This is a genomic window from Muricaecibacterium torontonense, assembly GCF_004793925.1.
Lineage (GTDB): Bacteria > Actinomycetota > Coriobacteriia > Coriobacteriales > Atopobiaceae > Leptogranulimonas > Leptogranulimonas caecicola.
This window is the reverse complement of the sequence record NZ_SRYE01000002.1, coordinates 345180-401267: the sequence shown is the minus strand read 5'-3', so window position 1 is coordinate 401267 and position 56088 is coordinate 345180. Positions and strand designations below refer to the sequence as shown.

The 56088-nt window shown below is 60.7% G+C and carries 55 protein-coding genes, 1 tRNA gene and 1 riboswitch (2 of these 57 running past the window's edge); of the genes, 21 read left to right on the top strand and 35 right to left on the bottom strand.

Going from position 1 to position 56088, the window contains the following annotated elements; all coding sequences use genetic code 11:
- On the bottom strand, positions 1 to 278 hold the beginning of the coding sequence (locus E5334_RS04775; RefSeq protein ID WP_136012448.1) for an acyltransferase family protein. 1834 nt of this gene lie to the left of the window's left edge; the window shows 278 of its 2112 coding nt (coding positions 1-278); the start codon lies at positions 276 to 278; its stop codon lies off the left edge, out of view.
- A 184-nt stretch (positions 279 to 462) separates the two neighbouring features.
- On the opposite strand from E5334_RS04775, the gene E5334_RS04770 reads away from it, so the two are divergent.
- Together E5334_RS04770 and E5334_RS04765 are read left to right on the top strand one after the other, a co-directional pair.
- Complete coding sequence (locus E5334_RS04770) at positions 463 to 1827, top strand: PFL family protein (RefSeq protein ID WP_136012447.1); 1365 nt, start codon at positions 463 to 465, stop codon at positions 1825 to 1827.
- A 5-nt stretch (positions 1828 to 1832) separates the two neighbouring features.
- Positions 1833 to 3158 (top strand): serine hydrolase, encoded by a 1326-nt coding sequence (locus E5334_RS04765; RefSeq protein ID WP_136012446.1) that lies wholly within the window; start codon positions 1833 to 1835, stop codon positions 3156 to 3158.
- Positions 3159 to 3169: 11 nt separating this feature from the next.
- On the opposite strand, the gene E5334_RS04760 is transcribed toward E5334_RS04765, so the two are convergent.
- Together E5334_RS04760 and E5334_RS04755 are read right to left on the bottom strand one after the other, a co-directional pair.
- On the bottom strand, positions 3170 to 4288 hold the full coding sequence (locus E5334_RS04760) for a CobW family GTP-binding protein (protein ID WP_136012445.1): 1119 nt from the start codon (positions 4286 to 4288) through the stop codon (positions 3170 to 3172).
- Between the two features lie 108 nt (positions 4289 to 4396).
- The gene (locus tag E5334_RS04755) at positions 4397 to 5461 is read right to left on the bottom strand and encodes an NAD(P)-dependent alcohol dehydrogenase (protein WP_136012444.1); all 1065 of its coding nucleotides are present in this window, start codon (positions 5459 to 5461) and stop codon (positions 4397 to 4399) included.
- A 487-nt stretch (positions 5462 to 5948) separates the two neighbouring features.
- Between E5334_RS04755 and murB the strand changes: the two genes are divergently transcribed.
- The 10 genes from murB to E5334_RS04705 all read left to right on the top strand — a co-directional run bounded on the left by murB (position 5949) and on the right by E5334_RS04705 (position 18315).
- Positions 5949 to 7817 (top strand): UDP-N-acetylmuramate dehydrogenase, encoded by a 1869-nt coding sequence (murB, locus tag E5334_RS08865; protein WP_136012443.1) that lies wholly within the window; start codon positions 5949 to 5951, stop codon positions 7815 to 7817.
- A 14-nt stretch (positions 7818 to 7831) separates the two neighbouring features.
- Complete coding sequence (locus E5334_RS04745) at positions 7832 to 10156, top strand: hypothetical protein (RefSeq protein ID WP_136012442.1); 2325 nt, start codon at positions 7832 to 7834, stop codon at positions 10154 to 10156.
- 83 nt (positions 10157 to 10239) lie between these two features.
- Positions 10240 to 10371, top strand: a riboswitch (FMN riboswitch).
- Between the two features lie 6 nt (positions 10372 to 10377).
- Positions 10378 to 10989 carry an ECF transporter S component gene (locus tag E5334_RS04740; protein ID WP_136012441.1) on the top strand — a complete coding sequence of 204 codons (612 nt, stop codon included), beginning with the start codon at positions 10378 to 10380 and terminating at the stop codon, positions 10987 to 10989.
- Entirely contained in the window at positions 10986 to 11840 is an 855-nt protein-coding gene (locus E5334_RS04735; protein WP_136012440.1) for an ATP-binding cassette domain-containing protein, read from the top strand. Before E5334_RS04740 ends, E5334_RS04735 begins: the two co-directional genes overlap by 4 nt.
- Positions 11837 to 12790: an energy-coupling factor ABC transporter ATP-binding protein gene (locus E5334_RS04730; RefSeq protein ID WP_136012439.1), complete on the top strand. Its 954-nt coding sequence runs from the start codon at positions 11837 to 11839 to the stop codon at positions 12788 to 12790. The genes E5334_RS04735 and E5334_RS04730 overlap by 4 nt, the downstream gene beginning before the upstream one ends.
- Positions 12787 to 13578, top strand: coding sequence for an energy-coupling factor transporter transmembrane component T family protein (locus E5334_RS04725; RefSeq protein ID WP_136012438.1), 792 nt, complete (start codon positions 12787 to 12789; stop codon positions 13576 to 13578). The genes E5334_RS04730 and E5334_RS04725 overlap by 4 nt, the downstream gene beginning before the upstream one ends.
- Positions 13579 to 13722: 144 nt before the next feature.
- Positions 13723 to 14973: a coiled-coil domain-containing protein gene (locus tag E5334_RS04720; protein WP_265592108.1), complete on the top strand. Its 1251-nt coding sequence runs from the start codon at positions 13723 to 13725 to the stop codon at positions 14971 to 14973.
- 212 nt (positions 14974 to 15185) lie between these two features.
- The gene (gene galE, locus E5334_RS04715) at positions 15186 to 16238 is read left to right on the top strand and encodes a UDP-glucose 4-epimerase GalE (protein ID WP_136012437.1); all 1053 of its coding nucleotides are present in this window, start codon (positions 15186 to 15188) and stop codon (positions 16236 to 16238) included.
- Between the two features lies 1 nt (position 16239).
- Positions 16240 to 17295, top strand: coding sequence for a polyprenyl synthetase family protein (locus E5334_RS04710; protein ID WP_136012436.1), 1056 nt, complete (start codon positions 16240 to 16242; stop codon positions 17293 to 17295).
- A 99-nt stretch (positions 17296 to 17394) separates the two neighbouring features.
- Positions 17395 to 18315, top strand: coding sequence for a peptidoglycan-binding domain-containing protein (locus E5334_RS04705; RefSeq protein ID WP_136012435.1), 921 nt, complete (start codon positions 17395 to 17397; stop codon positions 18313 to 18315).
- Between the two features lie 139 nt (positions 18316 to 18454).
- Here the strand turns inward: E5334_RS04705 and E5334_RS04700 are convergent.
- A tRNA-Gln gene (locus tag E5334_RS04700) sits at positions 18455 to 18528 on the bottom strand.
- Between the two features lie 303 nt (positions 18529 to 18831).
- Between E5334_RS04700 and glmU the strand changes: the two genes are divergently transcribed.
- The 3 genes from glmU to E5334_RS04685 all read left to right on the top strand — a co-directional run bounded on the left by glmU (position 18832) and on the right by E5334_RS04685 (position 22163).
- On the top strand, positions 18832 to 20217 hold the full coding sequence (glmU, locus tag E5334_RS04695; protein WP_136012434.1) for a bifunctional UDP-N-acetylglucosamine diphosphorylase/glucosamine-1-phosphate N-acetyltransferase GlmU: 1386 nt from the start codon (positions 18832 to 18834) through the stop codon (positions 20215 to 20217).
- A gap of 12 nt (positions 20218 to 20229) precedes the next feature.
- Positions 20230 to 21228, top strand: coding sequence for a ribose-phosphate diphosphokinase (locus tag E5334_RS04690; protein WP_275438928.1), 999 nt, complete (start codon positions 20230 to 20232; stop codon positions 21226 to 21228).
- Positions 21229 to 21314: 86 nt separating this feature from the next.
- Positions 21315 to 22163 (top strand): MurR/RpiR family transcriptional regulator, encoded by an 849-nt coding sequence (locus E5334_RS04685; RefSeq protein ID WP_136012433.1) that lies wholly within the window; start codon positions 21315 to 21317, stop codon positions 22161 to 22163.
- Between the two features lie 71 nt (positions 22164 to 22234).
- On the opposite strand, the gene E5334_RS04680 is transcribed toward E5334_RS04685, so the two are convergent.
- From E5334_RS04680 to murQ, 7 genes are all read right to left on the bottom strand, one after another.
- On the bottom strand, positions 22235 to 23707 hold the full coding sequence (locus E5334_RS04680; RefSeq protein ID WP_136012432.1) for a glycoside hydrolase family 1 protein: 1473 nt from the start codon (positions 23705 to 23707) through the stop codon (positions 22235 to 22237).
- A 93-nt stretch (positions 23708 to 23800) separates the two neighbouring features.
- On the bottom strand, positions 23801 to 24715 hold the full coding sequence (locus tag E5334_RS04675) for an N-acetylglucosamine kinase (RefSeq protein ID WP_136012431.1): 915 nt from the start codon (positions 24713 to 24715) through the stop codon (positions 23801 to 23803).
- Positions 24716 to 24803: 88 nt separating this feature from the next.
- Positions 24804 to 26186, bottom strand: a complete 1383-nt coding sequence (locus tag E5334_RS04670; protein WP_136012430.1) for a PTS sugar transporter subunit IIC — start codon at positions 26184 to 26186, stop codon at positions 24804 to 24806.
- A gap of 33 nt (positions 26187 to 26219) precedes the next feature.
- Positions 26220 to 26543: a PTS sugar transporter subunit IIB gene (locus E5334_RS04665; RefSeq protein ID WP_136012429.1), complete on the bottom strand. Its 324-nt coding sequence runs from the start codon at positions 26541 to 26543 to the stop codon at positions 26220 to 26222.
- A 154-nt stretch (positions 26544 to 26697) separates the two neighbouring features.
- On the bottom strand, positions 26698 to 27096 hold the full coding sequence (locus E5334_RS04660; protein ID WP_136012428.1) for a hypothetical protein: 399 nt from the start codon (positions 27094 to 27096) through the stop codon (positions 26698 to 26700).
- Positions 27089 to 27448 carry a PTS lactose/cellobiose transporter subunit IIA gene (locus tag E5334_RS04655; RefSeq protein WP_136012427.1) on the bottom strand — a complete coding sequence of 120 codons (360 nt, stop codon included), beginning with the start codon at positions 27446 to 27448 and terminating at the stop codon, positions 27089 to 27091. Before E5334_RS04655 ends, E5334_RS04660 begins: the two co-directional genes overlap by 8 nt.
- Positions 27449 to 27520: 72 nt before the next feature.
- The gene (gene murQ / locus E5334_RS04650; RefSeq protein ID WP_136012426.1) at positions 27521 to 28462 is read right to left on the bottom strand and encodes an N-acetylmuramic acid 6-phosphate etherase; all 942 of its coding nucleotides are present in this window, start codon (positions 28460 to 28462) and stop codon (positions 27521 to 27523) included.
- Positions 28463 to 29041: 579 nt separating this feature from the next.
- Between murQ and E5334_RS04645 the strand changes: the two genes are divergently transcribed.
- From E5334_RS04645 to E5334_RS04625, 5 genes are all read left to right on the top strand, one after another.
- Positions 29042 to 30121: a Gfo/Idh/MocA family protein gene (locus E5334_RS04645; protein WP_136012425.1), complete on the top strand. Its 1080-nt coding sequence runs from the start codon at positions 29042 to 29044 to the stop codon at positions 30119 to 30121.
- Between the two features lie 2 nt (positions 30122 to 30123).
- Positions 30124 to 30876 carry a DeoR/GlpR family DNA-binding transcription regulator gene (locus E5334_RS04640; RefSeq protein WP_136012424.1) on the top strand — a complete coding sequence of 251 codons (753 nt, stop codon included), beginning with the start codon at positions 30124 to 30126 and terminating at the stop codon, positions 30874 to 30876.
- Positions 30877 to 31074: 198 nt separating this feature from the next.
- The gene (gene pth, locus E5334_RS04635) at positions 31075 to 31722 is read left to right on the top strand and encodes an aminoacyl-tRNA hydrolase (RefSeq protein ID WP_136012423.1); all 648 of its coding nucleotides are present in this window, start codon (positions 31075 to 31077) and stop codon (positions 31720 to 31722) included.
- Between the two features lie 262 nt (positions 31723 to 31984).
- On the top strand, positions 31985 to 32725 hold the full coding sequence (locus E5334_RS04630) for an FIVAR domain-containing protein (protein WP_136012422.1): 741 nt from the start codon (positions 31985 to 31987) through the stop codon (positions 32723 to 32725).
- Between the two features lie 126 nt (positions 32726 to 32851).
- Positions 32852 to 33436 carry an alpha/beta hydrolase-fold protein gene (locus E5334_RS04625; protein WP_136012421.1) on the top strand — a complete coding sequence of 195 codons (585 nt, stop codon included), beginning with the start codon at positions 32852 to 32854 and terminating at the stop codon, positions 33434 to 33436.
- A 327-nt stretch (positions 33437 to 33763) separates the two neighbouring features.
- Here the strand turns inward: E5334_RS04625 and gltA are convergent, their stop codons facing one another.
- The 3 genes from gltA to E5334_RS04610 all read right to left on the bottom strand — a co-directional run bounded on the left by gltA (position 33764) and on the right by E5334_RS04610 (position 37038).
- Positions 33764 to 35185: an NADPH-dependent glutamate synthase gene (gene gltA, locus E5334_RS04620; RefSeq protein WP_136012420.1), complete on the bottom strand. Its 1422-nt coding sequence runs from the start codon at positions 35183 to 35185 to the stop codon at positions 33764 to 33766.
- On the bottom strand, positions 35173 to 36012 hold the full coding sequence (locus tag E5334_RS04615; RefSeq protein WP_136012419.1) for a sulfide/dihydroorotate dehydrogenase-like FAD/NAD-binding protein: 840 nt from the start codon (positions 36010 to 36012) through the stop codon (positions 35173 to 35175). The genes gltA and E5334_RS04615 overlap by 13 nt, the downstream gene beginning before the upstream one ends.
- A 273-nt stretch (positions 36013 to 36285) precedes the next feature.
- Positions 36286 to 37038 (bottom strand): DNA/RNA nuclease SfsA, encoded by a 753-nt coding sequence (locus E5334_RS04610; RefSeq protein WP_136012418.1) that lies wholly within the window; start codon positions 37036 to 37038, stop codon positions 36286 to 36288.
- A gap of 156 nt (positions 37039 to 37194) precedes the next feature.
- Between E5334_RS04610 and E5334_RS04605 the strand changes: the two genes are divergently transcribed.
- Complete coding sequence (locus E5334_RS04605) at positions 37195 to 37773, top strand: xanthine phosphoribosyltransferase (protein WP_136012417.1); 579 nt, start codon at positions 37195 to 37197, stop codon at positions 37771 to 37773.
- Between the two features lie 143 nt (positions 37774 to 37916).
- On the opposite strand, the gene E5334_RS04600 is transcribed toward E5334_RS04605, so the two are convergent.
- The 21 genes from E5334_RS04600 to secY form a co-directional block, all read right to left on the bottom strand.
- Complete coding sequence (locus tag E5334_RS04600) at positions 37917 to 38486, bottom strand: FKBP-type peptidyl-prolyl cis-trans isomerase (protein ID WP_136012416.1); 570 nt, start codon at positions 38484 to 38486, stop codon at positions 37917 to 37919.
- Between the two features lie 158 nt (positions 38487 to 38644).
- Positions 38645 to 39853 (bottom strand): FAD-binding protein, encoded by a 1209-nt coding sequence (locus E5334_RS04595; protein WP_136012415.1) that lies wholly within the window; start codon positions 39851 to 39853, stop codon positions 38645 to 38647.
- Positions 39854 to 39858: 5 nt separating this feature from the next.
- Entirely contained in the window at positions 39859 to 40728 is an 870-nt protein-coding gene (locus E5334_RS04590) for an electron transfer flavoprotein subunit beta/FixA family protein (protein WP_275438927.1), read from the bottom strand.
- Positions 40729 to 40769: 41 nt separating this feature from the next.
- Positions 40770 to 42455, bottom strand: coding sequence for an FAD-binding oxidoreductase (locus E5334_RS04585; protein ID WP_136012413.1), 1686 nt, complete (start codon positions 42453 to 42455; stop codon positions 40770 to 40772).
- 309 nt (positions 42456 to 42764) lie between these two features.
- Complete coding sequence (locus tag E5334_RS04580) at positions 42765 to 43193, bottom strand: FKBP-type peptidyl-prolyl cis-trans isomerase (protein WP_136012412.1); 429 nt, start codon at positions 43191 to 43193, stop codon at positions 42765 to 42767.
- Between the two features lie 195 nt (positions 43194 to 43388).
- Complete coding sequence (locus E5334_RS04575) at positions 43389 to 44459, bottom strand: glycosyltransferase family 2 protein (RefSeq protein WP_136012411.1); 1071 nt, start codon at positions 44457 to 44459, stop codon at positions 43389 to 43391.
- 166 nt (positions 44460 to 44625) lie between these two features.
- Positions 44626 to 45795 carry a putative manganese transporter gene (locus tag E5334_RS04570; RefSeq protein ID WP_275438926.1) on the bottom strand — a complete coding sequence of 390 codons (1170 nt, stop codon included), beginning with the start codon at positions 45793 to 45795 and terminating at the stop codon, positions 44626 to 44628.
- A 39-nt stretch (positions 45796 to 45834) separates the two neighbouring features.
- Positions 45835 to 46434 (bottom strand): HD family phosphohydrolase, encoded by a 600-nt coding sequence (locus tag E5334_RS04565; protein ID WP_136012410.1) that lies wholly within the window; start codon positions 46432 to 46434, stop codon positions 45835 to 45837.
- 97 nt (positions 46435 to 46531) lie between these two features.
- Entirely contained in the window at positions 46532 to 47365 is an 834-nt protein-coding gene (truA, locus tag E5334_RS04560) for a tRNA pseudouridine(38-40) synthase TruA (RefSeq protein ID WP_136012409.1), read from the bottom strand.
- 117 nt (positions 47366 to 47482) lie between these two features.
- On the bottom strand, positions 47483 to 48268 hold the full coding sequence (locus E5334_RS04555; RefSeq protein WP_136012408.1) for an energy-coupling factor transporter transmembrane component T family protein: 786 nt from the start codon (positions 48266 to 48268) through the stop codon (positions 47483 to 47485).
- Positions 48265 to 49923, bottom strand: a complete 1659-nt coding sequence (locus tag E5334_RS04550; protein ID WP_136012407.1) for an ATP-binding cassette domain-containing protein — start codon at positions 49921 to 49923, stop codon at positions 48265 to 48267. Before E5334_RS04550 ends, E5334_RS04555 begins: the two co-directional genes overlap by 4 nt.
- Positions 49924 to 50069: 146 nt before the next feature.
- Entirely contained in the window at positions 50070 to 50582 is a 513-nt protein-coding gene (gene rplQ / locus E5334_RS04545; protein WP_136012406.1) for a 50S ribosomal protein L17, read from the bottom strand.
- Positions 50583 to 50625: 43 nt separating this feature from the next.
- Positions 50626 to 51567 (bottom strand): DNA-directed RNA polymerase subunit alpha, encoded by a 942-nt coding sequence (locus tag E5334_RS04540; protein WP_136012405.1) that lies wholly within the window; start codon positions 51565 to 51567, stop codon positions 50626 to 50628.
- Between the two features lie 25 nt (positions 51568 to 51592).
- The gene (gene rpsD / locus E5334_RS04535) at positions 51593 to 52186 is read right to left on the bottom strand and encodes a 30S ribosomal protein S4 (protein ID WP_136012404.1); all 594 of its coding nucleotides are present in this window, start codon (positions 52184 to 52186) and stop codon (positions 51593 to 51595) included.
- A 24-nt stretch (positions 52187 to 52210) separates the two neighbouring features.
- Positions 52211 to 52612: a 30S ribosomal protein S11 gene (rpsK, locus tag E5334_RS04530; protein ID WP_136012403.1), complete on the bottom strand. Its 402-nt coding sequence runs from the start codon at positions 52610 to 52612 to the stop codon at positions 52211 to 52213.
- 9 nt (positions 52613 to 52621) lie between these two features.
- A complete protein-coding gene (gene rpsM, locus E5334_RS04525) occupies positions 52622 to 52993 on the bottom strand; it encodes a 30S ribosomal protein S13 (protein WP_136012402.1) in 372 nt (123 codons plus the stop codon).
- 23 nt (positions 52994 to 53016) lie between these two features.
- Positions 53017 to 53130, bottom strand: a complete 114-nt coding sequence (gene rpmJ, locus E5334_RS04520; protein WP_006363204.1) for a 50S ribosomal protein L36 — start codon at positions 53128 to 53130, stop codon at positions 53017 to 53019.
- A 148-nt stretch (positions 53131 to 53278) separates the two neighbouring features.
- The gene (infA, locus tag E5334_RS04515) at positions 53279 to 53497 is read right to left on the bottom strand and encodes a translation initiation factor IF-1 (protein WP_136012401.1); all 219 of its coding nucleotides are present in this window, start codon (positions 53495 to 53497) and stop codon (positions 53279 to 53281) included.
- Between the two features lie 179 nt (positions 53498 to 53676).
- The gene (map, locus tag E5334_RS04510; protein WP_136012400.1) at positions 53677 to 54465 is read right to left on the bottom strand and encodes a type I methionyl aminopeptidase; all 789 of its coding nucleotides are present in this window, start codon (positions 54463 to 54465) and stop codon (positions 53677 to 53679) included.
- An 11-nt stretch (positions 54466 to 54476) separates the two neighbouring features.
- Positions 54477 to 55103: an adenylate kinase gene (locus tag E5334_RS04505; RefSeq protein ID WP_136012399.1), complete on the bottom strand. Its 627-nt coding sequence runs from the start codon at positions 55101 to 55103 to the stop codon at positions 54477 to 54479.
- A gap of 41 nt (positions 55104 to 55144) precedes the next feature.
- Positions 55145 to 56088 carry the 3' portion of a preprotein translocase subunit SecY gene (gene secY / locus E5334_RS04500; RefSeq protein WP_136012398.1) on the bottom strand. It continues 346 nt past the right edge of the window, so the window shows 944 of its 1290 coding nt (coding positions 347-1290); its start codon lies off the right edge, out of view — the gene reads right to left on this strand; it ends in the stop codon at positions 55145 to 55147.

The following is a 56088-nucleotide window of genomic DNA, read 5'->3' as shown; positions in this document are numbered from 1 at the left end:
AAAAGCGACACGGTGAACAGGTAGCCAGTGAGCACCAAAAAAATCACCACGCCCATATGCCCTGAGGGAAGCCAGGGGCATTGGGCGTGATAGAGCACGATGGCCACGATCGCCAAGGTGCGAAGGCCGTCCAGGGAGGCCACGCGCGCCTGAGGACGGCGAGGCGCAGATTGCGCGGGTCGCTTATGAGGGGGCCTGGCAGATCTATGAGGAGCACGGCGGGAGGCCTCCTGAGCGCTGGAAGAGGTTGTGGTGCGGGCACGAGAAGACGAGGTCACCTATGAGCACTCCTTGAAGACGTCGAACATGAAAACCTGCATTGCGTTGAGAGTTCCATTATTCCATGGTTTGGTACCATGCAAAATGAAAGGGCGTTGCCGAGAAGAACCCCCCATCTGAGGATGCAAGGGTTTCTCGGCAGGAGCGCCTTGAGATGTTGGCTCTTAAAGACAAGGAGCGTTCATGGCCATTACGCCAGAAGAGGTGTTTGAGACTCTCAACATGGTGTCCCAGCAGAATCTCGACATTCGCACCATCACCATGGGCATCTCTTTAGCAGGGTGCGCAGATCCTTCCATGGACGCCCTTTGCCGTAAGATCTACGACCACATTTGCACGGCCGCCCAAAACCTGGTGCCTACCGCAGAGGCCCTGGAGCGCGAGTACGGCATCCCCATCATCAACAAGCGCATCTCGGTCTCCCCCATCGCCCAAGTTGCCGCCTGCTGCCCGGACGAGAGTTTTGTGCCGGTGGCCCATGCGCTCGATCGCGCTGCCCAAACGCTGGGCATCGACTATCTAGGCGGCTTCTCGGCCATGGTGCAAAAGGGCATCGGCGACGGCGACCGCCGGCTCATCCACTCCATCCCCGAGGCGCTGGCCACCACCCAGCGAGTATGCTCCTCGGTGAACGTGGCGTCCCTTCGCGCCGGCGTCAACATGGACGCCGTGGACCTCATGGCCCACAAGATCTTCGAGTGCGCCGAGCTCACCCGCGACGAGCAGTGCGTGGCCGCCTCCAAGCTGGTGGTCTTTGCCAACATGGTGGAAGACTCGCCCTTTATGGCCGGCGCGGTCCACGGCCCCGGCGAGGCGGACGCCGTCATCAACGTGGGCGTCTCGGGCCCCGGCGTTATGGCGGCCGCGCTGGAAGAGCTCCCTGCCACCGCCAGCCTGGGCGACGTGGCCGAGCGCATCAAGCAGACCGCCTTCAAGATCACCCGTGCCGGCGAGCTCATGAGCCGCGAGGCTGCCAGGCGCCTAGGTGTGGCCAAGGGCATCGTGGACCTGTCGCTGGCTCCCACTCCTGCTGTGGGCGACTCGGTGGCTCGCATCATCGAGATCATCGGCGTGGGCCAATGCGGCGGCCCCGGCACCACGGCCGCGCTGGCCATGCTCAACGACGCGGTGAAGAAGGGTGGCGTCATGGCCAGCTCCAGCGTGGGCGGCCTCTCCGGCGCCTTCATCCCCGTCTCCGAGGACGCCGATATGATCCGCGCCGCTCAAGACGGCGCCATCTCCCTGGAAAAGCTCGAGGCCATGACCTGCGTATGCTCGGTGGGCCTGGACATGATCGCCATCCCCGGGGACACACCCGTCGAGGCCCTGGCCGGCATCATCGCCGACGAGATGGCCATTGGCGTCATCAACAACAAAACCACTGCCGTGCGCATCATCCCGGCCATCGGCAAGAAGGCCGGCGACACCCTGGTCTTTGGCGGCCTCTTTGGCGAGGCTCCGGTCATGGAGGTAAACCCCCATGCAGGCACCGTCTTCGCCCACCGCGGTGGCCACATCCCCGCGCCTTTGAACTCCCTCAAAAACTGACGGCCATGAGCGGCTCCGGATCCTCCACGCACCCAGGCGCCGACCCTCGTAAGCGCCCTTCCGGCTCTCGAGCCCGCGGCCGCAATCCCCGCGCCGGCGACCCTGGCGACCACTACAGCTCTCGACAAGCTCGCGACTCTTGGCGACCTTTCCCTGCCGAGAAACGCTCGGCTGCCGCCTCGAGGCCTTCTGGCCTCCCCAACCCAGCTCCTGGCGCCGCTACCCGGGGTCGCTCGGGTTCTTCGCAGCGAGAGGCCTCCGCTCGTCATAGGGCCGAGCGCCAGCAGCGCAGGGCTTCTCGGCAAAGGCCTCGTCGCAGCCTGTCTATGCCCCAACTCCCCTCTTGGCCGCAGACGACAGGACGCGGGTTTCTCGGCAGGAAACCCAGGCGAGCCCCTCAAGGGTCTCTGAGCCAGCGCTTCATGAAGGAGTGGCGCAGAAGCGCGCGCTTTCGCAAGCTGGCGACCAGCGCCGCCGGGCTGCTGGCAGCGCTGGCGGTAGGCCTGGTGATCCTAGGGATACAGCACCATGGGGCGAGGGTCGCCGAGCAGGCACGCGCCCAGACCAATCTGGAGGCCCTGGGGACTTTCGAAAACACGCTCATAGAGAGCTACCGCTCCATCGCACCTTTATATGTGCAGGTAGGCATAGATATTGGGGCTATCCAAGCCTCGGGCAACCAATGCGGGTTTTATATTTGCACCGCCGACGGCCAAAAGCTGACCGCCTACAATTCCCAACAGCCGTTTTATAGTGCGAGCTCCATCAAGGGGCCCTATGTGCTCTCGGTGCTCTCGGAGCTTGAAAGCCCCGACCAGCTGGGCTCTCTGGAAGACAGCGTGACGCTGGCCATCACCGAGTCGGACAACAACAGCTACATCGCCGCCAAGAATGCCTTTGGCACCGCCACCATCAACCAATGGCTGAACAATGCAGGCTCCTCCGAGACCTTGGGCGACAACTGGGGCTCCTATGTGGATTTGAGCTCTGAGCAGCTGGCAGACCTCTGGGTGGAGTCTGCAGCCTGGTGTCTGGGCGACAGCGAGGCCGAGACGCTTCACGACTACGGAGCCGCCATCTTCTCAGAGCCGCTCAACAGTCCTATCGCTCAGCTGCCCGATGCCGTCACCTGGTCGAAGCCCGGCTGGATCGCCACCGAGTCCCAGAACTCCACGGTGGACGCCGGCTTGGTGGTTCGCGACGGCGACGCCTACATCATGGCGGTGATGACCAACAAGGGCGACGACTTTGACACCCTCGACCCCCTGGTAGCCTCTCTGGACACCCTGGCCCAACGGCTTATCGAGGCACGCACTTCTCGGCTGGCCTAGCGGCAGAGGAATTAATGGTTCTCGTGGCCCTCGTGCTCATGACCCCCATGTTTGGGGTGCACGCGCCGCCCGGGTTCGTGGTCCTCATGACCATGCTCGCCATACTCGCAGTAGCCTTGCTCATGGTCGCAGTGGGTATGGTCGTGATGGCGCTCCTCTTCCTGGAGGCGCTCCTCGGCGTGCCACCTGAGGGGCAAGAAGGCCTCGCGCAAGAAATTGCGCTCCAAATCCTTGCCGATAAACACTGCCTTGGCTTCCTCGGCGTCGAGCTCTTCTCCCAGCTCCTCCGCACCAGTGACGGCCCAGCGGCGGGCCACCACGTCAAAGCGCAGCAGGCCGTCCAAGGTGCGCACGAAGCCCTTGGCACGCGCCACCTTGCCAAAGACCCCTGCCACCAGGGCATCCAAAAGCCACGCCAGATGAGCTGCAGTAGACACAGAGGCGTGGCCCAGGGCGAAGGTTTCAAGTCCGGGATCCTCGTCAGGCGAGGGTGCTGGCTCAGCGGCCGCCTGCTCGGGGTTGAGGTCGCGGTGAAGCAACGACTCAAACCACTCGTCGGGAATCTCTGAGAGCGGGACTGCCTTGATATCGACGCCGGGCTTAGCGTCGCAGATGGACCCCACCAGGTCGTCGAGGCCTTCGTCAACACCCTCTGCCTGGGCATCATCCCGAGCGGGTATCTTGGAGATCACCACAGTGGGAGCGGCGTCCAGCTGGTCGTTGAAGATCTCTGGGTAGGCCTCTTTCTCAGACTGCCAAGACTCCCAGTCCACGATGCACACGGGCTCAAGGAGGCTGATGCGCTCGTAGGTGACCTTGTCCACGTTGTCGAGCACTGCGGAAAGCTTGGCGACGCCCGTAGGCTCGACCACCAGGTACTCAGGGTCTAAGGTGTTGGCGATGGTGAGCACGCTGGTGGCGAAATCCTGTTTGCCAGTACAGCAAATGCAACGATCAAGCGATTCCCAGACCTCGAGGCCAGTGCCCTCTTTGAGCACCTGACTATCGATATCGGTCTGACCGTATTCGTTCTCATAGATCACAAAGTCGCGGTGGGTGCGCCGCGCCAGTTCCTGGATAAAGGTGGTCTTGCCTGCTCCCAGAAAGCCTGAGATCACGAGTACCTTCATGGTGCCTCCCCTAGAAAAAAGGGCGGCGCCACAATCTGTGACACCGCCCGCATTGCTGCAAATAGCGAGAAGCTGGCGCGCCTTCAGAGCGCATCAACCTTGATAAGACTAGTCTTCCTCGATGACCACGACGGGCTTGATGAGGTCGGCAGGCTTGTCGCGCATCAGGAAGAGGGCCTCCTCTAGGTGGTCCCAGCCATGGAAGACATGGGACAGGAGGGGCTTCAAGTCCAGGCGGCCGCAGGTGACCAGGCTGGCAAGCTTCTCCATACGCAGGCGACCACCGGGCATCAGGCCACCGTTGATCTCCTTATGCCCCATGCCAACACCCCACTCAACACGAGGGATGTCGATGTAGTCGCCGAAGCCAAGATAATTCACATTGCCGATCTTGCCGCCGGGCTTCACAGCGACGACGGCCTCCTTGAAGGTATCCACGTCCCCGCCGGCGATGAGGACCTTGTCGACGCCCTTGCCGTCGGTCATGGCCAGCACCTGCTCGCCGATGGGGCCGTTCTTGTAGGAGATGAAGTCGGTGGCGCCATAACCACGAGCAGCCTCGATGCAGTTGGGACGGGTGCCCACGGCGATGATACGAGAAGCGCCGCGGAGGGCAGCGCCGGCCACGGCCATGAGACCCACGGGGCCAATGCCAATGACCAGGCAGGTGTCGCCAAACTGGACGTCAGCCAACTCGGAGGCGTGGAAGCCGGTGGGGACCATGTCGGACAGCATGCAGGCCTCAGCCACATCCATGCCCTCAGGCATGAGAGCCAGGTTGCCGTCAGCGTCGTTCACGTGGATGAGCTCGGCGAAAACGCCGTCCTTGAAGTTGGAGAACTTCCAGCCCGCCAGCATGCCACCGGAGTGCATGGAGTAGCCGGCCTGGGCCTCCAGGGAGTTCCAATCGGGGGTGATGGCGGGAAGAAGCACGCGATCGCCGGGCTTGAAGTCGTGCACGCACTCGCCCACCTCGACAACCTCGGCGCAGCCCTCATGACCCAGGATCATGTTGTGGCGCTCGCCGATGGCGCCCTCCCAGAGGGTATGCACATCGGAGGTGCAGATGGCTACCGCCAAGGGCTTGACGATGGCGTCGTTGGGGCCGCAGACGGGGGCTTCTTTCTCAATCCACCCCGACTCACCGATCTTGAGCATTGCATAACCCTTCATGACACACTTCCTCTCTTTGGTGGCACTCTAAAAGGGCGTTTGTTACAAACTAAATGCAAGCTTAAGGATAATAGCCATTTCTCGGAGCAAAACCACTGGCAGTATGAACGGAGTAATTCTAGGATACGAGCAGTAAATGGCATGTCAATGGCACCCTATATCCCTAAATATTTTTCTATAATTATTTTACTTATATGTGAATATTCTTGGCATATAACCCCATGTCAGAGCTGTAAGTTATAAAAGGCTCCATATTGCTGAATATTTTCTTTATATCTATTTTCATCTATACTTTCCCTAGACCTGGTTCTTTGAGCCCTCTACCCTCTTACACTTCCTCCACAACTACGAGGGTACGGCTGCCCCGTCCTACTCTATAGATATAGGACGGGCCAAGGAGTCTTTCTCACCCCTTGGGTACAGTCCTAGAGGCGTTCATTAAGCAACCGAGTTTGCGGCCCTAGGCCGTGGTGGGAGGTTTTTAAGCATGAGCGAGATGGTGAAATGGGGCATTTTGGGCTCAGGCGGCATCGCACGCCGCTTTGCCGCATCCTGCGCGCAGGAACCCAATTGTGAACTGGTTGCCCTATGGAGTCCCACCCAAGACCATTGCGAGAAATTCGCCGCTGAGTATGGCATGGAAGCTCAAAGCTCTGCCCAAGAGCTTTTGGCGCGCCAGGATATCGATGCTATCTATATCGCCCTGCCTCCGGCATCGCACGCACCCTATTCGTTGGAGGCTATCGAAGCCGGCAAAGCCGTCCTATGCGAGAAGCCTTGCGCCCTTACCGCCGCAGAGTTTAGCCAGGTGGCCAAAGCCGCCCTGGAGCACGACCGCTTTTACATGGAAGCTATGAAGCCTCGCTTCACCCCGCTCTACCAGCTGGTGCGCCAGCGGGTGAGCCAAGGGGCCATAGGCGAGGTTTCGGGTGTCGAGGCATCCCTTATCCGCAAGGTGGACCCTTCGCAGGCACGCCCCTGGTTTACAGAGCCTATAGGAGGCGGCCAGGCGCTCGATATGGGCATCTATGGCGCCACTTACCTCGCAGAGTATTGCTCGGGCGATATCAAGGTACACAAAGCCAGCCATCTTTATCGCGACGAGGTGGACTGGCAAGACAGCGCCACCATGGGCATTGGCACCTATGGGTGCACTCTCACCTGCGATGCCACCCAGGACTTAGGCTGCGCTGCCACCATCTTTGGCAATGAGGGTTCCATTGAGATCTCCGATATAACCCGTCCGGTGCGCGCGGTGCTCCATCGCCAAGGCGGCGAGGACGAGCTTCTAAAAGCCCCGCTGCCTGGCGACGACTTTAGCGCGCAGATCCAGCACTTCTGCTCCTGCTTCTTGTCGGGCGCCAAGGAAAGCCCGCTTATGGGCTTGGACGACTCCTTGCGCGAAGCCCGCATCTTAGACGCCCTTGTCAGCGGCTTCGATCGCTATGCCATCGCCCAAGAACTGGGCGATATCTTGGGCAAGGACGGCGTCGTCTTGGGCGAACCCATGAAAGATCACACCACGTTCAAGATCGGCGGGCCGGCAGACGTCTACATCACCCCTAAGAGCCGCGGCCAGCTCATAGACTCCGTGCGCCTTCTGCGCGACAAGGGGGTCCCCTTCTTCGTCTTGGGCAAAGGCAGCGACCTTTTGGTCTCTGACGCCGGATACCGCGGCGTCATGGTGGATGTGTCCAGCGGGCTTTTAGATGTAGCCCATGACGGCACCCGCCTCACCTGCCAAGCTGGCGTGGCGCTCGCAGATGCCGCAGAGATGGCGGCGGCCCTCTCTCTGAGCGGCCTGGAGTTTTCCTGCGGCATCCCCGGCACCGTAGGCGGCGCCGTCTTTATGAATGCCGGAGCCTACGACGGCTGCATAGCCGACGTGCTGGAGAGCGCAGAGGTGCTCTTCAGCGACGGTCACACAGAAACCTTGGCAGCCAAGGACCTGGACTTGGGCTATCGCACCAGCCGCGTGAAGACAGACCATTTGGTGGTCATCTCTGCTACCTTCCGCCTCGCGCCCGCCGACAGCGGCGACATTCGCTCCAAGATGGACGACCTCACTTGCCGCCGAGAAGAAAAGCAACCTCTTGAGATGCCCAGTGCAGGTTCGACCTTCAAGCGCCCCGAGGGCCACTTCGCCGGCAAGCTCATCACCGAGGCAGGCTGCCAGGGGGCTCGCATAGGCGGCGCCGAGGTCTCTCCTAAGCACGCAGGCTTTGTGGTAAACGCCCACAATGCCACCGCTCGCGACGTAAAGGCGTTGATCGAACATGTCCAACAACAGGTGCTCGAGCACTCCGGCGTGACGCTTGAGCCCGAAGTGAGATTTGTAGGGCCATATACATCATGACAAGTGGAAACCCCATGCCAGATACCCCACAACTTCACTGCCCCGCTTCCTGGAGCGACCTAGCAGAGCTACTTGGAAGCCCCGAGGTCTCAGGCACCATGGCGCTGCCTGCCGTGGTCTATGCCGACACGCCCGTGACCATCCCCGAGGGCGCTCGCATCGACCTGCTCTGCTGTGCCACACGGCTGCGCGTGGCCCCTGGCGTAAAGACGCTCTTTAGCGTCCCTGCCAGCGCCACCCTCCATGTGGCGGGGTCCATCATCTTGGAGCCTCCCTTCCCGGCGGGAAAATCGCTCTTCTCGGTGGCCCCAGAGGGGTTGCTCGAGCTCGACGTGGCCTTGTTGGCCAAGGCGCCCAAGGCAAAAGAGGAGATTCCCCAAGGCTCGGTGGTGGAGTGTGAAGGCACGCTGGTCATGGGGCACTGCGCCGCCATCGAGGGCTGGCAGGTAAAGCCCCAAGATGACAAAGCTTCAGGGTGCGCGGTGAGGGTCAGCGGGGAGAACGCCAAGTTCTTTATGGGTGGCGGCCGTATCACCAACTGCTCTACGGCCCAAGCCAGCTCGGCGGTGCCCGGAGCGGCGGTGCAGATTCTTGAGGGAGCCTGCTTCACCATGTCTGGGGGAACCATCGCCAACAACAACCGCGAGGGCTCGGAGGCACGTCCCTTTGGCGGCGGCGTCTACTGCGACCACGCTGCCTTCAAGATGACCGGGGGCACCATCGAGGGCAATGCGGCCACCCACGGCGGCGGCGTCTACTGCGTGGGCAAGGGCTCGGTGGATGTCTCTGGCGGCCGCATCACCGCCAATGAGGCAGACCATCGAGGTGGCGGCATCTATTCCACCGGCGAAGTGATGCTCGCGGGAGGAGACGTCTCCCATAACTCTGCTGCCATGGGCGGCGGCGTCTTTAATTCTGGCCGCCTCCAGGAGGCAGGCGCGGTGATCGCCGCCAACGAGGCCGACTCCGGCGCGGGCATCTATAACCGGGGCAGCCTGGCCATGGAAGGCGGTTCCATCGTGAAAAACGCGGCCGAAGGCACGCAGGGCTCGGGCGGCGGCGTCTTCAACACCGGACGCCTGTCGCTGGCCGACGGCACCATTGCCGGCAACTGCGCCCTCTATACCGGCGGCGGCATCTACAACACTCGCACCGGCTCCATCGAGATCGCAGGCGCGGGGCTTTCCCGCAACCGCGCCCTCTACGGAGGCGGCATCTACAACGCCTCCGGCCGCGTGCACATCACCCAGGGCGACATTGTGGACAACCAGGCCAACTCCACCCAATATGGCGGAGGCGGCATCTACAACACCGGCAAACTGGAATGCGTGAGCGCCACCATCGTGCACAACGCCTCCCAGGGCATGGGCGGCGGCATCTACAACACCGGCACGGTGCTTTTGGGCTCCTCGGGCCTGTCGCACAACGCCGCCCAAAACGGAGGCGGCGTCTTCAACCGCGGACATCTGGCCACCGAGGGCGCAGTGCTTGTCTACAACATGGTGGAGGATATGGGCGGCGGCATTGTGAACACCGGCTCGCTCACCATGGCCAGAGGCACCGTGGCCCATAACACCGCCCGTCGAGGCGGCGGCATCTTGAACGCCGGCAACGCCCAAGTCCAAGGCACCCTGCTGGGCCGCAACCGCGCCGGCCGCGCCCGAGACTTCTACAACTACCGCGACGACGGGGCCCGGGGCACCTTCACCTTGACCCTTCCCGAGAATGACCCTACCTACCAGGGTTTTGGCTGGCTTGAGGAGGGAGCGGCCACCACCGGCGATCCCGATTCTTCCGACCAGTTTGTAGACGACCACGAGGAGCGGCTCTTATCGGCACGTCCCGTATGCGAAGTGTGCTTCTATACCTCTGACGGCGCGCTTATCGACACCCATCTGGTGGCCCCTGGCTCTCTGATCGAGAAGCCTGGCGAGCCCGGCGTGCCCTCGGGCCAACCTTTGGCGGTCTTCAGCGGCTGGGCCAACGCCAAAGACGGCGAGTCCTTTGACTTTGACACTCCGGTGGAGACGGATTTGCAGCTGGTAGCCCTCTACGACGAGCCTGCCACCCAGCAGCCTTTGGAAGAGGATCCCCTGCCTGGGCTGGATTCGGCGGCCCAAGACGGCATCTCGGCCGCAGCGCAAAAGAACGCGGCCGCGGCCGCGGAAACCATCCATCCGTTCCCCGCCACGGCGTTCCCTCGCGTGCCTCAAGAAAACGAGACGTCCACCGAGCTCTCCCCTATGGTGGCCGGCCTCCTCTGGGGAGCCAGGGCCATGGGCACCGTCGCGGGATTCGTGCGCTCGCGTGCTCCTCGCAGGCAGGATTCAGCCTCTTAGGGGTTTGACGCCCTTTCTTGCAATGACCGCTCTCGCTCCTCTCGAAGGTTGCATTTGGCCCTTTGAGAGGAGTAGAGTCTCACCTGACGTTTCAGGGCGGGGTGCAATTCCCCACTGGCGGTAAGGCGTCTATGCCAAGCCCGCAAACCGCGCATGCGGCCGATCCAGTGCAAGTCTGGAGCCAACGGTGACAGTCCGGATGGAAGAAACGGGGTGCAGCCATGACGTGGCAAACTTCCTCATCTAAAACCAAATCATCTACCCAGCCCGCCAACGGGCAGAGGCCCTCGGCCCACGCCACTTCGAAGGATGCGAGTTCCTGGAACTCCAGGCGCGTGGCGATCTCGGCGCTCTTTTGCGCCGCTGCCCTGGTGGCCAGCTTCATCGAGATCCCCATCTTTCCTTTGGCCCCCTACCTCAAGTACGACCCCTCCGGCGTGGTATGCCTGGTGGCAGGCCTTTTGTTTGGGCCGGCCATCGGCGCTTGCACCGCAGTGCTTCCCTGGGTGATCCGCCTGTTCACAGACCCCTTTGGCGCCATCATGGCCATGGCCTGCTCTCTGGCAGCCACCCTGCCCGCGGCCTTTATCTACAGGCGCCATCACAGTTTCAAGGGAGCTGTAGCAGGGCTGCTCATCGCTGCAGTCGTCACCCTTGCAGTGGCCCTCTTGGGAAACCTGGTGATCACGCCCCTTTACTCGGGCATGCCGCCGGAGGCCGTGGCCGCCCTCATCGTGCCGGTGCTTTTGCCCTTCAACCTGCTGAAGATCGCCATTAACACCGCCCTTACGCTGGCGGTCTACAAGCCCGTCTCCACCATGGTAGGCCAATGAGCCCTAGGGAAGACTTGCAGGTAGCCAGGGTAACGCACGTGCGCTTTTCCTACGACGGCGGGGCCACCTGGGCGCTAGACGATGTGTCCTTATCGGTAGAGGCCGGAGAGCGCCTTTGCCTCTTGGGGGCCAACGGCTCGGGAAAATCCACGCTGGCACGCCTTTTGGCAGGCATCCTGGCGCCCGATGAGGGCGCCGTGGAGCTCATGGGCCGCACCTGCTTTGTGGACGGCGTCCCTGACGGTGAGGCCTATCAGCAGGCGCGGGACAGAAGCGCCATGGTCTTTCAAACCCCCGAGGACGCCATTTTGACCACTCGGGTGGACCAAGACGTGGCCTTTGGCCCCGAGAATCTGGGTTGGGACCCCGCCGCCATCGATCAGGCGGTCGACGACGCCCTTGAGGCCACGCACCTGGAAACACTGGCAAGCCAAGATCCCACTCGGCTTTCTGGCGGCCAGCAACAGCGGGTGGCCATTGCAGGGGCGCTGGCGTGCGACCCGGCGCTCTTGGTGCTGGACGAGCCTGGCGCCAGGCTCGATGTGGAGGGCCGCCGTCAAGTGGCTGCCACACTGGCCTCGCTGGGCGCTCCGCATGCCTGCGTGCTGGTGACCCACTCCATGGACGAAGCGGCCGCCGCAGACCGCATCATTGTGCTGTCCAGAGGAAAGATCGCGCTGCAGGGCGCCCCTGAGCAGGTGCTCACTCAGGCGAGCCGCCTCGCCTCGTTTTCGCTGGAGCCCCCCTTCGCCACCTCGCTGGCATTGGCTCTGGCTCGCTCTGGCATGCCCGTGAGCCCCACCGTCTCTCCTGCGACCCTTTTGGACCAGCTGGCAGGTGGCGCCTCATGAGCCTCGACTTTTCCCAGGTGACCTTTGGCTATGAGGCCCAGCCGGTAATCTCCAATCTGAGCCTTGCTGTGCCCGACGGCGCTCTCACCGTGCTGGCCGGAGCAACTGGCTCGGGCAAATCCACGGTACTCAAACTTGCTGCCGGTCTGTTGCGTCCCAAGAGCGGCACTATCGAGGTCGACGGAGCCCCAATTTGGCGCTCGGGTTTTTTGGGCCGCCCCAGGCGCGACCCTGAGCTTCCCTGGCGCCTGGGCTATGTGATGCAGCGCCCGGAGCGCCAGCTCTTCGCCGCCACCGTGCTCGACGACGTGGCCTTTGGCCCCAAAAACGCCGGTCTCTCTGCCCAGGAGGCCGCCTGCGCCGCCACCGAGGCCCTGGATCTTTTGGAGGTCTTGCATCTCGCCCGCCGCTCGCCCTTCGAGCTATCCGGAGGCCAGCAGCGCCTGGTGGCCATCGCAGGCGTGCTGGCCATGAAGCCGCGCAACCTGGTGCTCGACGAACCCCTCTCTGCGCTCGACCCTGAGGGCCGGTCCCTGGTAGAGCGTGCCTTGTCCCAGCTGGTCACCCCCACCGGCGCCCTGCTCATGGTATGCCACGACATGGATGCTGCCGGACGCATCGCCTCCCGGATGGTGGTGCTCGACCAAGGTGCCGTCGCCCTAGAAGGCCCCTGTGCCCAGGTCTTTTCCCATGCCGAGAAACTCCGTCGCCTGGGGCTGGGCCTCCCTGCTCCCCTGGCCTTCGCCCATCAGCTGGAAGCGCGCACCGGAGCCTCCCTAGGCGCCCCTCTCACAGAGGATGCCCTGGTAAAAGCCATCCTCGCACAGCGGGATTTGATACCCGGCGCCCGTCGCGCCGCCTTGGAGACCCCCGGCTCTGCGGACTCCCCTGAGAACGCGCCCTCGAGCGGCAACACTTTTGGCGGCCCGTCTTTGGGAGGCGCCTCATGAGCGCGCTAGGGGAGTTCGGCCGCTACCAGAAGGGCTCCTCGCCTCTCCACAGAGCCGACGCCCGCGCCAAGATCCTGGTAACCGTGGCCTTTATGACCACCATCTTCTTGATCGTCTCACCGATGCAGGCTCTCTGGGCGCTGGCAGGCTTTTTGGGACTCTGTGCGCTGGGGCGCATCTCGCCGATGTCGCTTTTGGCTTCCTCGGCACCACTTCTGGTGTTGCTGGCAGTCTTCTCGCTGCTCAACCTGTTCGTGAATCCAGAAGGCCCGCTGCTTTGGAGCTGGGGGGCGCTCGCCATTCATAAGGGCGGGCTCTTCTCGGCAGCCCTCACCGCCACCAGGCTGGGGCTTTTGGTGGTGAACGGAGCTCTGCTTTTGGCCGTGACCGAGCCGCTGCAGCTCACCCGTGCCCTTTCGTCGCTGCTCTCTCCTCTGGGTCGCCTGGGCGTGCCGGTGGAGCAACTGGCCTTTGTGCTGGCACTGGCGCTGCGATTTGTGCCCACCCTCACCTTAGAGATCCAAAGCGTCATGGATGCCCAGCGCGCTCGCGGGGCCGCCTTTGACTCCGGAGGCCCAGTGAGGCGCCTGCAGGCCCTTTTGAGCATTTTGGTGCCCACGTTTGCCGGCGCGCTGCGTCATGCCCAAGGGCTGTCACTGGCCCTCGAGGCTCGCCATTACGATCCCAACCGCCCGCGCACTATTTGGAAGAAACCGCATCTGGGGCAGGTGGACGCGGTATTATGCATCTATGGTCTTATATACGTGATAGGGTTGTCCCTGCTTTAATTCTCCATGGGGAGTGGACGCGGGGGCCGCAAGGGACTACCATATGTGAGCTCAAGGAATCCCCCGCTATGCATCTGGTATCCTGATTTGTAGCTTAAAGATTCTCACTACACGACAGGCACACGCAATTTGAATGGAGCCGCCATGTCGCACACGCTTTCTGACGGCTCCGGCCGTCAACCGTTTTACCATCGTCCTGCCGGAGATAGGTCCGCTATTTTTTCTCCTATGAATCAAAACTCGACTCTTTCACGCCGTGGCCTCCTCAAGGCGACGGCCGGTATTGGCGCCCTTGGCGCAGCTTCCGCGCTCACTCCTTCCCTCGCTTTCGCACGGCCTTCGGCCTCTCAATCCACCTTGGACGCGTTGGCCTCAGCTCAAGAGCAGCTGGACCAAGTTCAGGGGCAGCTCGACCAGCTAGGCGAGGAATACGAAGCCATTGCCGAGAAGCTCTCGGCCACCATGGACCAAATCGAAGAGGTCAATGGCCAGATCTCTGAGACCGAGACCACCATCGCCCAAAAAGAGGAGGAGCTCGCAGCTAAAAAAGAGGTGCTGGCTCGCCGCGTCAACGCCAGTTACAAAGCCGGCGACTCCAACCTCTTGGAGGTGCTTCTCGCCTCCTCCAGCTTTGATGAGCTGACCTCGAACATCTATTACATGAACAAGGTGACGCAAAACGACGTCTCCTTGATCGACTCTGTGACCCAGGCCAAAGAGGCTCTGGCCCGCACCAAGGCCGAGCTGGAGAGCCGCAAGAGCCAGCTAGAAGAGCTCAAAGCCCAGCAGGGCGACGATCTTGCCGCCGCCCAGGCCAAGCAGCAGGAGGCCCAGCAGCTCTTAGACAGCCTCTCTGGCGAGGTCCGCGACCTCATGGCCCAGCGCGACGCAGAGATCTTGGCCTCAGCAGAAGAGGAGAAGGCAGAGCGCGAGAAGGCCCGAGCAGCAGCGGCCGCGGCCGCTGCTGCGGCCAGCCGTCCAGCCGCTTCTGGGGCCGGCGGCGCCACTTCGAATGCCGCAGGCTCTGCCTCTGGCAAAGGCGCGGCCATCGTGGCCGCCTGCTCCCGGGTTGGCTCCCCTGGCGGCGGTCTGTGCGCCATGTGGGTGAGCCAGGTCTACCAGGCAGCCGGCTGCGGATACCCTGGCGGCAACGCCGTGGACCAGTACTATGCCTACTGCTCTAGCTCCGATCGCTCTACCCTTCAGCCCGGCATGCTCATCGCTGTGCCTTCCCACCCCCACACCGCTGCCGGCCGCATCTATGGCCACGTAGGCATCTACATTGGCGGCGGCCTGGTGATGGACAATGTAGGCTACATCCGTACCATCAGCCTGGACTCTTGGATCTCCTACTACGAGTCCGGCGGTGTGCGCGCTCGCTGGGGCTTCGCCTAAGATCTCGCAGGTTCATGCGTTTTCAGTGCCTTGCAGCACCTTCTTTGGGCTGCAAGGCATTTTTATGAGGGGCAGCCTCTGCGGTTTTCCCCTGCAGACCTGGGTGCAACCCGCATTAGGCGCCCTGTTTGCACTATGTTTTGCTTACCAGCTATGCCAGGAGGCACCGCATAAAGGTGCCTCCTGGAAGGTCTCATGAAGAAAGGACCCTCATGGAAGCCAAGAAGCCCGAGGACACTTGCGTCCTCGTCACCGGTGGCGCCGGTTTTATCGGCAGCCATACCTGCATCGACCTGCTTGAGAACGGCTACCAGGTAGTCGTGGTGGACGATCTGTCCAACTCCAACCCCAAGGTGTTCGACCGCATGCGCCAGATCGTGGGCGACAAAGCCTTCGAGCGCCTGAGCTTTCACCAGGTGAACATCTGCGACCGCGCCGCCCTCGAAGAGGTCTTCGCCAACTACGACGTCGACCGCGTGATCCACTTCGCCGGCTTCAAGGCCGTGGGCGAATCTGTGGCAAAGCCGCTGGAGTACTATTCCAACAACATTGGGGGCACCCTCACCCTGTGCGAGGTCATGCGCAACGCCGGCTGCAAGGCCATCATCTTCTCCAGCTCGGCCACGGTCTACGGCGACCCCGACAGCCTCCCCCTCACCGAGCAGTCCCCCAAGAAGCCTGCCACCAACCCCTACGGCTGGTCCAAGTGGATGATCGAGCAGATCTTGACCGATCTCTACACTGCCGACCCCGAGTGGGACGTCGTCCTGCTTCGCTACTTCAACCCCATCGGCGCCCATCCTTCAGGGCTCATCGGCGAGGACCCCAAAGGCATCCCCAACAACCTGGTGCCCTACGTGGCCCAGACGGCCGTTGGCAAGCGCGAGGCCGTGCATGTCTTTGGCGACGATTACCCCACCCCCGACGGCACCGGCGTTCGCGACTACATTCACGTAAGCGACCTGGCCTCGGGCCACGTCGCCGCCCTGGCTTGGATGAACGGCAAGACCGGTGTAGAGATCTTCAATCTGGGCACCGGTGTGGGCTCCTCGGTCCTCGACGTGATCCACGAGTTCTCCCGCGCCTGCGGCCACGAGATCCCTTATGTCATCGATCCTCGTCGAGACGGCGACGTTGCCGAGAATTACGCCAACTGCGACAAGGCAGCCCGCGAGATGGGTTGGCACGCCAAGAACAACCTGGCCGACATGTGCCGCGACTCTTGGAACTGGCAGTCCAAAAACCCCGATGGCCTGGGAGAGTAGCATGGACTTTGAGAGTCCCGCGCCCCGCACCGGCGCCGATGACAATCCCTTTGCCATCTATGTGGCTTCTCAGCGCGATGCCATCGACAGCGAGCTGGCCGGCTGCTATGCCCTCTCCTTCAACCCTGACGTGAAGCGCTACCTCACTCGCCCCCTGCAGGACTTTTGCGCCCATGGCGGCAAGCGCGTGCGCCCTGCGTTGGTGCTTTTGTCGGCAGAGTGCCTAGGCGGCTCCAGGGCCGCCGCCCTGCCTGCAGGCGCAGCCATCGAACAGTTCCAGACGGCAGCCCTGATCCATGACGACATCGCCGACGAGTCTGACACCCGGCGCGGCCTGCCTGCCATGCACATCACCCAGGGCGCTGGGCTTGCCATCAACGACGGCGACTATGCCTTGGTTGAGAGCTTTAGCTCAGTATTAGAAGATGAGCGCATTGACGACAGCCACAAGCTCTTGGTGCTCACCGAGATCTCCGAGATGATGCTTCGCACCGTCGAGGGCCAGGCACTGGATTTGGGATGGGCGAGAGACGGCCGCTGGGACCTTGACGTCGAGGATTACCTGGCCATGGCCACCCTTAAGACCGCCTATTACTCTGCCGGCTCGCCGCTGGCCATTGGCGCCATCCTCTCAAACGCCAACAATGAGGTGGTCGAAGAGCTGCGGCAGGCAGGCCTAGATGCAGGTCTTGCCTTCCAGATCAAAGACGATCTCCTTAACCTCTACGGCAATCCTGAGATGGTGGGCAAAGACTATCGCGGTGACATCACCGAGGGAAAGCGTACCTTCTGCGCCCTCTGGGCCATCTCTCAGGGCACCCAAGAGCAACGGGAGAGTTTGGTATCCATCCTCTCCTCTCATACTGCCGACCCTGCCCAGCTGGAAGAAGCGGTGCACATCATGGAAGAGGCCGGCGCCATTCGACGTGCCAGCCAAACGGCACAAGACTACGCCCAGCGTGCCCAAAAGCGCCTCGAAGGCCTGGATTTGGCAGACACCCCAGCCAAGAAAGCCCTTCTGGCCATGCCCAGCTTTTTCGTAGACCGCAAGATCTAATGCCAAACCCTAGACGGCGCACATCTTTAGCCGACGCCGTCTTTTGCAATATCTTCGTGCGTGCCTGAGGACATGCACGTGAACTTATAAAGGAGCAACATGGAACCCATCCACGAGGGGATGAGCGGCATAGCCGTAGAAGACATTCAAGACCGTTTGGTCTCTTTGGGCTATACCATCGACGCTGCTGAGCGTGAGGGGGACCTCTTTGGCCCTTCCACCGCCAGCGCTGTGGCACGTTTCAGAGCCGATCATTCGTTGGCCGCCGGTGACGCGGTGGACACCGACACCTGGTCTGAGCTGGTGGACGAGTGCTACCACATGGGCGACCGCACGCTCTACCTTCGCCTCCCCAACTTCCATGGCAACGATGTGCGCACTGTGCAGACCGCCCTTTCCATCCTGGGCTTTCCCTGCGGAGCGGTTGACGGTTACTTTGGCGCCCACACCGAGGCCGCAGTGAAGCAGTTCCAAGAGAACGTGGGCATGTTCGCAGATGGCATGTGCTTCCAAGATACCTTCAAGGCCCTCTGGCGCCTCTACCATGTGTGGGGCGGCAAGGAGGCCAATGTTCCCCCCGATCCCATGGGCATTGGCTTTGCTCGAGCGGCCTCCGTCCTTGAGGAGAGCTCCATCGCGCTGTTCGCCTCTGATCCGGTAGGTCGCACAGTTGCCAGCCGCATTTGGAATCTGGCGAGCGCCACCAGCGAGAACTCCGGGCTCATGTTGCTCAACGACGGTTCTGAGATTCCCGAGGGGGCCACTGCCATTTTCGAGCTGGTATGTGAAGCCCCCGCACCCGAGCCCGGTATCACCACGGTTCGCATAGATGAAGCCACCGATCTTCCCCGCCGCATTCGCACCTCCTATGCAGCCAGCCGCCACAAGCCGCCCTATGTGCGCATCGAGCTGCCAGCGTCTGCCAGCGCCTATGACGGCACCTTTACCGCCAACAGCGCCCAAACCATCGCCGGCCTTATCCTAGACGGCATCTGCGCCGCCTTTGACGAGCAGAACTAGGCTGTCAATCAGCACCTTTCTCAAGTGGCAGGCCTTCCATCCTTAGCAGGACGGAAGGCCTTTTTGCGCTCTTGATGGCAACACGAAGCTCGAATAAAAAAGAACCCGCAGACAGGCTGCGGGTTCGAAAAATAGCCATTGGCTGGGGTACTAGGATTCGAACCTAGATAACTGGTACCAAAAACCAGGGTCCTGCCATTGAACGATACCCCAAGGGACAACCTAGTGTAACATGCCACGGCTGCGAGCTCAGTGAAAATATCTTCTGCATTTTTGACGCTTGGATCGAGAGTCCCGTGACAACCTTGAAGGGAATGGGTTTCTCGGCAAGGAAAGGTGTGAAGCGGTTAAGCATTCCTTCTGAAAGATGTGCTGACGGTCTCAGATGGCATTGCAAGGGCTTGAACCTTAAGCACCTGCGCTATGATGACAATGGTGCGCTGTTTTTGAGCGCCCGGCTTAGGAATAAGAGTCCTGATAAGACCCTCGTTTAAGCAACGCCTTGGAGGCGCATTCATGGAAACTACTGCCATCGTCTTAGCCGCTGGCGAAGGTACCCGTATGAAATCCAAACATCCCAAGGTAGCTCACAAGATGCTGGGGCGCCCTTTGGTGAGGTGGGCGGTAGAGGCTGCAAAGCAAGCTGGCGCCCAGCGCGTCATCGCCGTCATTGGCAACGGCGCCAGCGAGGTGAGAGAGATCCTCGCCCCCGAGCATGTGGAATGCGTGCTGCAGCAAGAACGTCTAGGAACCGGCCACGCCCTCCGCGTCGCATTGGACCAAGCCAATGTAGAGAGCGGATGCGTGGTTGTTTTATATGGCGACACTCCCCTGGTAGAGCCTGCCACTATCAACGCCCTGTCTCAAAAGGTGATTCAAGAGGGCTATGCGGCAGCGGTGCTCACCATGGAGCCGCAAGACCCCACCGGCTATGGTCGTATCCTCTTTGACGAGAACGGCGCGGTGGCCGCCATCATCGAGCACAAAGATTGCACGCCAAAGCAGCAAGAAGAGCTGCGGGAGTGCAACTCGGGCATCTATGCCTTCGACGGGAGGCTGCTTAAGGCCCACGTGGGCGAGATCACCAATGACAACGCCCAGGGCGAGTACTACATCACCGACATGGTGGAGATCTTGAACCGTGCCGGCGAGCGCGTGGTGACCGTTCATGTGGATGACGACACAGAGCTTCTGGGAGTGAACTCCCGGCGTCAGCTGGCAGAGGCAACCAAGATCATGCAGAGGCGCATCAACGGCCGCCTGATGGATGCTGGCGTCACTATGCTGGACCCTGAGTGCGTGTGGGTAGGGCCCGAGGTCACCGTAGGCCGCGACACCGAGCTGTTACCGGGCACCTTCCTGTGGGGTTCCACCGCCATTGGCGAAGACTGTGTTGTGGGCCCCAATACCCGCCTCACCGATACCCAGGTGGGCAACGGCTGCACCATCGACGAGACGGTTGCACAAGACGTGGTCATCGAGAACCAGGTGGAGTGCGGCCCTCGCGCCTATCTGCGCCCGGGCACCCGCATGCTGGACCATTCCAAGGCAGGCACCCACGTGGAGATCAAGAAATCCACCATTGGCCAAGGATCCAAGGTGCCCCATCTCTCCTACATTGGCGATACCACCATGGGCGAGGGCGTCAATGTGGGCGCCGGCTCCATTACCTGCAATTATGACGGCTACTCCAAGCATGCCACCACCATTGGAGACCATGCGTTCATTGGCTCCAACACCATGATGGTCGCCCCTGTAGCCATTGGCGAAGGCGCCCTCACCGGCGCCGCCAGCTGCATTGTCGAAGACGTCCCTGCAGGAGACCTAGGCATCGCCCGGGCCCGCCAGGTCAATGTCGAAGGGTACGCTGCCAAGCGCGCCGCCGCTCACGAGACTCATTAAGGAAAGGTAGCCATGAACTTGGATCAGGACCTCAACAAGCTCACGCCCATGGTAAAACGCTTCAAGCTCTATTCGGGCTCAAGCAATCCCGGGCTTGCCCAGCGCATCGCCGACGACCTTGGTGTCGAGCTTTCCGGCCTGCTGCTCGAGAAATTTGCCAACGGCGAGATCTATGCTCGCTTTGATGAGTCGGTACGTGGCGCAGACGTCTTCTTCATCCAGTCTATCGTGGGCACCAACGTCAACGACATGCTCATGGAGACCCTCATCGCAGCCGATGCTGCCCGCAGGGCTTCTTGCCGCACCTTCACCGCAGCAATCCCCCACTACGGCTATGCGCGCCAAGACCGCAAAGCCGCCCCTCGCGAACCCATCACCGCCCGCCTGGTAGCCAACCTGCTGGAGACCGCCGGCGTCGACCGCGTGGTCACGCTGGACCTGCATCAAAACCAGATCCAAGGCTTCTTTGACATCCCGGTGAACCACCTCACCGCCCTGCCTCTCTTTGGCAACTACTACAACGCCATGGGCTTCGACACCGACAACCTGGTGGTAGTCTCCCCCGACGTGGGCCGCGCCAAGGCAGCCAAGAAGCTCTCTGACATGCTGGGCTGCTCGCTGGCCATCGCCCACAAGGGCCGTCCTCGCCACAACCAGGCCGCCGTCACGGGCATCATCGGCGACATCGAGGGCAAGACCTGCATCGTCAACGACGACATGATCGACACCGCAGGCACCCTATGCGCCGGTGTGACAGAGCTCAAGAAGATGGGCGCCGGCGACATCTATGTATGCGCCACCCATGGCATCTTCTCGGGCCCCGGCGTCCAACGCATCGAGGAAGCCCCCATCGTGGAGTGCGTGGTCACCGACGCCGTGCCACTGGACCCCACCTGCCATGACGACAAGATCAAGGTCATCTCTGTGGCTGACGAGTTTGCCGAGTGCATCCAGCGCATCTACAACGAGATCTCGGTCTCTGGCATGTTTGGCGCCGACATGAACCTGTAGCGCGAAAGCTACGCTCACCTGTCTAAGGCGCCGTGGACCCTCATCAGGCCTGCGGCGCCTTTTCTTAAGCGTTTTGAGGAGTCCCCATGGCCATCAACGGCACCAACTTCAGGCTTGAGGAGTACCGGCGCTACGCCAGCCGCACCGAGGCGGCCGTCATCGACTTTGTCATAGGTCACATCGAAGAGGCCACCGATATGACCATCCGCCAGCTGGCCGACGCCAGCGGCACCTCCATCTCCACCATCATGCGGCTTTTGCAAAAGCTGGGCTACTCGGGCTATCGGGAGTTCAAAAGCGCCCTCATCTACGATTTGGCCGCCCGCCGCCGCTCCGAGCGATCCACCCTGGGCGACGTGGCGCCCGGCGACTCCACCCGCTCCATCATCCATAAGACTTGCGCCCGCTCCATCCGCGCCATCGACGCCACCGAGGGCACCCTGGACATCCCTGCCCTGGAAGAGGCGGCCCGGCTCCTGGAGCAAGCCCGGACAGTGGCGCTCTTTGGCATGGGCGCCTCTCAGCTGGTGGCCCAGGACCTCTCCCTCAAGCTCCTGAGAGCCAACATCTTCTGCCTGTGCTTCGAGGATTGGCACGCCCAGCTCACCGCAGCCAAGAACCTTACCGAGAAGGACGTGGCCGTCGCCTTCTCCTACTCGGGGCGGACTCAGGAGGTCATCAAGTGCGCCCAGACCGCCACGGCGGCCGGGGCCCCGCTCATCGCCATCACCAGTGTGGCAGAGAGCCCTGACCTGGCTCGCTGCGCCAACGTAGTCCTAGGGGTGGCTGCCAGCGAGCATGGGCTGCGCAGTGGCGCCATGGCCAGCCGCATCGCCCAGCTCACCGTCATCGACATCCTGTTCACCACCCTGGCTGCCCGTAACTACCAGCGCACCACCCAGCTGTTCGCCAGAAACTACTACGAGCAGGGCTAGCCGCAAGCTCAAAAAGCCCCGCCCGGCAATCCAGCTGCCGAGCGGGGCTTAAGCGTTGGGTGTCCTGCGCCTTAGGGCAATGCGGCCCCACGAGCCTTGAAGTCGTCGTGATAGCTCTGGATATAGCGCTGGTACCAGGCGAAGCTGTCCTTCTTAAGGCGTCGGTAGGTCCCCTGGCCGGCATCGTCGGCGTCTACATAGACCACGCCATAGCGCTTGGACATCTCGCAGGAGCCTGCGCTCACGATGTCGATGACGCCCCAGAGGATGAAGCCCAACACGTCCACGCCGTCTTGCTGAGCCAGAAGGATCTGTTCGAAATGCCGCTTAAGGTACTGAATGCGGTAGGGGTCGTGGATCTGGCCGTCGGCCTCCACGGTGTCGCGGGCCCCAAAGCCGCACTCGCTCACAAAGACCGGCTTATGGGTGCGGTCATAGAAGGCGTTGAGCTGGGTGCGCAGGCCCTCTGGGTCGATCTGCCAGCCCCACTCGCTGGCCTCAAGATAGGGGTTCTTGAGGCTGCACACCAGGTTGCCGGCCGTTTGCTCGCCGTTGCCCTCGGCGGCAAGCACCGAGCTGGAGTAGTAGGAGAAGCTCACAAAGTCGCAGGAGTACTTGGCAAAGAGCTCCAGGTCCTCGTCGCGGATATCCACGGTGATGTGGTGGTCCCTGTAGAAGGCGTCCATGTAGTAGGGCTGGATCCCGTTGGCGAGCACGTCCACCGGATACCAGACGTTAACCTGCTCGTCGTGGAACTTCACCCAGTTGTCTTTGGGCGAGCAGCTGTAGGGGTAGTAGCAGAAGGCCGCCACCATGCAGCCCGACTGAGCCTCAGGGCAGATCTGGCGCTGGGCGCGGATGACCCGGGCGCTGGCCACAAACTGGTGGTGCAGGCTTGAGAAGACCTGGGACTGGTCGTAGGGGCCGTCCTCGGGCTTTAGGAGCCCCACGCCGTTCCAGGGCGAGAAGTAGCCGGCATTGATCTCGTTGAAGGGCAGGTAGTAGTCGATCATCTGCCCCCAACGCTCAAAGACCACCCGGGCATAGCGCTCGTAGAGGTCGATGAGGCGGCGGTTGGTCCAGCCCCCGTAGGCCTCCACCAGGTGCAGCGGCACCGCATAGTGGGTGAGCGTGAGGAAGGTCTTCATGCCCGCAGCCTTCACGGCCTCAAAGACCCGGTCGTAATAGGCCAGGCCCTCAGGATTAGGCTCAGCCTCGTCCCCTTCAGGGAAGAGCCTGGCCCAGCTGATGGAGAACCTATAGATGTCGATGCCCAGCTCGCGCAGTAGGTCGATGTCCTCCTGCAGGTGGCTAAAGCCCTCGGTGCCTCGGGTGAACGGGTAGTTTCCCTGGCCTGCCTCAAGGTCGCGCTTGGCAGCCTTGACCGCTTGGGCGGTAAGCAGGCGGGTCTCACAGGTGGCGTTGGAGGTGCGGGGCTTCCAAGGGCGCACGTCCTGGGTGTCCAGCCCTTTGCCCCCTGCCCTGAAGCCGCCTTCATACTGCGACGAGGCGGTGGCGCCGCCCCAAAGAAGCTCGCGAGCCATAGATAACCTTCTTTACTTCCTAGAAGCTTGTGTGATCGATGGACTACCCATTGCCGAGAAGCCCTTGGCCTCGGCAGCCGAGACCCTGTACCTCTAGAGCGCCAGCTCCCCCAGCGTCATCCGGGCGTTGAGCCAGGCCCCATAGAGCGGGCTGTGGCGTGGGGCCACCAGGCGCACGCGCTTGTCCAGCCGGGCCTTGAGGGGCTCCAACAACAGTGCCCCTGCCGAGAAAAGGCCCCCTGTGTAGGAGCAGGCCACGCTCTGTTGGGGCTCAGCCTGGCGCAGGCAGCCGGAGACCAGCGACGCCAGCTGGCAGGCCGCTTGCTCCACCAGGGAGCCTGCCGCTCGGTCGCCCTCGGATGCCAGCCCCATCACCACGGGCGCCAGAGTGCCCAGCAGGCGTCGAGCGTCTGCTGCCTGAGCCAGGCGCTCTACCAGGTCCTGAGGCTTTTGGATGTCCAAGGCCTCGCAGAGCCGGTCTTCCAGGGGTTGGTCCTTCTCGGCACCCCCATCTGCGGCCCTCAAGACGTAGCTGGCTGCGGCTTTGCCCAGCCAGGCTCCCGAGCCCTCGTCGCCCAGCATGAAGCCCCAGCCGCCAGCGCGCACCCAGGCTCCGTCGATGACGCCCGTGCAGATGGAGCCGGTGCCAGCCACCAGCAGCAGACCCTCTGCGCCTTCCAGGGCGCCCAGGCGTGCGGCCTCGGCATCGCTGATCACCAACAGCGAGCGGGCATCGCCCAGTCCTTGGCGCACCGCCTGATCCAAGGGCCGCTGGCGCCCAGGCCCATAGCCGGCGAGCCCCAAAGAGACCACGCAGTCAGCCAGAGACACGTCCGCCTCGGCACAGACCCTTCTGGCTCCGGCAGACAGGCGCTCGCCCATGGCCTCAAGGCCGATCTGGCCGGGATGGCAGGTGGCAGTCTCCAGATAGGCCAGCTGGGAGCCCCGGGCGTCCATTACAGCGAAGCGGCAGCGGGTTCCCCCGCCGTCCACAGCGATCACAGGCATAGGGCCTCCCTTCTCTTCAAAGGTGCGGGCAGGATGCGCGGGCGGGAGGCTGCCTGGCAGCTCCCGCCCAAAGGTCAGTCCAGAAAGGCTAGCAAGCCTTGGCGGCCTCGGACTCGTCCTGCTTCTCCTCGTCCAGGATCTGCTTCTCCCAGGCGCGGAAGAACGGGTAGTAGATACACACGCCGATGGCGATGAGCACGACGTTGAGCACTGCCGCGCGCCAGTCGCCGCCGCAGGCCAAGAAGGCGCCCACAGGGCCAGGGAGCGTCCAGGGGACGATGGCGCCCACAAACCGGCCCACCAAGCCCACGGAGAGCGCGAAATAGGCGATGAGGGTGTTCACCACCGGGGTGAGGATGAGCGGGATGAGCATGGTGGGGTTGAGCACCAAAGGCACGCCAAACATCAGAGGCTCGTTGATGTTGAAGATGGCCGGGATGATGGTGGCCTTGCCCATGGTCTTGCCGTACTTGGAGCGGGCGCAGAAGAGCAGCAGGATGGCCAAGGAGATGGTGCAGCCCGAGCCGCCGATCTGCACAAACCACTGGAAGAAAGGCTCGGAGATCACATGGGGCAGGGCCTGGCCGGCGGCATAGGCGGCGGCGTTCTCATCCAGAAGCACCAGCCAGAGCGGGCGGGCGATGGAGTAGACCACCGAGCTGCCGTGGATGCCAAAGAACCAGAAGAGCATCTCAAGGAAGACGATGACCAGGGCGGCGCCCAGGGTGTCGACGCCGGAGACCAGAGGCATGATCAGCGCGGTGATGAAGTCGTGGATGTTGAAGCCGCCCCACAGGCACACCGCGGAGAACAGGAAGAAGATGATGGCCGTAGGGATCAGGGCCGCGAAGGAGTTGGACACAGCCTCGGGCACCTGGGGCGGCATCTTGATGGTGAGCTTGTGCTGGATGCATTGGCGATAGATCTCCACCGCCACGAAGGCGGCGATGATGGCCACGAAGAGCTGGCCAGTGCCCAGGTAGTTCATGTTCATGACGTAGGCCCCGTTGACGGCGGCCATGGCGTCGGGGAAGCCGGCGTCTGCCAGAGGAGAGGCGGCCAGGGCGGCGTTGACGGCGTCGTTTAGGTCGGGCATCATCACCGGCACGATGGTGAGCAGCATGGCCATCACCGAAAGCAGGCCGCTCATGAGGCCGTCCACCTTATAGGAGCGTCCCAGAGAGTAGCCTATGCCAAAGCAGGCATAGAGCGACAGGATGTACATGGACATGCGGTAGGGCAAAAGGATCTTCACTGCGTTGGCCTTGAGCCAGGCGGCCAGCGCCCAATCGGCGGGCATCTGGTTGTAGGCAAAGGCGATGACCATCAAGAACGAGCTGACGATGATCAAGGGCAGGGTCGAGACGATGCCGTCGCGGATGGCGCGCAGGTGACGCTGCTCGGCGACCCGCGCCATAGGGCCGGCCAAATGCTCATCGATCCAGCCGGACATGGTTTCGAAGAATGACATGCCTGCTCCTTTGAAGCTTGGCCAAAAGGACGGCTACTGGCTGACCAGATCAGGCACCAGCTCGGCCAGCTGGCCAAAGAGCTTGGAGCCTCCCATGGGGCTGTAGGCCATGGGAGCGATCAGGACGATAGGCACACCCGCAGCCTGAGCCACAGCCTCCAGGTCCTTATAGCGATGGCGCACCTGAGGGGCCACCATAACCGCGTCGATGGCCTCTTCCTTGAGCTCGTCCTCCAGCGCAGAGGTGCCACAGGCATCCACCTGGATGGCCAGGCCGCGCTTCTCGGCCTCCTTCTTGAGGGCGTCCTCGGCGATGGTGGAGCTCATGCCGCCCGAGCATACGATTAAGACCTTCATTGCTTCCTCCTTAACGAGAAGTGCTTAGCGTGCGACCAGCGAATCTGCCGGGTAATGCGTATCTTTCTCCTTTTAGGCAACCTATTGCCTTGTTCTTAGTTTGCTTTAAGTAATCCATTGCGCTCTTGGATGGTGCTTTTAGACATCCTATTGCCTAGTAAGCGCAGCAAAAGATAATGAAGAGCACCAGGGCGCTGGCGAGCGAGAGCAGGCCTCCCGCCCACCAAAAGGCTCTGACGGGGCCGCGGGACTCCTCGTGAAAGAACTGCATGATAGCAATGGAGAACCCTATGGCCATCCCGCCGAGAACCGCCGAAGGCAGCTGCCAGGGACCCAGGGTGGCCCGGAAGAGGTCGGGGATGAAGAAAAACGCCAGCACCATGGCGAACACCGCCACCGCTGCCGAGGCGAAGCCAAAGCGCGGGATGTCGTAGTCTGTGGCGCCAAACCACTGGCAGGCCAGGCCGTGGCCTGCCACAGCCTTAAGCTCTGCCTCCGAGCGGCTCTCGAGCACTTGGGACACCTGAGGCGCACCAGAGGGCTTCTTAGACATGGGAGGCTCCTTCCAGCTCTTCCAAACGCTTCTCGAGCTTGGTGACCTGCTCCTGCAAGGCGATGAGATGGCCGATAAGGGACTGGGCTTCCAGGGCGCACATGAGGTGGTCCTGGGCATGAATGAAGATCATGTCGATGGGGATGTCTTCCCCGGCCGCAGACTTCTGGATGAACTGGGTCTGGATCTTATGGGCCTCCACCAGGTCTCTCTCAGAGGCGCCCAGAAGCTCTCGGGCTTGGGCAAAGTCGCCGGCCTCGGCCACTTCCAGCGCCTCGTAGGCCATGCCCTTGGCATTGCCGCCCACCGCGACGATCTCAAAGCTCTTCTCCAGGCAGGTTTCGCGATCCATAAGTGAGGTCCTTTCCCTCTAGCGGGTTGATGTGCGAGATCTTGGTCGGAGCCTTTAGGCTTCCCAGGAAGGCTAGTGGCCCCCACAAGCAACGGTGTCTGATCCCACGGGTCTTCCGGCCAGCCTCAAAGCCTCTCTCACCTGGCCGGAAGCCTGGTCCAAATAGCCCTGGGCCGCCTGAGCGTCCACCTGGGCCAGGGTCATGACTATGGCGACTTTGGGATAGTAGTGAGCCTCTGCCAACAGCCGCTGGGCCTTCTCGGCATCGAGGCCTGTGGCCTCCGCCACAATGCGCACCGACCGGGCGCGCAGCTTGTCGTTGGTGGGCTGCACGTCCACCATGAGATTGCTAAAGGCCTTGCCCAATCCCACCAGCGAGCCCGTAGAGATCATGTTGAGGATCATCTTTTGGGCGGTGCCTGCCTTGAGGCGGGTGGAGCCGCAGAGCACCTCAGGACCGCAGGCAGGCTCGATGGCCAGGTCGGCGGCGCGGCCCACCGCAGAACCGGGCGTGCAGGCGATGGCCACGGTCTTGCAGCCCTGGCTACGGGCGTAGTCCAAGCCCCCCAGCACATAGGGGGTGCGACCGCTGGCGGCGATGCCGATGGCCAGGTCGGCAGGGCCAAGGTCGATGGAGGCCAGGTCGGCGGCTCCGAGCGCCGGGTCGTCCTCGGCCCCCTCCACCGCCTTCACAAAGGCCTGCTGGCCGCCGGCGATAAGGCCGATGACCACGTTGTCGGTGACTCCAAAGGTGGGGCGGCATTCCACCGCGTCCAGAAGGCCCAGCCTCCCTGAGGTGCCCGCGCCAAAATAGACGATGCGGCCCCGGGCCTTGAGCGACGCGCGGCCCCAGGTGATGGCCTGGGCAACCTCAGGGACTACCTGGCCCACTGCGGCTGCCACCTGGGCGTCCTCCTGGTTCATGGCCTCAGCCACCTCCAGGGGGGTCATTACATCAAGATTTATAGTATGCGGGTTTCTTCCTTCAGTGGTCAAGCCCGAAAGATCAACCATCTTCGTTGCCTTTCTGAGGGGGTATCCGGCTGCGATGCGCCCTTGGGATCTTGGGGGCGTCTCTGCCATTGAGTATCCCAGTGAATCGGTAAATGCCATTTAAGGTTGTTTCAATGAACTGTTTGTTTCGCATATTGAGAAAGCCAGGCCGGAATCAGGCCGCTAGCGGCACTCCCTTAACCGCTGGCCGATAGGTTTCTAAATCGCCTATGACTTATCTATGCAATGGCCTGTCACCGTTGCCGCTTGGCCGCAGATCTGGCCACCCTTGGCCCAGATGCTTTCAGCCCATGGATAACCTTGGGATCGCACGGCCCCAAGCAGCCCAGAAGGACTTCTTTTGTCGCGCATTTATGCGCGATCTTATTGCTTATATATGATCGTTTTTGCCTATTCTTGCTACCGTTTACAGGCAATTTACAACCGTTGGCCCCTAATATGCGCATATTCGCGCGTTATGAGCATTTCTGCGCAATAATGGTCATCGAAGGACGCCCGGGCAGCCAAAGGCCAAAACGCCAGCCCTTGCACCCTCGGGCTCCCTCGCTTTTTTGACCATCCTCTTCCCTGGAGGTTCCCATGGATCAAGCCAACGCCCCTTTAGACGCCGCCCAAGCCGCTGACGCCGCCTTTGCCCGCGCGAAAGAGAAGCCATTCCCCACCTCTGAAGTCTTTACTGCCCCTGAGCTTAGGTGGGCAGTGATTGGCTGCGGCGTCATCGCCAACCAGATGGCAGAATCGCTGGCATTGGCCGGCCGCACCATCCACGGCGTCGCCAATCGCACCCGCGCCAAGGCTGAGGCCTTTGCCGAGCGCTATGGCATAGAGCGCGTCTATGACTCCTGCGAGGAGCTCTATCGGGACCCCGAGGTAGACGCCATCTACATCACCACGCCGCACAACACCCACATCCACTATCTGCGCGACGCGCTGGCAGCCGGCAAGCACGTGCTCTGCGAGAAGGCCATCACCTTGAACAGCGCCGAGCTGGACGAGGCCCGCGCTCTCGCTCAGGCCAACGGCGTGCAGCTGGTGGACGCCACCACCATCTGGCATATGCCCCTCTACCATGAGTTGGTCCGTCGTGCCCAGGAGGGCGAGTTTGGCCCCCTCAACCTGGTGCAGGCCTCCTTTGGCAGCTACAAGGAGTACGGCGACCTCACCAACCGCTTCTACAACCCCAAACTGGCCGGCGGCGCCATGCTCGACATCGGCGTCTATGCCCTGACCTTTGCCCGCACCTTCATGAGCTCCAACCCCACAGAGCTGGTGTCTTTGGGCAACCTGGCCTCCACCGGCGTCGACGAGGCAGGCGGCATCGTGGCCCGCAACGCCGAGCAGCAGCTGGCCGTAGTAAGCCTGTCGCTCCACTCCAAACAGCCCAAGCGCGCCGTGGCATCCTTTGACAAGTGCTACATCCAGGTGGACAGCTATCCCCGCGCCGACGAGGCCATCATCGTGTGGACTGTCGACGGCCGCCAGGAGACCGTCAAGTGCGGCGAGGAGGCCTACGCCCTCTGCTACGAGATCGCCGATCTGGAGCGTGCCGTGGCCGGCGACGAGGCTTGCCGCGCCATCACCTCCAAGGCAGCCGACGTCATGGACCTCATGACCGCCCTGCGTGCCAGCTGGGGCGTCGTCTACCCCGAGGAGCGCTGAGCATGATCGCCCGCCAGCGCCACGACCTCATCGTCGAGGCGGTCAAGCGCGCCGGCACCGTCACCGTGCCAGAGCTGGCTGAGTCCTTCAATATCAGTCAGTCAACCATTCGCCGAGACCTGGAGAAGCTGGACGCCGCCGGCCGCCTGATGAAGGTCCACGGAGGCGCGGTGAGCCTGGAGGACGAGCACGTGCGCCGCGACCTCACGTTGCCCGAGCGCGCAGAGCTCCATACTGCCGAGAAGCTCTCCATCGTGCGCTATGCGGCCTCCTTGGTGGGTCCTGACGACTTCGTCTACATCGACGCCGGCACCACCTGTCGTGCCCTGGTAGATGCCCTCCAGGAGCGGTCTGCCACCTACGTCACCGACTCTTTGGGCACCGCCTTGGCCCTCTGCGACCGTGGCTTTTCCACCATCGTGCTGGGCGGCCAGGTGAAAAACGCTACCGAGGCCGTCATTGGCCCTGAGGCCGTCGACGCCCTCTCCCGCTTCCACTTCTCTTTAGGCTTCTGGGGCACCAACGGCATCGATCTTGCCCAAGGCTTCACCACCGTGGAGCGCCAAGAAGCTCAAATAAAAGCGCTATCCATGGCGCAGACCCAGGCATCAGGCCGTTACGTGATCTGCGATGCCACTAAATTCGACCGCATCGCCCCTGTCTCTTTTGCACCCGTCGATTTTGCTCACGTGCTTACCAACGATATCCCCGCTGCTTATCGTGATCTTGATTCGATGATCGTCGTCGCAGGTTAGAGGCTATGGGGCCTCGCTCTGAGGCCCCATAGCCCATCCTTTACGTTCCAGCCCGCGAGCCTTGGGTTTCTCGGCAAAGGCCTGAGTCTCTCTGCCACCAACCCTCTCTCTTCCCTGTCCAACCCTCCCATATTGGGCATACTAAAGAGGTTGTCAGACACTGTGCTGGCAGCCTCTTTTCATGGTTAGGAGCCATACATGGCAGACAAGTACGCAGCCAAAGAAGCTGCCGAGAAGGCCGCCCGCCAACATGCCCCCTCGTCTAAGAAGCCTCGGGGAGCCAATCCCAAAGCGGCGGCCAAACCCATAGTGCTCATCGCGGGGCTGGGAAACCCAGGGGCAGAGTATGCCCAAAGCAGGCACAACTCCGGCCTTCAGGTGGTGGATCTTTTGGCCCAGCGTTGGGGCGCCGGTTACTGGAAGCAGCAGCTGGGCTCGCTTGCCTGCAAGGCCACCATCGAGGGCGCGCAGGTGGTGCTGGCCAAGCCCCAGTCATACATGAATGTGTGCGGAGGGCCGGTGGCAAAACTGCTGGCTCAGCTCAAAGCCGCTCCGGAGCAACTGCTTGTGGTCCACGACATGCTGGATATCCCCGCCGGCACGGTGAAGTACAAGCTCGATGGAGGTCTGGACGGCCATAACGGCCTGCGCTCCATCGCGGCCAAGCTCAAGACCCGCGACTTCAAGCGGATGCAAGTGGGCATTGGCCGACCTCCCGGACGCATGGATCCCGGGGTCTTCGTGCTCAAGCAGCTCAAGGGCAAAGACTGGCAAGCCCAGCAAGACGTGGTGGCCCTGGCGGCCGACGAGATCGAGCGCGTGCTGCGCGAGCAGGCTGCGAAGTAAGCACTTAACCAACCCACTAAATTGCGCAATATACAGCAACCTAATACCTAAGATCCTATTTTGGGTATTAGGTTGCTGTATTAGTATTTATGTTTTACATACCTTATATATATTAATATTATTATATAATTCCGCATTCTATCCATTTTTGTCTCTACCATTGACACCCCCCCCATTCAGATATTTTTCTGTCAATGTTCTGAATATTTTCTGGACAAATTGTTGGAAGAGAAAATAAGTTTCCTAAGTATGAGGGGGCATAATGAAAATCGCGGGAAAAGAAATCAACAATAAATTAATCATAGTTGTCGTAGTGGTACTCCTACTGGCAGCTATTGGTTCCGGAGGTAAAAACAACTCGGCAAGCTCCTCAAGCAAGTCAAACGAGACTCCTCAAGCCGCAGCAACAACCAGCAAAAGCGAAGATACCAGCAGCACTAAGAAAGAGAAGAAACCAGAAAAGCCCACGGTAGACAAGAAAACTCTCGAAGGTGTAGTGACAAATGCATCCAGCCTTCCAAACGAAAACTATACCGATGAGAGTTGGGCAGCCTTCCAAACGGCACTTCAAACAGCCCAAGCTACTGTAGACGATGAGAATGCCACTCAAGACCAGGTTGACAGCGCAAGGACAGCACTCACGGATGCTATCTCGGCACTTCAGGAAAAGCCTAAGACTCCTGAGGATTATCAGGTAATTGCTTACGAAGATTTAGCACGTGACCCCGATTCCTATACTGGCCAAGATATTAAAATAACTGGTAGGGTTCTACAGGTTCTAGAAGGTGATACTGAAACCACCCTTCGCGTGGCAACGAGCGGCAACTACGATGATGTCGTAATGGTTGGATTTGATCCTACAATTCTCAACGGCACTCGTGTTCTAGAAGAGGACAATGTAACTGTGTGCGGTACGTATATTGGAATCTATAAATATCAATCCGCAATTGGAACTACGATTAGTGTTCCCGGACTCTATGGCGAGCTTGTCACCATTAACTAACTAGCTTCCACTGAATAATTAACTACTCTTCTAATACTAGGCTCTGTCCACAAGTTATCAAGGCTTGTGAACAGAGCCTTTAATTACAATAAATGGGAAGCCTATATCTTACAAAGCGGGCCTGCCATGCCTGCTATAATCCTCGTCGACTCCCCTACACATCCGCTGCCTGTACCTGCGAATTTATTGCTTAGCTCGCAGTTGATTCGCTATCCAGTGGACGATTGGGAGGACGCCCTTACCCCTTGGCCTGCCCCTGCGCTTTTTGCGGGTGGGCCTCCCTTTGGCGGCCAGGCGACCTCCACGTTAGCCGCTATCGAACGATCGCTTCCCACCAACGAGTCCGTCACCCTTTGCGGCTACTCGCTGGGCGGTCTCTTCGCCCTCTGGGCTTTCATGTCCAGCGCGCGTTTCTGTGCCGCTGCCAGCCTCTCTGGATCGCTTTGGTATCCCGGCTGGCTGAACTGGCTCACCGCTCACCCACGCGACCTCTCTGGATGTGGGGCGTTTCTCGGCCTGGGCTCCAAAGAGGCCAAAGGCCCTCGTCCCCTCATGCGCACGGTGGATGTAGCTACCGATAAAACCCGGCAACTATTGGCAGGCTATGGCGCTAAGACTGCATTTCGCTCCTTTGCCGGAGGCCATACCCACCACATGGAAGAGCGCCTGAGCTGGGGCTTGGGGCAGCTGGACAGGTTTTTGAATCGATAGCGCACCAAAATGTGGGCTGCCGACATCAAGCGTTTCTTGGCGAGATCGGCTTTTGGGTGCGTGCGAGGCTTTTTTGTTCGAGCGCCGAGTTTTCCATGAGTGGCGAGCTTTTGAGCTGGCAACCCAGTCCTACTCCCCAGGTATGACTGGATAAGTCATGCAAATCCGGTCCTACCCTATGGGTGGGACCGGTCGCAGATCAGAGATCTTTGCATTAAAACCTCTAGATCCTGCATGTTTCCATAATCATGCAAAACGGGAGTGACCCACCGCAGTGGATCACTCCCGTTCTCATAGCGTGTGTGTGCGCAAATAGGCTGCTAACGGCTACTCGGCGTCGTCGCCCAGCAGGGTCTTGGCAATGGAGGCAGCGGCCTGCTTGCCGGCGCCCATGGCCAAAATGACGGTAGCGGCGCCGGTGACGATGTCGCCGCCAGCCCAAACCTTGGGGTTGGAGGTCTTGCCGTCTTCGTCAGCCTCGATGTAGCCCCACTTGTTGAGGTCTACGTCGGCAGCCATGCTGGCAAAGGGGTTGGCATTGGTGCCGATGGCGGTGACTGCCACGTCGCAGGGAAGCTCGAACTCGCTGCCCTCGACGCGCACCGGACGACGGCGGCCGGACTCGTCGGGCTCACCCAGTTCCATGCGCTCCAGCTTGACCTTGGCCACAAAGCCGTCCTCGCCTGCCTCGAACTCCAGCGGGGAGACGAGCTCCATCACGCGGACGCCCTCCTCCTTAGCGTGGTGCAGCTCGGCCACACGGGCAGGCATCTCCTTCTCAGTGCGGCGGTAAGCCAAGGTCACGGAGTCGGCGCCCAGACGCAGCGCGGTGCGGGCGGCATCCATGGCCACGTTGCCGCCGCCAAAGACCACGACGTTCTTGCCGTGCTTGATGGGGGTGTCAAAGACGGGGAAGTCCATGGCCTTCATGAGGTTCACGCGGGTGAGGTACTCGTTGGCGCAGAAGACGCCGGGAAGGTTCTCGCCGGGGATGTTCAAGAACTTGGGCAGGCCGGCGCCCACAGCCATGTACATGGCGTCGTAGCCCATGTCGTTGAAGAACTCGTCGCCGTCGTAGAGGCGGCCCACCACGGCGTCGTACTCGAACTTGACGCCTAGGTCCTTGAGGCCGTCGATCTCACGCTTGACGATGGCCTTGGGCAGACGGAACTCGGGGATGCCATAGGTAAGCACGCCGCCGCCGGTCTGGAAGGCCTCGTAGACGGTGACGTCAAAGCCTTCGCGCGCCAGCGCGCCGGCGCAGGCGATGCCAGAGGGGCCAGAACCCACTACGGCCACCTTCTTGCCGTTGGCAGGCTTGCATACGGGAGTGGCGCCTACAGACTCGGTCATGTCACCCAAGAAGCGCTCCAGCTGGCCAATGGCGATGGGATTGTTGCCGGTGCGATTGAGGATGCAGTTGCCTTCGCACTGGTTTTCCTGGGGGCACACGCGGCCGCAGACGGAGGGAAGCATGTTGGACTCGCGGATGGTGGCTAGGCCGCCGGCGAAATCCTCCTCGCGGATCTGACGGATGAACGTAGGGATGTCGATGCCCACAGGGCAGCCCTTCACGCACATGGGCTTTTTGCAGTCCAGGCAGCGATTGGCCTCTTCCAGAGCGTCCTCGGTGGTATAGCCGGTATCTACAGGCTCGAAGTTCTTAGCGCGAACCTCGGCAGGCACCTCATTGGCCGGCACGCGCGGATCCTTGTTGTTCGCGCGGTACTTTCCGTTTACGAGTGGCATTTGCAACCCCCCTCATGAGCGTGCTCGAGAGCCACGTGCTCCTCGGCACGGTAGGAACCCTGACGAGCGGCCAGGTCGGCCCAGTCCACCTGAGTGGCATCAAAGTCAGGACCGTCCACGCAGGCGAACTTGGTCTTTCCGCCCACGGTGACGCGGCAGCAGCCGCACATGCCGGTGCCGTCTACCATGATGGGGTTGAGGCTGGCGGTGATGGGCATGTCGTACTTCTCGCAGGTAAGGGCAGAGAACTTCATCATGGGCACAGGGCCTACGGCAAAGACCTGGTCGATGGCATGGTCCTCGCAGAGACGCTCCAGCGGGGCGGTGACGACGCCCTTCTCGCCCTCAGAGCCGTCGTCGGTGGTGATGATGAGATTCTCCAGCGGCAGCTCGCGGAACTGCTCGGTCAGGATGAGCAGGTCTTTGGTGCGGGCGCCCATGATGACGGTGACCTTGTTGCCAGCGTCCACCAGAGCACGGGCTACGGGATAAGCGATGGCTAGGCCCACACCGCCGCCAATGACGCACCAGTTGCCCGGCTTCATCTCGGTGGGCTGGCCCAGAGGACCGGTGACATCCAGGATGGAGTCGCCCGCCTGAAGCTGAGACAAGTCCTCAGTGGTCTTGCCAATGACCATGAAGATGAACTCGATCCAGCCCTCCTCAGGATTCCAGTCTGCGAAGGTGAAGGGCACGCGCTCGCCGTGCTCATCGGTGCGCACCATCAAAAATTGGCCGGCGTGAGCCTTCTTGGCCATTTGTGGCGCATGCACACGGAACTTAAACACCTTCTCCGAGTACTGCGTCTTTTCGAGGATTTCGAACATGCAATCTCCTCTCTCTTCCTCGATGCCTTCTCTGCATAAAAAGAGGCGACGACCCAAGGCATCGCCCCAACGCACGCATGCATCCCAAACCCACCCGAGGCGGCAGGATGTCATTTGCGATCTGTGCTTAAGTTTACCGCAAAGCCAACAGACGGCTTGCCACAATGAACGGAGAGCCCCTCATTATCAACAGGCAATGGGTTGGCATGCTCAAAAAAACCTGGTGCCTCCCAAGGGATGCTTCACCGGCGCCCACAAGAACCGCCTTTGTGCCTAAAGCCCCTCCATGGGCGCATAGTCCACCAGCCGCACCTCATGGGCGTCTTGCTCCAGCGTCGCCTGCCACAACTCCACCCCCGCAGCCCGCGCCCCAGCGACACCAGCCACCACTTCGTCGTAGGTGGTGCCGTGGTAAAAGTGGAACCCATGGTTTTGATAGTACATGCAATACAAAATGATAGCTCGCTCATGGGTCTCCATGGATCGGGCAAGTTCCTCTAAATGCCGCAGCGCGCGATCGGTGGAGGAGAATTTAGGCTGGGGCAGCCGTGCCACAGACGCAGGGACTTCGCATTCCAGCTGCCTTAACGGCGTCTTTACTTCTAGGTAGAGATCCTCGTCGATCAAAAAGTCCAGCCGAGAAGAGCCCACCTTCACCTCTCGGCGCACCGACTCCGGATGGGGCGCCAACTGCCCGAAGGCTCCAGTGCGCAAAAAGTGCTCGATGTAGCGGTTCGAGGCAGTCTGATTGAGCCCCACCCAGCGTTTGAAGGGTTTCTCTGGCTCATCGAAGGAGAGCGCCTCCACGGTATGGGCGAACTTGCGAGAAGGATTGTCGCTTGCCGAGAAAAGACAGGGCCTGCCAGCCGTATCGATATCCCCTATGCGAGTCACCACAGGGCAGTGGGCACGAAAGACCTCGCCATTGGCCTCGACATCCATGATGAAGCGGTTGGGCCTGCCTAAGATGACACCCTCTAAAAGAGGTGGCGCGAAGCGATAGGGTTGCAACACCGCAGGTTTCATAGGGGCGCTCCTCACAGCGTGCGCAAGAAGGACGGCAGGTACTTCCAAAGAGCCTTCCCAAAAAGCCTCAGATCGTCTCAAAAATCACGGGATTTGCTAAGCTTCTGTCCCATAATGAACGGAAGGTCAGCCAAACGCCAACCCTAGGGGGCATCTGTGGAGGTTCTTGAAGAGCGCATCCGCCGTGACGGCATCGTCCGCGAGGGCAACATCCTCAAGGTCGACAGCTTCCTCAACCATCAGTGCGATACCGAACTCTACGAGGAGCTCGGAGCCGAGTGGGCGCGCTTGTTCGCAGGCTGCCCTGTAGACAAGATCCTCACCATCGAGTCCTCGGGCATCGGCCTTGCCTGCGTGGCAGCCCGGCACTTTGGCAATGTACCGGTGGTCTTTGCCAGAAAGACAGAGTCGCTCAACCTCGACGGCAGCCAATACCGCACCCATATCGTGAGCTACACCAAGAAACGCGAGTACGACGTCATCGTAGCGAAGCGCTTCATCCAAAAAGGCGAGCATGTGCTTATCATCGACGACTTTTTGGCCATGGGCTGCGCCCTCAACGGCCTTTTGGAGATCTGCCAGGATGCGGGCGCCATCGTCGAGGGCATAGGCATCGCTATCGAGAAGGGCTTCCAGCCAGGCGGCCAGAGCCTTCGCGAGCGAGGCTATCACCTGGAGTCGCTGGCCATAGTGCAGTCCATGGACCCTGCCACAGGCGCCATCGAGTTTGCCTAAGCCCAAGCCTGAGGACAGAATGCCACACCAGGCACCTACCAAAGATCGAGAAAGCCGCGCGCCTCTGCGAACTGCGCCCCAAGTCTTGGGCGCAGCTCATGGAAGGCACGTGGCTTTTATCGGCCAGAATTGGCGCAAGAGCCCTACTCCACGCTCACCAGCTCGATCTCGAAGTTCAGGGGCTTTCCCGCCAGCTCCGGGTTGGCGTCGGCGGTGATAGTGCCGTCATTGATGGCAGTTACCGTAGCTGTACCGGTGGTCCCGTTGCTGCCGGTGAAGGTCAGGCGGTCCCCTACTTGCAGCTGGTCGCCATCGCGCACATCGGCCTGGGGGATCTCGAAGACCAGCGACTCGTCGCGCTCCCCGTAGGCCTCGGAGGGCTCCAGGTGCACGGTCTTTTTCTCTCCCACCTTCATGCCCTCGACCGCAGAGTCAAAGCCGCTGATCATCTGACCGGCCCCCACAGTGAACTCCAGAGGAGTGCCGCGGTCGTAAGAACTGTCGAACTTGGTGCCGTCATCCAAGGTGCCCGTGTAGTGCACCTTGACTTTGTCGCCCTTGGCGGCCTGGGTCTTGGCCTCAGAAGGCTCTTGGGTAGCCGCCTCGGAAGCGTTGCTTTGCTCGGTGGTGGCAGCCTGCCCAGAGCAACCTGTCAGTGCCACAAGAGACGCCAGCGCCAGCGCACAGGCGCAGCGCGCCACAGTGTGAGTCATAGAAATCCTCCTTTAAAGAAAGCTTGGATTCCCATGGTAAATGAGCGTCTGAGATTTCGCAGAGACAAACACCGATATGTCATGAGGGCGTGGGCGCCCTGGGAGAGGATGCGTCTTGGGTCGGAGGCGCGCCCTAGATCCAGAGGGCGACAGCGCAGCTAAGCGGAGCGACCCGTCGCCCCTTCCAGGTACTTCACCCACTCGTCAGCCACCTGGCGGCAGTCTGCCACCACGCCTGCTTGGGCCACAGAGAAGATAGGGGCGTCGGGGTCTTCGTTGACCGCAATGACCGTCTTTGCCCCCGAGATGCCCGCCAGATGCTGGATAGCTCCCGAGACGCCCATAGAGATGAGCACCCGCGGCGCCACCGAGACGCCCGTCTGTCCCACCTGGCTCTCATGGCCCATCCAGCCGGCTTCCACCACCGGGCGGGTGCAGGCCACCTGTCCTCCCAACAGCGCAGCCAAGCGCTCCATGGTAGGCAGCGCCTTCTTGTCGCGGATGCCGCGGCCCACCACCACGAGCACCTCTGCATCCGCGATGGAAGCACCTGAAGAAGCCGACTCTTCTGAGAGCACTTGGATGCCTGGCACAGAAGAAGGCGCCGCTGTCAGATGATAGATGGTGCCGCAACGGCCCTTCTGCGGCTCCGGCCGAGAAAAAACACCTGGGCGCACTGTGGCCATCTGGGGCCTCGCAGCGGGGCTTGCGATAGTGGCCAACAAATTGCCGCCAAAGGCTGGGCGGGTTTGCAGCAGCAAGCCCTCTTGATCGAGCGCCAACTGGGTGCAGTCGGCCGTCAGGCCGCAGGAAAGCTCCCGGGCCACCCGAGGCGCCACCTCGCGTCCCAGATCGGTAGCCCCAAAGAGCACCGCCTCGGGCTTGAACTGCTCGATGACCTGAGCCACCGCTTGCCCGATAGCTGCTCCATCGGGGATGGCGAAGGCGGGATCCTCCAGCACCAGCACCTCATCGGCACCGGCATCTATAAGCGGCGCATAACCTCCGGTGCACTGGCATCCCGGCTGCAACCCGGAGATCACCAGCACGCGCAAAGAGCAGCCGCGCTCGTGTGCCAGGTCGCGAGCCACCCCCACCAACTCATAGGCCACCGGCAGCGGAGTTGCGCTCTTATCGGTTTGAGCCACCACCATCATGCCGCTCCACGCGGAGAGGTCGGCAGAAGCGCGAGAAGTCTCGCGGCAGACGGCGCCTTTGGGGCACGCATCGACGCACAGGCCGCAGGCTATGCAATTCTCGGTAATGGAAGCGCGGCGGTTCTCCACCTTAACGCCGTCGTTGGCGCACACCCGCACACAGAGGCCGCAGCCTATGCACAGATCCTGATCTATCCTAATGGCTGCCATGGGATCTAGGCCCCCTCTGACTGGTCGACGATGGCGCCGAGCTGCTCGGCGATCTGGGCCGGGCTGCCGGCGAGGAACTGGCAGGCCCCGCTGGCCTCCGGCACGCAGCAGCGCACAACCTGCGTGGGCGAGCCCTCGAGGCCACATTGGGCAAGATCGGCGCCCAATTGGGCGGCGCCACGCACCTCTACCTGGATCTTTTGAGCTTCGAGCACCCCTGTGACTGAGGGCATGCGCAGGGTGGCCGCGTCTTTGTCCACGGTCACCACGCAGGGAAGCGGCACTCCTACGCGCTTTTTCTCGCCCTCGAAAACCTGGCTTACCACCAGGCCTGCCTCTGCAAGCGTGGCGCGGGTCATCTGCGAAGAAGGTACCATCTCTACCGAGAGGGTACCGGTTACGCAGGGCCAGCCGCGGCCTGCCGCCACCTCGGGGCCGATCTGGGCTGTGTCGCCATCCACCGCCATCTTGCCGCAGAGCACCAAGTCTTGATCGCCCAGCTCGCGAAGGCCCAGCTCCAGCGCATAGCTGGTAGCCAGGGTGTCGCTGCCGGCAAAGGTGCGGTCGGAAAGCAGCAGGGCCCGAGTGGCGCCGCGAGCAACGGCGTCGCGCAGCAGATCGGCCGTAGCCGGGATTCCCATGGAAAGCACCGAGATCGCCACCGGCACCCCCTCCCCCTCAAGCTGAGCTTTGAGCTTTAAGGCCAGCTCAAGGGCGGCGGTGTCGTAGGGGTTGAGCACCGCGGCTCCCCCGTCGCGCACGATGGTGTGGGTCACGGGATCCATGGCCACCTCGGTGGAGGCCGGGACCGCCTTCATCAATACGGCTACCGAGAAGGGCGCGCCTTCCCAGGTCGTCTGCTTGTCAAAGCTCACGGAATCCTCCTTGGAGGGGCGGACGGGTTCGCAGGACATGGCTAGCATCCCTTAGGAGGGACGCCTTGGAGTGCCGCTTCTTCTTGAAGAAGCTCGAGGCTAAAGAGGGTGCCCTGGCCAAAGAGCCCCTCGGGATCCAGTGCCAATTTGGTGCGGGCCATGGCCCGCACGCCCTCAAGGCCATACATGGGCATCAAAAAGTCGCGCTTAATCTTGCCTACGCCATGCTCGGCAGAGACGGCGCCGCCCATAGCAGAGACCTCTTTGGCCCAAAGCGCCAGCAGGTCTTTGGCTTGATGCCATTGGGCCTCGTTGTGAGGCAGCAGGTTCACATGGAGGTGATTGTCGCCAATGTGGCCCCAAGCAGCGCTTTGAAGGCCCGACGCCTGGATGGTAGAGCGATAGAGCTCCATGACCTGGCGCAGCTTGCCCCGAGGCACGCTCATGTCGCTGCCCACCTTGGTGACGGCGGGGTCTTTGGCACGGTAGCTGTCGATAAGCATGTTCACTGACTCCGGCACTGCATGGCGGAAGAAGCGCTGGCGCTCGCGGTCGGCAGCCATGGTGCCCGCCCAGCTCAAGTCCGGCTGTGCCCCCACGGATTCCATGGCTTCCGAGATCTTAGCCACTGCCTCCACCATCTGGTCGTGGTCAGAGGCCGCCAGCTCGCAGTAGACGCAGACGCGCTCCTGGCAGAGCAGCTCCGGCAAGGAGCTGAAGGCTGGGTCCTGTGCGCGTTGGGCTCGCAGGATGTCGAGGGCGTCGCCATCGAAGTATTCCAGGGCCACTATGGTGTCTTTCAACACAGAAGGCCCAGCTTCCAAGGCCACGGGTTTCTCGGCAGCGGGAACGTAGGCAGGCGCCGCCGCAGCCTCTTGGAGCAGCTCCACAAAGGAGAGGGCGGCGTCCTCTGCAGAAAAGAAGCAGTTGACGCCCCAGGTAAGGGCGGGTACCGGCAAAAGGTCGCAGGTAAGCTGGGTGATGACGCCCAGGGTGCCGTCGGAGCCAATTATTAGATCCACGGCGTCCATAGCAGGCGAGGCAAAGTAACCGCTGGCACATTTGGCCCGGGGCATCTCATAAGTGGGCACGGGAATCTCAAGGGTCGCGCCGCTTTGGGTGGGAAGGGCAAGGATGCCGTCTTGAGCTTGCACCTGGCCGCGCACGAGGTCGATGACGTCGCCTGTGGCTGTCACCAGGCGCAGGCCCGAGATATGGGGGCGCACCGGGCCATAGCGAAAGGAGCGGGCGCCAGAGGCATTGCAGGCCGCCATGCCTCCTAGGCAAGCCGAGGTCTCTGTGGGATCGGTAGGAAAAAACTGAGCCGGCGCCGCCTTGAAGGCCTCCAGGGCATCCAGGGAGTCTTGGCTCCAGCCGGTGGTATCGAAGCTTTTGCGCTCCAAGTCTCGGCGCAGGTCTTGGAGCACCACACCCGGCTGCACCTGCACGGAGAAGCTGCCGTCGCCATGGCTCATGAGCCCTGTAACCCTATTCATGCGGCTGGTATTAAGCACGGTACCGCCATAGGGCACCGCACCGGCGGCCAGCCCCGTACGAGCGCCTTGAACGGTGATGGGGCCGCTCACTTCCCGGCGTACTTGGCACACCACCTCGACGACTTCTGCCTCAGAGACAGGAAACGCGATGGCCTGGGCGGTACCGTGGGTTCTTGACTCATCTGCCAGATACCCCACCAAAGTCTCGTCCATGGGCTTGAGGGCCGCCATAGCCAAACCTCCTGGGTCGCAAGGGTTAAGGAGGCGGCCGGACCCTTGCCGCACCAGCGCGAGAGATCCCAGCCTACCTCATAGTGCTACCTAGCCTAGGGACTCTTAGTTGCCGAGGAGTTACCAAGTGTTACCAAGTCGCACACCGCGAGCCAAGCCAGCCTTAAAGGCGTCCTGCGACAGCCGCCGAACTGCCGCATCTCAAGCCCTCTTGTGAGCCAGGGGTCCTCATCGGGCGCCTACAAAAAAAGCCGGCCCCCCTTCAGGAGACCGGCCCCAAGGATCAGGTGAACGAGCAGCGAAGACCGACTAGTCCTCAACCTCCACCAGCTCAAGGTCGAAGTTCAATGGCTTGCCTGCCAGGTCATGGTTGGCGTCCACGGTTACGGCCTCGTCTGTGATCTTGGTGACCGTAGCGGGGATGGGCTGCCCGGCAGGGCCTTGCAAGAAGATCTTGGTGCCCTCAGAGAGCTGATCCACGTTGGGCACTTGATCGATGGGGAAATCGATGATGAGCTCAGGGCGCACGTCGCCGTAGGCCTCAGCGGGCTCCAGGTGGATGGTCTTCTTGTCGCCGGGCTCCATATCGATCACCGCGTCGTCGAACCCTTTGATCATCATGCCCGAGCCAGCCACAAACTCTATGGGCTCGTCGCGATCGTAGGAACTATCAAACTGCGTACCGTCATCTAGGGTGCCGCGATAATGTACTTTTACCTTTTTGCCTTCATTAGACATAGGATGTCCTTTCCTAAGGGAAGCGGATGCGTCTCCCGCCAGTGACACTAAAGGCTAGCCTACCCGCTTAAGAAAGACTCTGTCGCAGACTCTTCCAAACGGCAGGATTGCGACAGGGAGCCCCGCAATCTCCTCGCTTCTTCCCTTGCCGAGAAGCCCCGCCGTCCCTCGCAGTGCGCCTGTGGGACGTCCCGGCTATCTGCGAGCTTTGAGCAGGGCGAAGATGCGCCCGTTGGAGCGCTTGACCATAGAGATGAAGTTGCCCTCTGCAATGGCCATGGAGACGTCTTTGCGGCGAATGGGGATGAGCATGAGCTGCATCATGGTTGAACGCGGACGGGCGAGCTCCACAGCCAGCTGAGCGCGAGGCGACATGATCATGGCGCTCACCTGAGCGCGGCGCTCCTCAGGGGTGAGGTCGCAGGCGGGATTGCACACATTCTCGATGCAGCCTATGAGGCGCTCGATATAGCGACGCTGCACCATCTCGACGCTGGCAGGGTCTGCAGCCAAATCCCAATGGTCATAGAGATCCAACATCCAGCTGTGCTCTTCTTCTCGCTTCTCATACATATTGGGGCGCCAGCGGGCGGTCTCAGACTCTGCCCGGCTACGAGAGAAGTGGTAATAGCAGCGGCTGGTGACCCCTACGCGCTCCACGTCCCGGATGTAGTCCAGCACAAAGGGGAAGTCATCCCAAAAGGTGGGGCGAAAGCGCAAGTGAAGCTCCTCGATGCGGCTGCGCAGGAAGAGCTTGTTCCAAGGCACATAGAGCAGGTTCTGGTCGAACAGGCGATAGGCCGCAGCTCTAAACGCCTTTTGGCTGGAGAAGACCACGTCGTCCACCGACTTCTCCTCTACCAGATGCTCGCCGGCATCGCCATAGTAGGTCTCGATGGTGAAGCCGGCGATCACCAGCTCCAGACCATGCTCCTCTGCCAGCGCCACCTCGTCGGCAAGCATGGTGGGCTCGACCCAGTCATCGCCATCGATAAAGTGCACATAGCGACCGCGGGCGCGATCCAAGGCCAGATTGCGGGCAGCGGGAGCGCCGCGGTTCTCAGTATGGATGACCTCGATGCGCCAGTCGCGAGATGCCAGGCGATCGAGGATCTCGCCAGAGCGATCTGTAGAGCCGTCATCGATGCAGAACAGCTCCCAATCAGACAAGGTCTGGTTTTGGATAGACTCCACTGCACGGGTGACATAGGACTCGATGTTGTACACCGGCATGATCACCGACACGCGGGGCTGCTTTGGCACCATAGGCGATCTCCTCCCCTCGCATCCTCGAACACGGCATCCGTTCACCCCACGATACCAGCCGATTTATACAAGAGTTTGATGCAGGCCAACCCTCACATCACATACACGCGACATCCAGGGAATGCCCATAAGGGAGTTTTATGAATGCCCACAGCCGCCAAATGTGCTAGAAGACGAAACCTGAAAGATTGACGATAAAGCCGCAGAGCACCGCCACAAAGAAGAGCAGGGCCACAATGCCAAGGTTGGAGCGCATGGGGCGGTTGGCCCTAAAGAGCACCAGCAGGCCCACGCCGGCTCCCACCAAAAGTCCGGAGATCATGGCGCCAGAGCCCAGCGCGCCCTGAAGGTAGAGCTCGGAGATGAGCACCGAGGCCGCGCAGTTAGGGATAAGCCCCACCAGCGCCGAATAGAGCACCGCTTGATCTGGATGGGCCAAAAGGAATGTGGCGAATACGTCCTCGCCCACGCCGTCGATGACGAACTCCAACACCAGGGTGATCACAAAAATGAACAGCGTTACCTGCACCGTATGAACGAGGGCGCTCTTCCAAATGGAGCCATGGCCGTGGCTATGGCCATGGGCGCAGCAGCGGTCGTGGCCGGCAGCCCCATGGTCGCAAACGCGGTCCTGGTGGCTATGGCCGCCCTTATCGGCAGCCGAGAAGTGCCCCGTGCACTCAGGATCATGGGCGCATTGGTCCTCAGCCTCTGCCAAATCGCCGTCATCCAAATAGACGTCCTTGGCCAAGGCTTCTACCTCATGGTCTCTGCCCTCTTGGGCAGCGCAGCTCTCGCAGAGCCGCTGATGGGCAGCGGGGCCATCTGTTGGCTGGGCAGGCTCTTGAGCCAGCTGATCGCAGCCGCAATGGTCCTGCTCGCACAGCTCATGGATGCGCAGCACAGAGTGGGTGGGGATATGGAAGATGCGCACGGCCAGGTCCACCAGAAGGCCTGCCACCATGCCGATGCTCACCTTGAATGCCAGAATGGTGACGATTTGGATAACCGGGGCGCCGTTGGCTATGAATACGGGCAGCATCTCGTCTGAAGTGGACAGAAACACCGCGATGAGGGTGCCCAGCGTGACCACTCGGCCGCTGTAGAGGGTGGCGCCCATGGCCGAAAAGCCGCACTGAGGCAGCGCGCCCAAAAGAGCGCCCAGTATGGGGCCTGCTTTGCCTGCTTTCAAAATAACGCGCTCAGAGAATCCCTGAGCGCTGTGTTCCAGCCACTCCATGGCGAGGTAGGTGACGTAGAGGAACGGCATGAGCACCAGGGTGTCTTGCACCGACTCGCCCACTACCTCGCCAATGAACGTGACCATGTCTTGCATGCTGAAACCTCGACTTTTGAAACGAAGGCCGTCTACTCCTTAGGCCTCTTCGCTCCCAAAAGTGTCGCGATCAGGCGCTATGGCTTTCATACCCTCAATCACCATGGCGAACAGCTCATCCAGCTCAAGTTCATTGATTTCTGCGCCGCGGCGAATATCGTCGCGGTTGCAGCCGGCCGCAAAGCTCTTGGTCTTGAATTTCTTCTTGAGCGACTTCACATTGAAGTCCATGACGCTCTTGGAGGGGCGCATAGCCACACAAGCGGTAATAAGGCCCGAAAGCTCGTCTGAGGCATAGAGCATCTTTTCCATCTTGGACTCCGGCTGAGGCAGGTCAGGATTGAGATCCGACTGATGGGTTTGGATGGAATGGGCCAGCTCCTCAGAGGCCCCGGCCTCTTTGAGCAGGCGCGCCGTCTCGATGGTGTGAAGATCGGGGTCGAACATCTCCCAATCAAGGTCGTGAAGCAGCCCCACCTGAGTCCAAAAGTCCACGTTCTCGGGATCGTACTCGGCCGCAAAGTAACCCATGAGACCTCCTACGGTCTCGCCGTGTTGCACATGGAAGGGATCCTTGTTGTACTGGCACAAAAGGTCATGGGCCTGCTCGTAGGTAAGCCCGCTTTCGAGTTTCGCCATTGTGCTCCTCCTTCGCATTCGCTCTCACAGCCCAAGGCGCCCTCTCGCAGCTGCCTTGAACCCTTAGATCCAGTCTAGCCCAGGCCTGCGCGAATCCCTACCAGGGGTGCAACAGCCCATTGGGGTAGTGTACCTCAATAAAGAACAGGCCTTCAGGAGGAGCGGTGGGTCCAGCGGCCCTGCGATCGGCTGCCGATAAGACCTCGCCCACCCAACTGGGGGCACGTCTGCCGGCCCCCACTTCCAGCAGGGTGCCCGTGATGATGCGCACCATATTGTGCAAGAAGGCGTTACCCTCCACGTCTATATAGACCAACGGCTCGCCATACTCCTGGCCCGCACTCACCTGACAACGCAGGATCTCGCGACAGGTGGACTTCCCTTCAGCCGAGGCTGCCTTACAAAAGCTTTTGAAGTCATGCTCCCCCACCAGATAGCCGGCAGCCTCATCCATGGACGCCACGTCCAGCTCCTGGCGCACCCACAGGGCCGTTCCTTGCGCCATGACGGGCCGATGGCCCGTGGCGATGCGGTAGCGATAGCAGCGTTTCTCGGCATCGAAACGAGCCGAGAATCCCGCCGGAGCCTCCCAAACCCCTCGAAGCGAAATATCGTCGGAGGTGAGGGCATCCAACGAGCGCAGCAGTCGAGCAGCAGAGTAATCCCTGCGCTCCCGAGCACTCACCGGCAAAGATACATATTGGCCCAGCGCGCTCACGCCGGCATCAGTGCGGCCGGCACAGACCACCTCGGCAGGGCGCCGCAAAAGCACCGACAGCGCCTCGTTGAGTTCGCCGGCAATGGTAGGCTGGCCTTCTTGGGCTGCGAAACCCGAGAAGCGTGCCCCGCGGTAACCCACCTTTAGCACCAAAGTGCTCGAGTCAGATCCCAGATCCTCTGGGCCACAAGGCACCCTGTTGTCCAGAGGCATGTCCGCTCCTGGGTTTGCGAGAGGCTCCTGAGTGTGTAGGAAACGCGCTTGAGGCTCCATGGGTTTCTCCTTGAGGGCGGAATGGGATGCGATGTTGAGAGGCGGTTGTGCAGGTGCTCAAGGGAGCCAGATTGAGAGGATCACCAATGCCGCAGAACCTGCGACCACTCCCCATCCGGAGGCTCCCAATGGCCTAGGGGCTACCTTTGGCTCCTTATAGCCCCAGCAGCGACCTGTCATGGATTGTGCGGTGTGCTGCGCCCGTGCAAAGAGCGACACAGTTACCGGTATAAGCACTGACACCCAGCTTTTGAGGCGGTTGACCGCCGGTCCCCTATCAAGGTCGAGGCCACGGGCTCGCTGGGCATCGCGCAGCTTATGGATCTGCGTGCCACAAAGAGGCAAGAAGCGCAGGACCAATGAGAGCATCATGCCCGCTTGGGCAGCAGAGACGCCCACATGCTTGAGGGGCCTCGCCATAGCTACGAACCCGTCGACCAGAGACTGGGAGCTTGTGGCGCAGGCCAAGGTGAGCGACCAAGCCACCAGGCACAGTATGCGCGCTACGGCATTAAGGCCGCGGCCAAAGCCTGCCCAGGAGATGCCCCATGGGCCCCAAAGAGCGATGTCACCGCCACCATCGACCACCAGGGCATTTGACAGGAATGCCAGCAACAGAATGACCAGCGCAGGCCCCAAGGCTCCCGCCAGCGACCTTAACGGCACCCCTTCGCGACCGGCAGCCACAAGCGACAACAGCAGCAAGAGAGCAGGCACCCAAGCAGAGACGGCGCAAAACACCGCGATGGTCACTGCGAGCAGCCAGCAAAGCTTTGCCCTGGCGTCCAACCGATGAAGAGGCCCGTTTCCAAGAAGGTAGGTACCATAGCTGCTGGTAATCATAGGGCGCCTTCCCCTGTGTTTGGGGAGTTTGAGAGGCTCTGAAGCTTTGCAGGGTGTGATTCTCTGCCTGCAGCCAATTGGCGGCGCAGCCTAAGCGACAAAGGCTCTCCTGCCGCCGAGGAGGCCAGAGGCGCTTGGGCCACCAGCTCGTAAGGACTTCCCTGCCATATCACCGCACCCGTCTCAAGGATCACCGCCTGATGGGCTACTTGAAGCCAAGGCTCAGGATCATGGGTGGTCACCAACACCGCTGCCCCCGCACTGGCCTGGGCAGCCAAGGCTTTCACTACCTGTACAACGCCTTGAGGATCGAGATTGGCGCAGGGCTCATCGCAAATGAGGGCCGGAGCCTGCTGGGCGATGACCGCCGCAAGGGCCGCCTTTCGCCGCTGGCCGCCCGATAGCTCATAGGGTGACCGCAGGGCTAAGGACTCGTCTAGCCCCACCGCGGCGAGCGCCTCTTCCACTCGCATGCGAAGTGCCTCGCCAGAAAGCCCCGCCAAACGGGGCCCATAGGCCACGTCCTCTGCCACCTGATCGCAAAAGAGCATATCCTCAGACCTCTGGGCACTGTAGGCCACCATCCCTGCCTTCACAGGCATCCCCTGAAGCGAGGCTTGGCCCTTATCGGCAGCCAAAAGCCCTGCTGCCACCCGGCACGTGCAGGTTTTACCGGCCCCAGAAGCCCCCAGCAGCAACGTGATCTGGCCTGCAGGAACACTGAAGGACACGTCCTTGAGAAGGACGCCCGTCTCACTCGCAAGGGTGACCTTGTGCAACGTGAGACCCTCTGGTGCAGGATGGGATGTCGCGTGCGAAGGCATCGAAGGCACAGGGAAACAGGCTTGATGCCAGGCTTGTATACAAGACTTGGGGTTGGTGATGGCTGCCACGGGCTTGTGCGTGAGGGCGAGTGCTCGAGCCGCCTGCCCCAGGAAGCTGCGATGGTAGCCCATAAGGCACCAGAGAGCTTCATCTTCGAAGAGCTGCTGAGGACTGAGGACGCGCTGGATACGACCCTCATACATGAGCACCACTTGCTGTGCCTGACACACCTCGACAATGTCATGGGTGCTTAAAAGCTGGCCACAGGCTGCAGGATCACCTTTGTAAAGCAGCTGGCGGATGGTTTGGGCAGCCGCGGCATTGAGCGATGAGGTGACCTCGTCAAGCAAGAGGAATTGGGGATGGAGCGCCAAGAGGCCTGCGAGCTGCAGGCGCTGAAGCTGCCCACCGGAAAGGGCGTCGGTGCGGTGGGAAGCGATGGAGCCTAGTCCCACGGCATTAAGAGCCGCACGAACCCGCTGTTGAACCAAGGTTGGGGCCAGGCCTAAATTGCGGGGGCCAAAAGCCACCTCGTCCTCTATCAGCGAAGCCACGATGCTTGCCTCTGCATCCTGGGACGCAAAAGCCACCTGCTGAAAGAACTGCGAAGGCTGGAGATCTTGGCCAAACGTATTCCCATCGAGGGTGAGTAGGCCTTGTTGAGGAGCAAACCTTCCCGCCAAAAGCTGCAGCAGCGTGGATTTTCCTGACCCGTTGGGCCCCACCAATGCCCAATGAGTGCCCGAGGACAGCGAGAGCGCATCTACGGAAAGCTGGGGCTTCTCGGCAGCGGTATAGCTAAACTGCGCTGCGTTGAGTGCCAGTTCCATAGGAGACCTCCTTTTGGGCTACCAGGACGGACGGGGTGCAGGATGAGATGGGTCGGGCTTCTCGGCAGGAAATGAGGGCGCTAGAGAAAAAGGGAGATCCCGCACAAGGCGAGACCTCCCTTCATAATTGTGCGCAGTGGCAGCGGCTACTCAGCGTCTACCTCGGCAGAAGCCTCCTCAGCGGGAGCCTCGTCCTTGGCAGGTGCCTCCTCAGCCTCGGTGGTCTCGGGCTCGTCGGCCTTGACAGGCTCGACCTTCTCCACCTTGGTGGGGGCTGCCTTGACCTTGGCCTGTACAGGCTCAGTCACGAGCTCGATGAGCGCCATCTCAGCGTTGTCGCCCTTGCGGGGACCGAGCTTCATGATGCGGGTGTAGCCACCGTTGCGGTCAGCCCACATGCCCTGCTCGACCTTCTCGAAGATCTCGCGAACGAGCTGGGGGTCGCCCACCTTGGCGATGGCCAGGCGACGAGAATGCAAGTCGCCCTTCTTTGCCCAAGTGATGATGCGATCCACGTCGCCGCGGATGGCCTTGGCGCGTGGCAGGGTGGTTTTGATGCGGTCGTTTGCAAGCAGAGCGCCGACCAGGCTCTTCTTCATGGCTTTGGTATGGCTGGCATCGGTGCCGAGCTTCATACCATGCTTCTTCTGGTGCCTCATGGTGTATTACTCCTCAGTGGTTCTTTAAGTGTTGGTCGCAGGGTTAAGCCTTGAGGCCCAGGCCCATAGACTCGAGCTTATCCTTGACTTCCTCGATGGACTTCACGCCGAAGTTGCGGATGTTGAGGAGGTCATTCTCCGAGTAGTCCACCAGCTGGCGCACGGTGTGGATACCGGCGCGCTTGAGGCAATTGTAGGAACGCACGCTGAGGTCGAGGCCCTCGATAGGCTTGTCGAGCTCAGAGTTGTCGTCCTCCTCGTTGCTCACGAAGATGGACACTTCTTCCTCGTGGTCGCCTTCCTCGTTCAGCGTCATGAATGCGCTCATGTGCTGATTGATGATGTTGGCGGCCTCGACCACAGCCTCACGAGGATCCTTGGCGCCATTGGTCTCCACCTCGAGCACCAGGCGATCGAAGTCAGTATGCTGACCCACGCGACAAGGCTCGACGGTCTTGGCACAGCGACGCACAGGAGAGTAGAGAGAATCCACGTGGATGATGCCGATGGCATCGTTGTCGCCCTCGTTGTTCTCACCAGAGACATAGCCACGGCCACAGCCCAGATAGAGGGTCATCTTGAGATGAGCGCCCTCACCCAGGTGGCAGATGACGAGCTCGGGATTGACCAACTCAAAACCTGCAGGCACCAAGAAATCCGCACCAGAGACAGTGGCCGGACCCTCGATGTTGACCTCAGCCTCAGCTTCCTCGGCAGAGCCGGTGCGCTGGAAGACGAGTTTCTTCACATTGAGGACGATATCGGTGACGTCCTCATAGACGCCCTCTACCGTAGAGAACTCATGCTGCACGCCGTCGATACGAATAGCACGAACAGCTGCGCCCTCCAGGCTAGACAAGAGCACGCGGCGAATGGAGTTGCCGAGGGTGTCGCCAAAGCCACCTTCCAGGGGCTCGACGGTCACGCGGGCGACGTTGGTCTTGACCTCTTCTACCGACACCTGCGGTCGGATGAATTCGGACATGTATACCTCCAACCGGGGTTGCTCGTTACTTGGAGTAGAGCTCGACGATGAGCTGGGCGTTGATGTCGAGATCGATCTGATCGCGGGAGGGGATCTGAAGCACCTTGCCCGAGAGCTTTTCGATGTCAACCTCAAGCCATGCAGGAACGGCCATGTGCTCAGAAGCGATGATGGCCTCCTTGATGGGGAGCAGGTCAGAGTACTTGGGGGCGACAGAAACCACGTCGCCGGCCTTTACGCGGTAAGAGGGGATGTCAACGCGCTTGCCATTAACCTGAATGTGGCCATGACGCACGGTCTGGCGAGCCTCTTTACGAGTGCGGGCAAAGCCGAGGCGGAACACCACGTTATCCAGGCGAGTCTCAAGAATGCTCATGAGGTTGTCACCAGTGATGCCCTCGACCTTAAGAGCCTGCTCGTAGTAGCCATGGAACTGGTTCTCGAGCACGCCATAGATGAACTTGGCCTTCTGCTTCTCGCGAAGCTGACGACCATATTCGCTCTCCTGTCGACGCTGGCGCTTGGGCTGACGGTTGGACTTTTTGTTAATGCCCATCACGATGGGGTCGATGTCCAAAGCCCTGCAGCGCTTCAGGACAGGAGTCCTATCAACTGCCATGTTAGCTATCCTTCCTGATCCTGATTACTGGCGACGACGCTTGCGCGGACGGCAACCGTTGTGCGGAATGGGCGTCTTGTCCTGAATGCTCTTCACTTCAAGACCAGCGGCCTGAAGGGAGCGAATAGCAGTCTCGCGACCAGAGCCAGGACCCTTGGTGAAGACGGCTACAGAGTGCATGCCGTGCTCCATGGCGGTCTTGGCACAAGCCTCAGCGGCCATCTGTGCGGCAAAGGGGGTGGACTTACGAGAGCCCTTGAAGCCCACGGTGCCCGCAGACTGCCAGGCAATGACGTTGCCCTGCGGATCGGTGATGGAAATAATCGTGTTATTGAACGTGCTCTTGATGTGGGCCTGACCCACAGCGATGTTCTTGCGCTCGGCGCGACGAATACGCGTCGTCTTAGCGTTCTTCTTCTGAGCCATCTGTCTCCCTTAGCCCCTCTTCTTGGCACCGATCTGGCGCTTCTTACCCTTGCGGGTGCGAGCGTTAGTGTGGGTGCGCTGACCGCGGACAGGAAGACCCTTGCGATGGCGAAGGCCGCGATAGCAGCCGATCTCCATCAGACGGGCGATATTTTGACGAGTCTCACGACGGAGATCGCCTTCGACGGTGTAGTGAGCGTCGATGTAATCACGCATCTTGGCAACCTCTTCATCGGTGAGGTCACGGACGCGGGTATCGGGGTCCACGCCAGTGGCGGCGCAGATCTTCTCGGCTGTAGTGCGGCCGATGCCATAGATATAGGTAAGACCGATCTCAACGCGCTTCTCGCGCGGGAGGTCGACACCGTTAATACGGGCCACCTTGTAGCTCCTCTCGTTCTGCTTTAACCCTGACGCTGCTTGTGGCGGGGGTTCTCGCAGATTACGAGCACCTTGCCATGGCGCCTAATGATCTTGCACTTGTCGCACATCTTCTTGACAGAGGGACGGACCTTCATCTGTCTTCCTTCCATTGATGCTTGCTATATCTTCGCCCAGCCGCTGGCGGTTGTGTCCACAGCTGTGACCGACTCCTCACAGAGGGGCCGGCTTGTATCGCTTCACAATCTTCAAGGCGACAACTGGACGCTGTCGCCTCAAACACTGCTATTTGTAGCGGTAGGTAATGCGACCACGCGTAAGGTCGTAGGGAGACATCTCCACGACTACGCGGTCACCTGGCAAAATACGAATGTAGTTCATACGAATCTTGCCCGAAATGGTGCAGAGAATAGTGTGTCCATTCTCCAACTCCACATTGAACATGGCATTAGGCAGAGGCTCAAGCACCTTGCCCTCCAGTTCGATTGCGTCTTGTTTGCTCACGCAACTACCTCTCTTCACAGCGAACAGCAGCTAATCAGTCTATCTCATGGTTTTGTGTGAGTCCATGCTCGAAAGCTCAATTCGCCCCTACCGAGAAAAGACCACACAGCACATTCATTTATATGCGTTGTAGAAGTACAGGCTTACCGCCTATGAATGCTTCATGCAATCCCGGCGCGCTAAGCTACTCCACCCTCCAGAGGACACCAAGGACCCTTCCCGTCTGAGGTGAGGATCACTGGACCATCTGCTGTTACAGCCACCGTGTTCTCATAATGGGCTGCCGTAGAATGGTCACGACTCACTACCGTCCAACGATTGCGCTCGACTTGAGTTTGGTAAGCGCCCCGCACGATCATTGGCTCGATAGCCAATACCATGCCCTCTTGAATCTTGATGCCTCGACCTTTATGGCCAAAATTCCTTACAGAAGGCTCTTCGTGCATCTCACGGCCTATACCATGACCTGCATAGTCGCGAATGACTCCAAAACCATGACGTTCCGCGTGCTCTTGAACTGCATGGCCAATGTCACCTAGGTGATTTCCTGGCACAGCTTGCTTAATGGCAATCTTCAAACAGTCACGAGTGACTTCGCAGAGCTCTTTATCTTGAAGACTAGGAGTGCCGCAAAAGAACGTCCAGGCGTTATCCCCTACCCAACCGTTGACAATGGCGCCGGTATCTATAGAAACGATATCGCCGTTCTTAAGCACCACGTCATCAGTGGGAATACCATGAACTATCTGGTCGTTGACAGAACAACAGATAGAGGACGGAAAGCCCATATACCCTTTGAAAGCAGGAACACCACCATTGGCTCGTATGACAGACTCTGCGATCCTGTCTAGATCAAGAGCTCTCACTCCTGGGACAATTGCCGCTCCAACGCAACGCAGGGCCGCTTTAGAAACGGCCCCGGCTGCTTTCATCGACTCAATCTCTGCCGATGTTTTAAATTTGATCATAGAGATAATCCCTAGAGGCCCAGAAGGGCGACGACGTCATCAAAGACCTCGGCCTGCGGTCGATCGCCGTCCACTTCGCGAAGGATGGCACTCTCACGGTAGTAATCCACCAGAGGAGCAGTCTTCTCTTCATAGACATCCAAGCGCTTTTTAATGGTTTCAGGCTTGTCGTCATCACGCTGATACATTTCGCCACCATCGCGTGGACAGACCTTATCGGCAGCGGTACCGGTATAACCACAAGTACGGCACACACGACGAGAGCTCAAACGATCAATGATGACCTCGGGTGCGACGTCGACAAGAAGTGCCGCATCAAGCTTCTTCCCCATACCCTCAAGCTCGGTATCCAAAGTTTCTGCTTGAGCAGTGTTGCGAGGGAAACCATCAAGAATGAATCCCTTTTGTGCAGCTGGAGTAGCGAGACGCTCTTTCACAAGACCAATTACAACAGAATCAGGCACGAGCTGACCTGCATCCATATAGCTTTTGGCCTCAAGGCCCAAAGGTGTCCCTGCTTTCACAGCGGCACGCAATAAGTCACCAGTAGAGATGTGATCAAGACCATAATGCTCAACCAGCATCTGAGCCTGAGTACCCTTACCGGCGCCAGGCGCCCCGAGCAGGACGATATTCATGGAAGTTCTCCTCACTTCGGGGCACCTAAGCCCACCGGACATTAACGAATGAACAGGCCCTCGTAGTTATGAGTCTCAAGCTGACTCTGAACCTGAGTCAGAGTGTCTAGAGCAACACCCACCATGATGAGGATGGATGTTCCTCCGAAGGCTTGAATGAGGGTATTAGAGGTGAACGTGAACAAGATCGAGGGAACCACTGCTATAAGGGCCAAGAAGATGGCGCCCGGCAGAGTAATGTGATCCAGAACGCTCTTGATATAGGCGGCAGTAGTGGCACCAGGGCGCACGCCAGGGATATAGCCGCCCTGCTTGCGAAGCTGATCTGCAGTCTCTTCAGGATTAAACACCATAGAGGTGTAGAAATAGGCGAAGACCACGATGAGCACTACAGACAGGACCCAGTTGAGCCAACCTGCAGATACGGCATTGGCAAAGACCTGCATCCATCCCACCGTGGGGAAGAACACAGCGATCTGTGCAGGGAAGTAAAGGATAGCCGAGGCAAAGATGATGGGGATAACGCCTGCAGTGTTCACCTTTACAGGCAGATAGGTGGACTGACCACCCATCACACGGCGACCGGAGACACGCTTTGCATACGACACCGGGATGCGACGCTGACCACGCTCGATATAAATGATGAAGGGAATAACCGCCAGGATCACAAGGATCACCAGCACGGTCATAACCACACCGTTCTCAGAAGAGGACACCGAGCTGAAGATGGCCGTTGGCAAGCCGCTCATGATGTTGGCAAAGATAATGAGAGACATACCGTTGCCTACACCACGCTGGGTGATAACCTCGCCAAGCCACATGATGATCATGGCGCCAGCAAGCATGGTGAGCACCACCATGGTGTCCAGCAGCCATGCAGGGGCAGCAATGGCAGAGAAATCGATACCGTAGGCATCGCTCTTGAATAAGAAGAGATACCCGATGGCATTGAGCAGTGCCAGGCCCACAGTGACGTAACGGGTGT

Excerpts from the sequence above, each read along its gene's own strand:
- map (WP_136012400.1), bottom strand. The coding sequence starts at position 54,465 with ATGATCAAATTTAAAACATCGGCAGAGATTGAGTCGATGAAAGCAGCC.
- E5334_RS04540 (WP_136012405.1), bottom strand. The coding sequence starts at position 51,567 with ATGTCCGAATTCATCCGACCGCAGGTGTCGGTAGAAGAGGTCAAGACC.
- E5334_RS04705 (WP_136012435.1), top strand. The coding sequence starts at position 17,395 with ATGGAACCCATCCACGAGGGGATGAGCGGCATAGCCGTAGAAGACATT.
- murB (WP_136012443.1), top strand. The coding sequence starts at position 5,949 with ATGAGCGAGATGGTGAAATGGGGCATTTTGGGCTCAGGCGGCATCGCA.
- E5334_RS04675 (WP_136012431.1), bottom strand. The coding sequence starts at position 24,715 with ATGCCTGTGATCGCTGTGGACGGCGGGGGAACCCGCTGCCGCTTCGCT.
- E5334_RS04740 (WP_136012441.1), top strand. The coding sequence starts at position 10,378 with ATGACGTGGCAAACTTCCTCATCTAAAACCAAATCATCTACCCAGCCC.
- E5334_RS04645 (WP_136012425.1), top strand. The coding sequence starts at position 29,042 with ATGGATCAAGCCAACGCCCCTTTAGACGCCGCCCAAGCCGCTGACGCC.
- E5334_RS04600 (WP_136012416.1), bottom strand. The coding sequence starts at position 38,486 with ATGACTCACACTGTGGCGCGCTGCGCCTGTGCGCTGGCGCTGGCGTCT.
- murQ (WP_136012426.1), bottom strand. The coding sequence starts at position 28,462 with ATGGTTGATCTTTCGGGCTTGACCACTGAAGGAAGAAACCCGCATACT.
- E5334_RS04745 (WP_136012442.1), top strand. The coding sequence starts at position 7,832 with ATGCCAGATACCCCACAACTTCACTGCCCCGCTTCCTGGAGCGACCTA.
- E5334_RS04580 (WP_136012412.1), bottom strand. The coding sequence starts at position 43,193 with ATGTCTAATGAAGGCAAAAAGGTAAAAGTACATTATCGCGGCACCCTA.
- rpsD (WP_136012404.1), bottom strand. The coding sequence starts at position 52,186 with ATGGCAGTTGATAGGACTCCTGTCCTGAAGCGCTGCAGGGCTTTGGAC.
- E5334_RS04505 (WP_136012399.1), bottom strand. The coding sequence starts at position 55,103 with ATGAATATCGTCCTGCTCGGGGCGCCTGGCGCCGGTAAGGGTACTCAG.
- E5334_RS04690 (WP_275438928.1), top strand. The coding sequence starts at position 20,230 with ATGAACTTGGATCAGGACCTCAACAAGCTCACGCCCATGGTAAAACGC.
- E5334_RS04555 (WP_136012408.1), bottom strand. The coding sequence starts at position 48,268 with ATGATTACCAGCAGCTATGGTACCTACCTTCTTGGAAACGGGCCTCTT.
- E5334_RS04660 (WP_136012428.1), bottom strand. The coding sequence starts at position 27,096 with ATGTCTAAGAAGCCCTCTGGTGCGCCTCAGGTGTCCCAAGTGCTCGAG.
- truA (WP_136012409.1), bottom strand. The coding sequence starts at position 47,365 with ATGCCTCTGGACAACAGGGTGCCTTGTGGCCCAGAGGATCTGGGATCT.
- rpsK (WP_136012403.1), bottom strand. The coding sequence starts at position 52,612 with ATGGCTCAGAAGAAGAACGCTAAGACGACGCGTATTCGTCGCGCCGAG.
- E5334_RS04760 (WP_136012445.1), bottom strand. The coding sequence starts at position 4,288 with ATGAAGGTACTCGTGATCTCAGGCTTTCTGGGAGCAGGCAAGACCACC.
- E5334_RS04730 (WP_136012439.1), top strand. The coding sequence starts at position 11,837 with ATGAGCCTCGACTTTTCCCAGGTGACCTTTGGCTATGAGGCCCAGCCG.
- E5334_RS04565 (WP_136012410.1), bottom strand. The coding sequence starts at position 46,434 with ATGGCGAAACTCGAAAGCGGGCTTACCTACGAGCAGGCCCATGACCTT.
- E5334_RS04710 (WP_136012436.1), top strand. The coding sequence starts at position 16,240 with ATGGACTTTGAGAGTCCCGCGCCCCGCACCGGCGCCGATGACAATCCC.
- E5334_RS04725 (WP_136012438.1), top strand. The coding sequence starts at position 12,787 with ATGAGCGCGCTAGGGGAGTTCGGCCGCTACCAGAAGGGCTCCTCGCCT.
- E5334_RS04720 (WP_265592108.1), top strand. The coding sequence starts at position 13,723 with ATGTCGCACACGCTTTCTGACGGCTCCGGCCGTCAACCGTTTTACCAT.
- glmU (WP_136012434.1), top strand. The coding sequence starts at position 18,832 with ATGGAAACTACTGCCATCGTCTTAGCCGCTGGCGAAGGTACCCGTATG.
- E5334_RS04655 (WP_136012427.1), bottom strand. The coding sequence starts at position 27,448 with ATGGATCGCGAAACCTGCCTGGAGAAGAGCTTTGAGATCGTCGCGGTG.
- E5334_RS04615 (WP_136012419.1), bottom strand. The coding sequence starts at position 36,012 with ATGTTCGAAATCCTCGAAAAGACGCAGTACTCGGAGAAGGTGTTTAAG.
- galE (WP_136012437.1), top strand. The coding sequence starts at position 15,186 with ATGGAAGCCAAGAAGCCCGAGGACACTTGCGTCCTCGTCACCGGTGGC.
- E5334_RS04630 (WP_136012422.1), top strand. The coding sequence starts at position 31,985 with ATGAAAATCGCGGGAAAAGAAATCAACAATAAATTAATCATAGTTGTC.
- E5334_RS04680 (WP_136012432.1), bottom strand. The coding sequence starts at position 23,707 with ATGGCTCGCGAGCTTCTTTGGGGCGGCGCCACCGCCTCGTCGCAGTAT.
- E5334_RS04550 (WP_136012407.1), bottom strand. The coding sequence starts at position 49,923 with ATGGAACTGGCACTCAACGCAGCGCAGTTTAGCTATACCGCTGCCGAG.
- E5334_RS04770 (WP_136012447.1), top strand. The coding sequence starts at position 463 with ATGGCCATTACGCCAGAAGAGGTGTTTGAGACTCTCAACATGGTGTCC.
- E5334_RS04765 (WP_136012446.1), top strand. The coding sequence starts at position 1,833 with ATGAGCGGCTCCGGATCCTCCACGCACCCAGGCGCCGACCCTCGTAAG.
- E5334_RS04755 (WP_136012444.1), bottom strand. The coding sequence starts at position 5,461 with ATGAAGGGTTATGCAATGCTCAAGATCGGTGAGTCGGGGTGGATTGAG.
- E5334_RS04670 (WP_136012430.1), bottom strand. The coding sequence starts at position 26,186 with ATGTCATTCTTCGAAACCATGTCCGGCTGGATCGATGAGCATTTGGCC.
- rpmJ (WP_006363204.1), bottom strand. The coding sequence starts at position 53,130 with ATGAAGGTCCGTCCCTCTGTCAAGAAGATGTGCGACAAGTGCAAGATC.
- rplQ (WP_136012406.1), bottom strand. The coding sequence starts at position 50,582 with ATGAGGCACCAGAAGAAGCATGGTATGAAGCTCGGCACCGATGCCAGC.
- E5334_RS04610 (WP_136012418.1), bottom strand. The coding sequence starts at position 37,038 with ATGAAACCTGCGGTGTTGCAACCCTATCGCTTCGCGCCACCTCTTTTA.
- E5334_RS04735 (WP_136012440.1), top strand. The coding sequence starts at position 10,986 with ATGAGCCCTAGGGAAGACTTGCAGGTAGCCAGGGTAACGCACGTGCGC.
- E5334_RS04585 (WP_136012413.1), bottom strand. The coding sequence starts at position 42,455 with ATGGCGGCCCTCAAGCCCATGGACGAGACTTTGGTGGGGTATCTGGCA.
- E5334_RS04665 (WP_136012429.1), bottom strand. The coding sequence starts at position 26,543 with ATGAAGGTCTTAATCGTATGCTCGGGCGGCATGAGCTCCACCATCGCC.
- E5334_RS04640 (WP_136012424.1), top strand. The coding sequence starts at position 30,124 with ATGATCGCCCGCCAGCGCCACGACCTCATCGTCGAGGCGGTCAAGCGC.
- E5334_RS04625 (WP_136012421.1), top strand. The coding sequence starts at position 32,852 with ATGCCTGCTATAATCCTCGTCGACTCCCCTACACATCCGCTGCCTGTA.
- pth (WP_136012423.1), top strand. The coding sequence starts at position 31,075 with ATGGCAGACAAGTACGCAGCCAAAGAAGCTGCCGAGAAGGCCGCCCGC.
- gltA (WP_136012420.1), bottom strand. The coding sequence starts at position 35,185 with ATGCCACTCGTAAACGGAAAGTACCGCGCGAACAACAAGGATCCGCGC.
- E5334_RS04595 (WP_136012415.1), bottom strand. The coding sequence starts at position 39,853 with ATGGCAGCCATTAGGATAGATCAGGATCTGTGCATAGGCTGCGGCCTC.
- E5334_RS04570 (WP_275438926.1), bottom strand. The coding sequence starts at position 45,795 with ATGCAAGACATGGTCACGTTCATTGGCGAGGTAGTGGGCGAGTCGGTG.
- E5334_RS04685 (WP_136012433.1), top strand. The coding sequence starts at position 21,315 with ATGGCCATCAACGGCACCAACTTCAGGCTTGAGGAGTACCGGCGCTAC.
- E5334_RS04575 (WP_136012411.1), bottom strand. The coding sequence starts at position 44,459 with ATGGTGCCAAAGCAGCCCCGCGTGTCGGTGATCATGCCGGTGTACAAC.